Source organism: Alloalcanivorax marinus (assembly GCF_016906305.1).
Classification (GTDB): Bacteria; Pseudomonadota; Gammaproteobacteria; order Pseudomonadales; family Alcanivoracaceae; genus Alloalcanivorax; species Alloalcanivorax marinus.
Genome location: NZ_JADDOL010000008.1, coordinates 57,672 through 113,196 on the forward strand (window position 1 = coordinate 57,672; position 55,525 = coordinate 113,196).

At 67.3% G+C, this 55,525-nt stretch carries 55 protein-coding genes (1 of these 55 running past the window's edge); 27 read left to right on the forward strand and 28 right to left on the reverse strand.

Annotation, left to right across the window (positions count from 1 at the left end; genetic code table 11):
- The 4 genes in view from hpaH to hpaR are tightly spaced (at most 38 nt apart) and all read left to right on the forward strand, a layout consistent with a single transcriptional unit that may run on beyond the window.
- A protein-coding gene (gene hpaH / locus IM760_RS08845; RefSeq protein WP_204428442.1) for a 2-oxo-hept-4-ene-1,7-dioate hydratase crosses the window boundary here: on the forward strand, window positions 1–630 show its 3' portion. The gene continues 174 nt to the left of window position 1, outside the view; the window shows 630 of its 804 coding nt (coding positions 175–804); its start codon lies off the left edge, out of view; its stop codon occupies window positions 628–630.
- A gap of 10 nt (window positions 631–640) precedes the next feature.
- Entirely contained in the window at window positions 641–1,447 is an 807-nt protein-coding gene (gene hpaI / locus IM760_RS08850) for a 4-hydroxy-2-oxoheptanedioate aldolase (protein WP_204428443.1), read from the forward strand.
- Window positions 1,448–1,478: 31 nt separating this feature from the next.
- Window positions 1,479–2,948: an NAD-dependent succinate-semialdehyde dehydrogenase gene (locus IM760_RS08855; protein ID WP_239549711.1), complete on the forward strand. Its 1,470-nt coding sequence runs from the start codon at window positions 1,479–1,481 to the stop codon at window positions 2,946–2,948.
- Between the two features lie 38 nt (window positions 2,949–2,986).
- Complete coding sequence (hpaR, locus tag IM760_RS08860) at window positions 2,987–3,415, forward strand: homoprotocatechuate degradation operon regulator HpaR (protein ID WP_204428445.1); 429 nt, start codon at window positions 2,987–2,989, stop codon at window positions 3,413–3,415.
- Here the strand turns inward: hpaR and IM760_RS08865 are convergent.
- From IM760_RS08865 to IM760_RS08880, 4 genes are read right to left on the reverse strand one after another with little or no spacing between them, the layout of a single operon-like run.
- Window positions 3,412–4,149 (reverse strand): TerC family protein, encoded by a 738-nt coding sequence (locus IM760_RS08865; RefSeq protein ID WP_204428447.1) that lies wholly within the window; start codon window positions 4,147–4,149, stop codon window positions 3,412–3,414. The two genes, hpaR and IM760_RS08865, sit on opposite strands and share 4 nt — an antisense overlap.
- 53 nt (window positions 4,150–4,202) lie before the next feature.
- Entirely contained in the window at window positions 4,203–5,684 is a 1,482-nt protein-coding gene (locus IM760_RS08870) for a PH domain-containing protein (RefSeq protein ID WP_204428449.1), read from the reverse strand.
- Window positions 5,674–6,147, reverse strand: a complete 474-nt coding sequence (locus tag IM760_RS08875) for a PH domain-containing protein (protein ID WP_204428451.1) — start codon at window positions 6,145–6,147, stop codon at window positions 5,674–5,676. Before IM760_RS08875 ends, IM760_RS08870 begins: the two co-directional genes overlap by 11 nt.
- 44 nt (window positions 6,148–6,191) lie before the next feature.
- The gene (locus IM760_RS08880; RefSeq protein WP_204428452.1) at window positions 6,192–6,872 is read right to left on the reverse strand and encodes a hypothetical protein; all 681 of its coding nucleotides are present in this window, start codon (window positions 6,870–6,872) and stop codon (window positions 6,192–6,194) included.
- Window positions 6,873–7,332: 460 nt separating this feature from the next.
- Between IM760_RS08880 and acnA the strand changes: the two genes are divergently transcribed.
- Together acnA and IM760_RS08890 are read left to right on the forward strand one after the other, a co-directional pair.
- A complete protein-coding gene (acnA, locus tag IM760_RS08885; RefSeq protein WP_204428453.1) occupies window positions 7,333–10,080 on the forward strand; it encodes an aconitate hydratase AcnA in 2,748 nt (915 codons plus the stop codon).
- 283 nt (window positions 10,081–10,363) lie between these two features.
- Window positions 10,364–10,921, forward strand: coding sequence for a hypothetical protein (locus tag IM760_RS08890; RefSeq protein WP_204428454.1), 558 nt, complete (start codon window positions 10,364–10,366; stop codon window positions 10,919–10,921).
- On the opposite strand, the gene IM760_RS08895 is transcribed toward IM760_RS08890, so the two are convergent.
- Window positions 10,903–11,802 (reverse strand): LysR substrate-binding domain-containing protein, encoded by a 900-nt coding sequence (locus IM760_RS08895; RefSeq protein WP_204428455.1) that lies wholly within the window; start codon window positions 11,800–11,802, stop codon window positions 10,903–10,905. The genes IM760_RS08890 and IM760_RS08895 overlap by 19 nt on opposite strands.
- A 91-nt stretch (window positions 11,803–11,893) precedes the next feature.
- Here IM760_RS08895 and IM760_RS08900 point away from each other — a divergent pair, with 91 nt between their 5' ends.
- Window positions 11,894–12,922, forward strand: a complete 1,029-nt coding sequence (locus IM760_RS08900; protein WP_204428456.1) for a YeiH family protein — start codon at window positions 11,894–11,896, stop codon at window positions 12,920–12,922.
- Here the strand turns inward: IM760_RS08900 and IM760_RS08905 are convergent.
- Entirely contained in the window at window positions 12,919–13,209 is a 291-nt protein-coding gene (locus IM760_RS08905) for an addiction module antidote protein (RefSeq protein WP_204428457.1), read from the reverse strand. The genes IM760_RS08900 and IM760_RS08905 overlap by 4 nt on opposite strands.
- Complete coding sequence (locus IM760_RS08910; protein WP_204428458.1) at window positions 13,202–13,504, reverse strand: type II toxin-antitoxin system RelE/ParE family toxin; 303 nt, start codon at window positions 13,502–13,504, stop codon at window positions 13,202–13,204. Before IM760_RS08910 ends, IM760_RS08905 begins: the two co-directional genes overlap by 8 nt.
- Window positions 13,505–13,685: 181 nt before the next feature.
- On the opposite strand from IM760_RS08910, the gene IM760_RS08915 reads away from it, so the two are divergent.
- Window positions 13,686–13,988 (forward strand): hypothetical protein, encoded by a 303-nt coding sequence (locus tag IM760_RS08915; protein ID WP_204428459.1) that lies wholly within the window; start codon window positions 13,686–13,688, stop codon window positions 13,986–13,988.
- 84 nt (window positions 13,989–14,072) lie between these two features.
- Here the strand turns inward: IM760_RS08915 and wrbA are convergent, their stop codons facing one another.
- Together wrbA and IM760_RS08925 are read right to left on the reverse strand one after the other, a co-directional pair.
- Window positions 14,073–14,672: an NAD(P)H:quinone oxidoreductase gene (gene wrbA / locus IM760_RS08920; protein WP_204428461.1), complete on the reverse strand. Its 600-nt coding sequence runs from the start codon at window positions 14,670–14,672 to the stop codon at window positions 14,073–14,075.
- A gap of 100 nt (window positions 14,673–14,772) precedes the next feature.
- Complete coding sequence (locus IM760_RS08925; RefSeq protein WP_204428462.1) at window positions 14,773–15,987, reverse strand: oxygenase MpaB family protein; 1,215 nt, start codon at window positions 15,985–15,987, stop codon at window positions 14,773–14,775.
- A gap of 94 nt (window positions 15,988–16,081) precedes the next feature.
- On the opposite strand from IM760_RS08925, the gene IM760_RS08930 reads away from it, so the two are divergent.
- The 4 genes from IM760_RS08930 (at window position 16,082) to IM760_RS08945 (ending at window position 19,468) form a co-directional block, all read left to right on the forward strand.
- Window positions 16,082–16,690, forward strand: a complete 609-nt coding sequence (locus tag IM760_RS08930; RefSeq protein ID WP_204428463.1) for a TetR/AcrR family transcriptional regulator — start codon at window positions 16,082–16,084, stop codon at window positions 16,688–16,690.
- On the forward strand, window positions 16,687–17,679 hold the full coding sequence (locus IM760_RS08935) for an AraC family transcriptional regulator ligand-binding domain-containing protein (protein WP_204428464.1): 993 nt from the start codon (window positions 16,687–16,689) through the stop codon (window positions 17,677–17,679). The genes IM760_RS08930 and IM760_RS08935 overlap by 4 nt, the downstream gene beginning before the upstream one ends.
- A 97-nt stretch (window positions 17,680–17,776) precedes the next feature.
- Entirely contained in the window at window positions 17,777–18,649 is an 873-nt protein-coding gene (locus IM760_RS08940) for a fatty acid desaturase family protein (RefSeq protein WP_204428465.1), read from the forward strand.
- 39 nt (window positions 18,650–18,688) lie between these two features.
- Window positions 18,689–19,468 (forward strand): NYN domain-containing protein, encoded by a 780-nt coding sequence (locus tag IM760_RS08945; RefSeq protein WP_204428466.1) that lies wholly within the window; start codon window positions 18,689–18,691, stop codon window positions 19,466–19,468.
- A 39-nt stretch (window positions 19,469–19,507) separates the two neighbouring features.
- On the opposite strand, the gene IM760_RS08950 is transcribed toward IM760_RS08945, so the two are convergent.
- The 10 genes from IM760_RS08950 to IM760_RS08995 form a co-directional block, all read right to left on the reverse strand.
- Window positions 19,508–20,770 carry a branched-chain amino acid ABC transporter substrate-binding protein gene (locus IM760_RS08950; protein ID WP_239549712.1) on the reverse strand — a complete coding sequence of 421 codons (1,263 nt, stop codon included), beginning with the start codon at window positions 20,768–20,770 and terminating at the stop codon, window positions 19,508–19,510.
- 103 nt (window positions 20,771–20,873) lie between these two features.
- On the reverse strand, window positions 20,874–22,181 hold the full coding sequence (locus IM760_RS08955) for a TRAP transporter large permease (RefSeq protein ID WP_204428467.1): 1,308 nt from the start codon (window positions 22,179–22,181) through the stop codon (window positions 20,874–20,876).
- Entirely contained in the window at window positions 22,178–22,672 is a 495-nt protein-coding gene (locus IM760_RS08960) for a TRAP transporter small permease (RefSeq protein ID WP_204428468.1), read from the reverse strand. Before IM760_RS08960 ends, IM760_RS08955 begins: the two co-directional genes overlap by 4 nt.
- The gene (locus tag IM760_RS08965; protein WP_204428470.1) at window positions 22,672–23,661 is read right to left on the reverse strand and encodes a TRAP transporter substrate-binding protein; all 990 of its coding nucleotides are present in this window, start codon (window positions 23,659–23,661) and stop codon (window positions 22,672–22,674) included. Before IM760_RS08965 ends, IM760_RS08960 begins: the two co-directional genes overlap by 1 nt.
- A gap of 25 nt (window positions 23,662–23,686) precedes the next feature.
- Window positions 23,687–24,529, reverse strand: coding sequence for a TRAP transporter TatT component family protein (locus tag IM760_RS08970; protein WP_239549713.1), 843 nt, complete (start codon window positions 24,527–24,529; stop codon window positions 23,687–23,689).
- Window positions 24,530–24,577: 48 nt separating this feature from the next.
- Window positions 24,578–25,417 carry a rhomboid family intramembrane serine protease gene (locus tag IM760_RS08975; RefSeq protein ID WP_204428474.1) on the reverse strand — a complete coding sequence of 280 codons (840 nt, stop codon included), beginning with the start codon at window positions 25,415–25,417 and terminating at the stop codon, window positions 24,578–24,580.
- A gap of 18 nt (window positions 25,418–25,435) precedes the next feature.
- Window positions 25,436–26,521 (reverse strand): aminopeptidase, encoded by a 1,086-nt coding sequence (locus IM760_RS08980; protein WP_338021388.1) that lies wholly within the window; start codon window positions 26,519–26,521, stop codon window positions 25,436–25,438.
- 41 nt (window positions 26,522–26,562) lie between these two features.
- Window positions 26,563–27,129: an elongation factor P-like protein EfpL gene (gene efpL / locus IM760_RS08985; protein ID WP_204428478.1), complete on the reverse strand. Its 567-nt coding sequence runs from the start codon at window positions 27,127–27,129 to the stop codon at window positions 26,563–26,565.
- A 65-nt stretch (window positions 27,130–27,194) separates the two neighbouring features.
- Entirely contained in the window at window positions 27,195–27,962 is a 768-nt protein-coding gene (locus IM760_RS08990) for a lysophospholipid acyltransferase family protein (protein WP_204428480.1), read from the reverse strand.
- A complete protein-coding gene (locus tag IM760_RS08995) occupies window positions 27,959–28,777 on the reverse strand; it encodes a GNAT family N-acetyltransferase (RefSeq protein WP_204428482.1) in 819 nt (272 codons plus the stop codon). Before IM760_RS08995 ends, IM760_RS08990 begins: the two co-directional genes overlap by 4 nt.
- A 377-nt stretch (window positions 28,778–29,154) precedes the next feature.
- On the opposite strand from IM760_RS08995, the gene IM760_RS09000 reads away from it, so the two are divergent.
- Both IM760_RS09000 and IM760_RS09005 read left to right on the forward strand, forming a co-directional pair.
- On the forward strand, window positions 29,155–29,493 hold the full coding sequence (locus tag IM760_RS09000) for an addiction module antidote protein (RefSeq protein ID WP_204428484.1): 339 nt from the start codon (window positions 29,155–29,157) through the stop codon (window positions 29,491–29,493).
- A 17-nt stretch (window positions 29,494–29,510) separates the two neighbouring features.
- Entirely contained in the window at window positions 29,511–29,810 is a 300-nt protein-coding gene (locus IM760_RS09005) for a CDGSH iron-sulfur domain-containing protein (protein WP_204428485.1), read from the forward strand.
- A 33-nt stretch (window positions 29,811–29,843) separates the two neighbouring features.
- On the opposite strand, the gene IM760_RS09010 is transcribed toward IM760_RS09005, so the two are convergent.
- Both IM760_RS09010 and ppc read right to left on the reverse strand, forming a co-directional pair.
- Window positions 29,844–30,587, reverse strand: coding sequence for a dienelactone hydrolase family protein (locus tag IM760_RS09010; protein ID WP_204428486.1), 744 nt, complete (start codon window positions 30,585–30,587; stop codon window positions 29,844–29,846).
- Window positions 30,588–30,757: 170 nt separating this feature from the next.
- Window positions 30,758–33,421 (reverse strand): phosphoenolpyruvate carboxylase, encoded by a 2,664-nt coding sequence (gene ppc / locus IM760_RS09015; protein WP_204428487.1) that lies wholly within the window; start codon window positions 33,419–33,421, stop codon window positions 30,758–30,760.
- Between the two features lie 198 nt (window positions 33,422–33,619).
- On the opposite strand from ppc, the gene IM760_RS09020 reads away from it, so the two are divergent.
- The gene (locus tag IM760_RS09020; RefSeq protein ID WP_204428488.1) at window positions 33,620–34,576 is read left to right on the forward strand and encodes a GGDEF domain-containing protein; all 957 of its coding nucleotides are present in this window, start codon (window positions 33,620–33,622) and stop codon (window positions 34,574–34,576) included.
- A gap of 95 nt (window positions 34,577–34,671) precedes the next feature.
- A complete protein-coding gene (locus IM760_RS09025) occupies window positions 34,672–36,360 on the forward strand; it encodes a trypsin-like serine protease (RefSeq protein ID WP_204428489.1) in 1,689 nt (562 codons plus the stop codon).
- Between the two features lie 66 nt (window positions 36,361–36,426).
- Here IM760_RS09025 and IM760_RS09030 read toward each other — a convergent pair whose 3' ends face one another.
- A complete protein-coding gene (locus tag IM760_RS09030; protein WP_204428490.1) occupies window positions 36,427–38,085 on the reverse strand; it encodes an FAD-dependent monooxygenase in 1,659 nt (552 codons plus the stop codon).
- Between the two features lie 133 nt (window positions 38,086–38,218).
- Between IM760_RS09030 and dinB the strand changes: the two genes are divergently transcribed.
- Window positions 38,219–39,322, forward strand: a complete 1,104-nt coding sequence (gene dinB / locus IM760_RS09035; RefSeq protein ID WP_204428491.1) for a DNA polymerase IV — start codon at window positions 38,219–38,221, stop codon at window positions 39,320–39,322.
- A gap of 324 nt (window positions 39,323–39,646) precedes the next feature.
- Complete coding sequence (gene ppnN, locus IM760_RS09040; RefSeq protein WP_204428492.1) at window positions 39,647–41,011, forward strand: nucleotide 5'-monophosphate nucleosidase PpnN; 1,365 nt, start codon at window positions 39,647–39,649, stop codon at window positions 41,009–41,011.
- Here the strand turns inward: ppnN and IM760_RS09045 are convergent, their stop codons facing one another.
- A complete protein-coding gene (locus IM760_RS09045) occupies window positions 41,012–41,782 on the reverse strand; it encodes a 3-hydroxyacyl-CoA dehydrogenase (protein ID WP_204428494.1) in 771 nt (256 codons plus the stop codon). It lies immediately after the preceding gene.
- Window positions 41,783–41,915: 133 nt separating this feature from the next.
- Between IM760_RS09045 and egtB the strand changes: the two genes are divergently transcribed.
- The 3 genes from egtB (at window position 41,916) to IM760_RS09060 (ending at window position 44,766) form a co-directional block, all read left to right on the forward strand.
- Window positions 41,916–43,214, forward strand: coding sequence for an ergothioneine biosynthesis protein EgtB (gene egtB / locus IM760_RS09050; protein ID WP_204428495.1), 1,299 nt, complete (start codon window positions 41,916–41,918; stop codon window positions 43,212–43,214).
- Window positions 43,186–44,160, forward strand: coding sequence for an L-histidine N(alpha)-methyltransferase (egtD, locus tag IM760_RS09055; RefSeq protein WP_262730551.1), 975 nt, complete (start codon window positions 43,186–43,188; stop codon window positions 44,158–44,160). Before egtB ends, egtD begins: the two co-directional genes overlap by 29 nt.
- Window positions 44,161–44,223: 63 nt before the next feature.
- Window positions 44,224–44,766, forward strand: coding sequence for a thioesterase family protein (locus IM760_RS09060; protein ID WP_204428496.1), 543 nt, complete (start codon window positions 44,224–44,226; stop codon window positions 44,764–44,766).
- A 42-nt stretch (window positions 44,767–44,808) separates the two neighbouring features.
- Here IM760_RS09060 and IM760_RS09065 read toward each other — a convergent pair whose 3' ends face one another.
- On the reverse strand, window positions 44,809–45,420 hold the full coding sequence (locus IM760_RS09065) for a LysE family translocator (protein ID WP_204428497.1): 612 nt from the start codon (window positions 45,418–45,420) through the stop codon (window positions 44,809–44,811).
- 69 nt (window positions 45,421–45,489) lie between these two features.
- Window positions 45,490–46,272, reverse strand: a complete 783-nt coding sequence (locus tag IM760_RS09070; RefSeq protein WP_204428498.1) for an AraC family transcriptional regulator — start codon at window positions 46,270–46,272, stop codon at window positions 45,490–45,492.
- Between the two features lie 102 nt (window positions 46,273–46,374).
- Here IM760_RS09070 and IM760_RS09075 point away from each other — a divergent pair, with 102 nt between their 5' ends.
- A complete protein-coding gene (locus IM760_RS09075) occupies window positions 46,375–46,875 on the forward strand; it encodes a DUF1289 domain-containing protein (protein ID WP_204428499.1) in 501 nt (166 codons plus the stop codon).
- Window positions 46,876–46,938: 63 nt separating this feature from the next.
- Here the strand turns inward: IM760_RS09075 and IM760_RS09080 are convergent, their stop codons facing one another.
- Window positions 46,939–47,394 carry a Fur family transcriptional regulator gene (locus IM760_RS09080; protein WP_204428500.1) on the reverse strand — a complete coding sequence of 152 codons (456 nt, stop codon included), beginning with the start codon at window positions 47,392–47,394 and terminating at the stop codon, window positions 46,939–46,941.
- An 86-nt stretch (window positions 47,395–47,480) separates the two neighbouring features.
- Window positions 47,481–48,692 carry a zinc metallochaperone GTPase ZigA gene (gene zigA, locus IM760_RS09085; protein WP_204428501.1) on the reverse strand — a complete coding sequence of 404 codons (1,212 nt, stop codon included), beginning with the start codon at window positions 48,690–48,692 and terminating at the stop codon, window positions 47,481–47,483.
- A gap of 158 nt (window positions 48,693–48,850) precedes the next feature.
- Here zigA and IM760_RS09090 point away from each other — a divergent pair, with 158 nt between their 5' ends.
- The 4 genes from IM760_RS09090 to IM760_RS09105 all read left to right on the forward strand — a co-directional run bounded on the left by IM760_RS09090 (window position 48,851) and on the right by IM760_RS09105 (window position 53,760).
- On the forward strand, window positions 48,851–49,660 hold the full coding sequence (locus IM760_RS09090) for an SDR family NAD(P)-dependent oxidoreductase (RefSeq protein WP_204428502.1): 810 nt from the start codon (window positions 48,851–48,853) through the stop codon (window positions 49,658–49,660).
- Between the two features lie 92 nt (window positions 49,661–49,752).
- Window positions 49,753–50,250: a sigma-70 family RNA polymerase sigma factor gene (locus IM760_RS09095; protein WP_204428504.1), complete on the forward strand. Its 498-nt coding sequence runs from the start codon at window positions 49,753–49,755 to the stop codon at window positions 50,248–50,250.
- Window positions 50,251–50,339: 89 nt separating this feature from the next.
- A complete protein-coding gene (locus IM760_RS09100; protein ID WP_204428506.1) occupies window positions 50,340–51,284 on the forward strand; it encodes a FecR family protein in 945 nt (314 codons plus the stop codon).
- A 73-nt stretch (window positions 51,285–51,357) separates the two neighbouring features.
- Entirely contained in the window at window positions 51,358–53,760 is a 2,403-nt protein-coding gene (locus IM760_RS09105) for a TonB-dependent siderophore receptor (protein ID WP_204428508.1), read from the forward strand.
- A gap of 106 nt (window positions 53,761–53,866) precedes the next feature.
- Here IM760_RS09105 and IM760_RS09110 read toward each other — a convergent pair whose 3' ends face one another.
- Window positions 53,867–54,781, reverse strand: coding sequence for a crotonase/enoyl-CoA hydratase family protein (locus IM760_RS09110; protein WP_204428510.1), 915 nt, complete (start codon window positions 54,779–54,781; stop codon window positions 53,867–53,869).
- Window positions 54,782–54,910: 129 nt separating this feature from the next.
- On the opposite strand from IM760_RS09110, the gene IM760_RS09115 reads away from it, so the two are divergent.
- On the forward strand, window positions 54,911–55,456 hold the full coding sequence (locus IM760_RS09115) for a TetR/AcrR family transcriptional regulator (protein ID WP_204428512.1): 546 nt from the start codon (window positions 54,911–54,913) through the stop codon (window positions 55,454–55,456).
- The last annotated feature ends 69 nt before the right edge of the window (window positions 55,457–55,525 follow it).

Below are 55,525 nucleotides of genomic sequence, written 5' to 3' on the forward strand. Positions count from 1 at the left end.
GGCCACAAGATCGGCCTGACGTCACGGGCCATGCAGGTGTCGTCCAACATCGACGAGCCGGACTACGGCGCGCTGCTCGACGACATGCTGTTCGACGAAGGCACCGACATTCCCATTGATCGCTTTATCGTGCCGCGTCTGGAGGTGGAGCTGGCGTTTATCCTCGGCAAGCCGCTGAAGGGCCCCAACTGCACCGTTTTCGATGTCTACGACGCCACCGAGTATGTGATTCCCGCCCTGGAGATCATCGACGCGCGTATCCAGCAGGTGGACCAGGACACCGGCGTCACCCGCAAGGTGTTCGACACCATCTCCGACAACGCCGCCAACGCCGGCGTGGTCCTGGGTGGCCGGCCGATCCGGGCCATGGATCTGGACCTGCGCCGGGTGTCGGCGATTCTCTATCGCAACGGGGTGATCGAGGAATCCGGCGTCGCCGCCGCGGTGCTCAACCACCCGGCCAAGGGCGTGGCCTGGCTGGCCAACCGCCTGGCCCCCTATGACGTGGGCCTGGAGGCCGGCCAGTTGATCCTGGGCGGCTCCTTCACCCGGCCGGTGGCGGTGCGCCCCGGCGACACCTTCCACGTGGACTACGACGACCTGGGCGCCATCGCCTGCCGGTTCGTTTAAGGATTAACGGATGGACATGCCCGTCAACACCTTCAAACAGGCCCTCGCCGAGGGCCGCCCACAAATCGGCCTGTGGCTGGGACTGTGCGACGCCTACTGCGCCGAGCTGGCCGCCAACGCCGGCTTCGACTGGCTGCTGATGGACGGCGAACACGCCCCCAACGATCTGCGCTCTCTGCTGGCTCAGCTGCAGGCGGTGGCGCCCTACCCGGCCCGGCCGGTGCTGCGCCCGCCGGTGGGCGACACCGCCCTGATCAAGCAGTACCTGGACATCGGCGCCCAGACCCTGCTGGTGCCGATGGTGGACAGCGCCAACCAGGCCCGCCAGCTGGTGCGCGCCCTGCGCTACCCGCCGGACGGCGTGCGCGGCGTGGGCAGTGCCCTGGCCCGCGCCTCGCGTTGGAACAGCGTGCCCGACTACCTGGACCGGGCCGATGAGCAGATGTGCCTGCTGGTGCAGATCGAAAGTGCCGAGGCCCTGAACAACCTGGACGAGATCGCCGCCGTGGAAGGGGTGGACGGCGTCTTCATCGGACCGGCGGACCTGAGCGCCTCCCTGGGCCACCGGGGCAACCCGGCACACCCGGACGTGCAGGCGGCCATCGAGAACGCCATCGCGCGTATCCGCCGGGCCGGCAAGGCCGCCGGGATTCTCAGCGCCAACCGGGACCTGGCAAGGCGCTATCTGGAATTGGGCTGCCTGTTCGTGGCCGTGGGTGTGGACACCAGCCTGCTGATGGGCGCGCTCAAGGGCCTCGCCGCCGAGTTCAAGGGCGACGACGCCCCGGCGGCCTCCGCCGGCCCGTCCGTTTACTGAGCCGCGCCCTGATCGGAACCAAGGAACCTTCATGACCGACTCTCCCCTGGCCCTGGCCGACGCGGGCCTGCTGCGCGCGCAAAGCTACATCGACGGCCACTGGCGGGACGCCGACGGCGGCGCCCGCTTTCCGGTGCGCGACCCGGCGGACCGGAGCCTGATCACCCAGGTGGCGGACGCCGGCGCCACGGACACCGACCGCGCCATCGACGCCGCCGCCCGGGCCCTGCCCGCCTGGCGCCAACGGCCCGCCAAAGAACGCTCGCGGATCCTGCACCGCTGGTTCGACCTGATGCTCCAGCACAAGGAAGACCTGGCGCGGCTGCTCAGCCGCGAACAGGGCAAGCCGCTGGCGGAAAGCCGGGGCGAAATCGACTACGCGGCCGGCTTTATCGAGTGGTTCGCCGAGGAGGCCAAACGCGTCAACGGCGAGCTGCTGGCCGGCGACCGGCCAGGCCGGCGGCTGGTCACGCTCAAGCAGCCGGTGGGCGTGGTAGCGGCCATCACCCCCTGGAACTTCCCCTGCGCCATGGTCACCCGCAAGGCGGGCCCGGCCCTGGCGGCGGGCTGCACCCTGGTGCTCAAGCCGGATCCGGAAACGCCGCTGTCGGCGCTGGCCCTGGCCGAGCTGGCCCGGCGCGCCGGCCTGCCCGCCGGGGTGTTCAACGTGGTGCCCGGCCGCGACGCCGCCGCCATCGGCGCCCGCCTCACCGGCGACCCGAGGGTGCGCAAGCTGTCGTTCACCGGCTCCACGGCGGTGGGCAAACGGCTGATGGCGCAATGTGCGGACACGGTGAAGAAGCTGAGCCTGGAGCTGGGTGGCAACGCCCCTTTCATCGTGTTCGACGACGCCAACCTGGACGCCGCCGTTGAAGGCGCCCTGGCCTCGAAGTTCCGCAACAGCGGCCAGACCTGCGTGTGCACCAACCGTTTTCTGGTCCAGGACGGCATCCACGATGCCTTCTGCGAGAAACTGGCGCGGGCGGTGGAGGCGTTGAAGGTGGGCCCCGCCGGCGACGAGCACGCTCGGCAGGGCCCGTTGATCCACGCCGGCGCCCTCGACAAGGTGCAAACGCACGTGGATGACGCCCTGGCGGGCGGCGCCCGGCTGTTGTGCGGCGGCGGCCCCCATGCGTTGGGCGGCGGCTTCTTTCAGCCCACCGTGCTCAGCGGTGTCACCCCGGCCATGCGCGTGGCCCGGGAGGAGACCTTCGGCCCCCTGGCGCCGGTGTTCCGCTTCCACGACGAGGCCGAGGCGCTGGCCCTGGCCAACGACACGCCCTCCGGGCTGGCCGCCTATGTGTACAGCGGCGATCTCGGGCGTGCCTGGCGGCTGGCGGAGGCGCTGGAATATGGCATGGTCGGCGTCAACGAAGGTATCATCTCCACCGAACTGGCCCCCTTCGGCGGCATCAAGGAATCCGGGCTGGGCCGCGAAGGCTCCCGCCACGGTATCGATGACTATCTGGAACTGAAATACCTGTGCGTGGCGGATCCGTAAACCTTCACCGCGCCGCATCCGAGGAGCACCCCGACCGCATGGCCAAACCCACGCCTTCTTTGACCGTGGCCCTGCTTCAGGCCCGCGAGGCCGCCATGGGCTTTTTCCGTCCCCTGCTCAACGAGCACGGCCTTACCGAGCAGCAATGGCGCGTGATCCGCATCCTCAAGGAGGTCCCGGACCACCAGTTGGAGAGCCGCGAACTGGCGGAAATCGCCTGTATCCTGCGTCCCAGCCTCACCGGCGTGCTGGTGCGTCTGGAGAAAACCGGCTACGTGAAACGCTGGAAGCCCGCTAATGACCAGCGCCGGCTGTGCGTGGCCCTGACCGAGGCCGGCCATCGCCTGTTCGATACCATGAGCGGCGATATGCACAAGCAATACCGCCGCATCAAACGCCAGCTCGGCGCCGACAACTACAAGACCCTGATGACGCTGCTCGAACAATTGCAGCGCGTGGAACCCTAGGGTTTGCTCACACTGCTTTTGCGTTTGGCGCGCACGCGCAGGTTGAGCATCTCCACGCCGAAGCTGAACGCCATGGCGAAGTAGATATAGCCCTTGGGAATGTGGAATTCCAGGCCGTCGGCGATCAGCGCGGTGCCCACCAGCACCAGGAACGACAACGCCAGCATCTTGAGGGTCGGGTGCTCGGTGATGAAGCGGCCGATGGCGTTGGCGAAGGCCATCATGAAGCCCACCGCGATGATCACCGCGATCACCATCACCTCGATGTGGTTGGCCATGCCCACGGCGGTGATCACCGAGTCCAGCGAGAACACCATGTCGAGCACGGCGATCTGAATCAGGATCGCGATGAACGACGCCCCCGCCTTGGGCTTGGCCAGCTCCGGCTGCTCATCGGCGTCCTCGATGGAGTGGTGGATTTCCAGCACCGACTTCGCCAGCAGGAACAGGCCGCCAAGGAGCAAAACCAGATCACGCCCGGAAATGCCCTGCCCCAGCACGGTGAACAAATCCGCGGTGAGCTTGGTGAGCCAGGCCAGGGAGGCCAGCAGCAGCAACCGCATCACCATGGCCATGGACAGCCCGATAAAGCGGGCCTTGGGGCGCTGCTTCTCCGGCAGCCGGTCCACCAGGATGGACAAAAAGATAATGTTGTCGATGCCCAGTACGATCTCCAGGGCGGTCAGGGTGGCCAGGGCAATCCAGGCCTCCGGCGAGGTCATCCATTCCAGCATTTCGGGTCTCCGTTAAGGCCGCCGGGCCCGGTGGCGCGGCGGCGTCGTGAAATTTACACCAGTGCCCGGGCCAGACGCGCGGCCACGTCGCGATCCAGGTAGCCCAGCCGCACCCGCCGCTTGGTCAGGCCGCCACCGGCGGTGTCCACCTCCAGGGCGGTCATGCGGTAGCGGCGGTCGAACGGGGAGCGGGTCAGGCGCACGGTCTGGATGCGGTTGCGCGGCACCACCGCCAGTCGCCGCCACAGCCAGCCACGATGAAACAGCAACAGGTCCGGGGTCAGCGCCCAGCGCGTATAGCGGGCGTACAAGTGGCCGTGCAGCAAAGCCACCGGCAGCCCGGCGGGCAGCACCGCCAGGCCCGGCCAGCCCCACCACCACAGCGCCGGCGGCAGACTCAGCAGCGCCCAGCACCACAGCCAAAGGCGGGTGAGCCGGTAGCGGGTGCGCGCCGACAGCGGCCGCCATTGCGGCTCGCGGCGAGCCAGCCCGGGCAAGGCCCGGTCGATCAACGCCGGGGCCCGGTCCGCCGGGCAGATCGGCGCCAGCGGTCGGGCACCGTCGCCACGATCCGTGTCGCCGGCCCCGCCGGCCAGGTCCACCTGCAGAGCCACGCGGCCGAACAGGCGGTGCAGCGGCGTGGCCAGCTGGTGTACCACCTGCACCCGCGCCAGCCTCAGTGTCACCGCATGGCGGGTAAAGAGCCCGTGGCGGGCACGCAGGTCGCCCCCGGCCTGTTCCAGCACATAGCCGTGGTAGCGGACCAGGGCGCTGAGCACGGACAGCGCCTTGCCCACCAGCAGCACGCCGATCACGGTGCCCACCACCAGCAGCACCTTGAGCATCAGGCCCAGCTCGCTCACATAGCGCAGGCCGGCGTCCCGCAACGCCGGGCCCACCAGCCGTTCCAGCAGGTCCACCCCCAGCACCTGGATCAGGGAGCCGAGCACCGCGCCCAGCCAGAACAGATTGCGGTTATCGATCAGGCCCATGCGGATCAGTTCGCCCGGCGGCAGCCGCAGTAGCACCTCGGTCTCCGCGGCGGGCGGCGCGTCGCCCGCCTCCGCGCCGGCGTCCGCCTCCAAGGCCCGGCGGCGGGCGAATACCGCCTCGCTGAGGCGCGCCGCCTGCGCCAGCGACAGTACCCGCAGCGTGGCCTCGGCGCCGCCGCCGCTGGAGGTCTCCACCTTCACATCGGCCACGCCCAGCAGGCGGTGCAGCGGATTGCGCCGGGTGTCCAGGTTTTCGATGCGGCGGTAATCGATCTGCCGCAGGTTGCGGAAGATCAGACCTTCGCGGATCACCAGCCCGTCCGGACCGGTGTCGTAGCGGTACACCCATTGGTGCCAGAGCCCGGCCAGCGGGCCGATCAGGATCAGCGGCAGCAGCGCCCACAGGCCGCCGCCCCACTCGGCGCCCAGCGCCAGGGCGGCCAGGGCGGGCAGCGCCGCGCCCAGCCCGCCGGAGAGGTAAAACACCCAGCTGAGCGGATGCAGGCGCTGTTCGGGAATCGGATGGCCGTCTTCATACCGCATCGCCGTCGCCCTCATCGAGCAGCTGGCGGCGCAGCGCCCGCGCCCGGTCGTCGGCGAGTCCCGGCAGGCTGTTGACGGTGAAGCGGCTGCCGGCGGTGTAGAGTCTCAGGGTGGCGACGCCGAAGGCGCGCTGCAGCGGGCCCTGGCTGATGTCGGAGTGCTGAACACGCACCCGCGGCACGATGATACGGTGGCGCCACAGAATGCCGTGCTCGATGGTCAGGCCGTGCTCGTCCAGGCGGTAGCGCAGGCGGGCGTGGGCCTTCGCGGGCAGCCACAGGGCCAGCCCCGCCGCCACCGCCAGCAGCCCGCCCACCAGGGCGAGCACCGGCCCCAGCCAGGCACCACCGGCCAACAGCGGCACCGTCACCCCCACCATCACCAGGGCGGCCACCGCCACCCCGGCCAGGGCCTGCAGGCGCCAGACCGCTACCGTGCCCCGGTCCACCGATTGAAACCCCATGCGTGCGTCCCCGTCGCCGTCGCGAAAGGGCCCATTACAGCGGATTATTGATCGCCCGCCAATTGCTCCCGGCGCAGGGACTCCATCATCTTGCGCAGACGGCGGCGGTCCAGGCGGCCGGCCATGCGGCGGCTGTCCCAGGTGGCCGGCACCAGACGGTGTCCGTTCTCGACATGCTCGATCAGAAAGCGGCGTTCCACGCCGATGGGCATATCGTCGGACCCGTAGATGGCGAGCACCTGGATGGTCAGCGACTTGAGCCGTACCGGCTCGTCCTCGTCGTCACCGCGTTCCAGGCGCTGGTCACGCAGGGTGCGACGGATCACTTCCTGGAAGGAACCGATGTGCAGGAAGTCGCCGGAGTTCAGCGGGCCCTGGCGGGTGCTCTCGCTCAAGGGCGTGGAAGGGCTGTCGCGCTGGTCTTTTTGCTCGTCGCCCTGCTCGTACTCCTGCTCCAGCTCGGTGACGTCTTCCAGCACGGTGCCTTCACTGGTTTCCAGGCGCGCCAGAATGTGTTCCACGAACACCGCTTCGGCGCTCATGTTGCTGATGATGCACAGGGCGTTCAGGTCCCGGTGCTTGCCCCGGTTGATGACGATGCGCGGGCGCACCTGCCGGCGATAGCCGCTGTACAGCAGCTGGGCATAGACCAGCCAGATCAGCAGCGTGCCGAAGCTGATCAGGACGCTGAGCACCTTGTTATGCTCTTGAATCCATTCGTACATGACATTTCCTTTGTTCTTTGCAAGGCGCGCAGCCTAGGGTCTGTTCACACTACTTGCATTACGCCTGTTGTGGCTAAAAGCCCACCCATCAAGGCACGAGGAGAGAAATTTGGTGACTCCAAATGAACGACGAGTAACGCGGAGGGGTGGGTTTTTAGCCACAACCCGAAGGGCTGGCGCCCTTTTGGCCTCCAGCGTCGTTGTCGGTCACTTATTTGGAATGACCAAACCGCGCTCCCTCCGCCTAGCTGGAGACCAAAATGACATCCAGCAGGCGTGATGCAAGTAGTGTGAACAGACCCTAACGCTCCGATCACGGCGTTTTTGCGAAATGGTGTAAAACTCGCGGCCCCGCACCGGCCGTTTCATGTGCCGGCCACAAGGGCGTACTATCATGGGGTAATCCCCCAAGCGAACGACTTTCGCCAACGAAGATTTCGCCAACGTAAGGAGGTGCGCAGTGACACGGATTGGCCAGGACACCCTGAACAGCGCCAAGACCCTGGACGTGAGCGGCAAGACCTATCATTACTACGATCTCAATGCCGTCGCCGAAAAGGGCTGGGGTGATCTCAGCAAGCTCCCCTTCACCCTCAAAGTGCTTCTCGAAAACCTGCTCCGCCACGAAGACGGCGACACGGTCACCACCGAGGACATCGAGGCCCTGGTGCGATGGCCGGAGAAGCGTTCCTCCGACCGTGAAATCAACTACCGCCCCGCCCGCGTACTGATGCAGGACTTCACCGGCGTGCCCGGCGTGGTGGATCTGGCGGCCATGCGCGACGCCATCGCCAAGGCCGGCGGCGACCCGCAGCGGATCAATCCGCTAGCGCCGGTGGATCTGGTCATCGACCACTCGGTGATGGTGGACAAGTTCGGCAACGCCCAGGCGTTCGAGCAGAACGTGGAAAAGGAATACGAGCGCAACAAGGAGCGCTACCAGTTCCTGCGCTGGGGCCAGAAAGCGTTCGACAATTTCCGCGTGGTGCCGCCGGGCACCGGCATCTGTCACCAGGTGAACCTGGAGTATCTGGGTCGCGGCGTCTGGTCCAGCGAGGCCGACGGCAAAACCTTCGCCTATCCGGACACCCTGGTGGGCACCGACTCCCACACCACCATGATCAACGGCCTGGGCGTGCTCGGCTGGGGCGTGGGCGGCATCGAGGCGGAGGCGGCCATGCTCGGCCAGCCGGTGGCGATGCTGATCCCCGAGGTGGTCGGGTTCAAGATGACCGGCAAGCTGCGTGAAGGCGTCACCGCCACCGACCTGGTGCTGACCGTCACCGAGATGCTGCGCGAGCGCGGCGTGGTCGGCAAATTCGTGGAATTCTTCGGCGAGGGTCTGGCGGATCTGAGCCTGGCGGACCGCGCCACCATGGGCAACATGTCCCCGGAATTCGGTTCCACCTGCGCGTTCTTCCCCATCGACGAACGCACCATCGAATACCTGGAACTCACCGGCCGGCCCAAGGAGGCCATCGAGCTGGTGGAGGCTTACTGCAAACAGCAGGGCCTGTGGCGTTACCCGGACACCCCGGAACCGGCCTTCAGCGATACCCTGGAGCTCGATCTCGGCGAGGTGGTGCCCAGCCTGGCCGGCCCCAAACGGCCCCAGGACCGGGTGCCGATGACCGGCGTGAAGCGCGCCATCATCGACGTGATCACCAAGGAACTGAAACTCGACGATGGCGAGATCAGCAAACTGGAAGGCGAAGGCGGCCAGACCGCGGTGGGCAACAAGGAACCCACCAGCGGCGTGGAAGTGACCCTGGACGGCGAAACCTTCCACCTGGACCACGGCGACGTGGTGATCGCCGCCATCACCTCCTGCACCAACACCTCCAACCCCAGCGTGATGCTGGCCGCCGGTCTGATGGCCAAGAAAGCGGTGGAGAAAGGTCTGAACCGCAAGCCCTGGGTGAAAACCTCCCTGGCACCGGGCTCCAAGGTGGTCACCGACTATCTGAACAAGGCCGGCCTGCAGGAGTACCTGGACAAGATCGGCTACGACCTGGTGGGCTACGGTTGCACCACCTGCATCGGCAACTCCGGCCCGCTGCCGGACGAGATCGACAAGGCCATCGCCGAGGGCGACCTGGTGGTGGCGTCGGTGCTGTCGGGCAACCGTAACTTCGAGGGCCGCATTCACCAGAGCGTGCGCACCAACTGGCTGGCCTCGCCGCCGCTGGTGGTGGCCTACGCCCTGGCCGGCACCGTCAAGATCAATCTGGAGAAGGAACCGCTGGGCCAGGACCAGGACGGCAACGACGTCTTCCTCAAGGACATCTGGCCGTCCGGCAAGGAAATCCAGGACGCTCTGGTGGCGGTGGACACCGAGATGTTCAGCAAGGAATACGCCAGCGTGTTCGACGGCGACGAAATCTGGCGGAGCCTGCCGATTCCGGAGTCCAAGACCTACGAGTGGGACGAGCACTCCACCTACATCCAGAACCCGCCGTTCTTCGAAGGCCTGACCGAACAGGTGGACGACGTTCAGCCGGTGAAGAACGCCCGTATCCTGGCGCTGCTGGGTGATTCCATCACCACCGACCACATCTCGCCGGCCGGCGCCATCAAGGCCGACAGCCCCGCCGGGCATTACCTGCAAGGCCACGACGTGGAGCCCATCGACTTCAACTCCTACGGCTCCCGGCGCGGCAACCACGAAGTGATGATGCGCGGCACCTTCGCCAACATCCGCATCCGTAACGAGATGACCCCGGACATCGAAGGGGGCTACACCAGGCACCTGCCCGGTGGCGAGGAAATGCCGATCTACGGCGCCGCCATGCGTTATCAGCACGACGGCGTGGACACCGTGGTGGTGGCCGGCAAGGAGTACGGCACCGGCTCCAGCCGTGACTGGGCCGCCAAGGGCACCCGTCTGCTCGGCGTGCGCGCGGTGATCGCGGAGAGCTACGAGCGGATCCACCGCTCCAACCTGATCGGCATGGGCGTACTGCCGCTGCAGTTCCCGGAAGGCACCACCCGCAAGACCCTGAACCTGGACGGTACCGAGGAAGTGGACATCCCCAATCTGGGCAACGACCTGAAACCGGGCCAGGAGATCGAGGTGGTGTTCCGCAAGCAGGACGGCAAGGAAAGCACGGTGAAGGCCATCAGCCGCCTGGACACCGGCGCCGAGGTCACCTACTTCAAGAACGGTGGCATCCTGCATTACGTGCTGCGCCAGATGATGAAGAGCTGATCGCAACGCCATGGACGAGGGGCGCTTCGGCGCCCCTTTTTTTTGCCTGCCTTCGCTGGCCTCGGCCGCCGCATAGTTGCGTTTACAGCAAGCCACGCTCTGATTCCGCAAATAGTTTTGTTTTCCCGAGGACTTTTTAAGACGATCAAAATCGTGAGAAAAGACCGCTCTTTCTTTGTATATAGAGCAGGAACGGTCTTTCACGGGGTCGCTTTGCCTTAATAGCCCTGATTCCAATTATTGCATAAAAGCAATAACAGCAATCAGGACGGAAGACGGAGCCATGACGGATCCCGTGAGACGAACGCCCCACGTGCATTCCTTTTTGTACATTTATCGCAACCACAGCGGCGAGTTCTGGTGGTGTGCCGTGCCCTATCTGGACCGGCACGGGCGGCGCCACCAGCGGCGGCGTTCATTCCGTGATCGCCGTTACGGCAGCCGCGTGGCCGCTCTGCACGAGGCCCGGCGTTGGCGCGACGCGGCCCTGGACGACCCGGCGGTGCGGGCCGCCATGGGTGACCGGCGCCCGCTGATGCTGTACGCCGGCGATGATGGGGAAGCCCCGGAGGGCGGCAATCCCTTCGGGCTGGTGGGCGTCACCGTGACGTTCCGGGACAAGCCACTGGGCGGCAATTTTTCGGTGACCGCCAACCGGGGCCGCAAGAAATGGTTTTCCATGCGTCGCTATGGGGGCTACGGCGCCTTCAAACGGGCCGTCATCCAGCGCTGTCAGTGGGTCGGCGTGCCGGTGCCGGACGAGGAGGAGTTGCGGGGCCGCTATGACCGTTGGGCGGAACGCAATCGCGAGGTGTTGCGCCGCTACGGTCTGGAACCCTGAGGCGCGCCGGACGGGGATTGTCGTTCCAGCAACAGCGCCAGCAAGGCGCGCTCGCCGGCGCCCTGCTCCCGTTGCCGATGACGCAACAGATAGAGCGGTCTGCGCAAACGCTCGCCGTCGCCGGGCAGACTGACCAGACGGCCGTCCCGCAGCGCCGAGGCGGCGGCCACCTCGCTCACATAGCCCACCCCGGCACCGGCCAGCACCGCCTGACGTACCGCCTCGCCGGCGCCCAGTTGCATGATCCGCTCGGCGGGCGGAAACGCCCCGCCCAGGCGTGCCTCGATCACCGCCCGGGTGCCGGACCCGGGTTCGCGCATCACCCAGGGCCAGCGTGCCGCCGGTTGCCCGGTCAGCCGGGCCGCCAGGGCGGGCGACGCCACCCGTACCAGGGTATCGTCACGCCAGGCGCGCACTTCCAGCTGCCGATGCGACACCGGCCCCTCCACCAGCGCCATGTCCGTATCCAGGGCCAGCAGGCGCTCCACCGCGCGCCGGGTATTGATCACTTCCAGGCGCACCGTCGCCCGCGGATGGCGCTGGCGGAACGTGGCCAGCAACGGCGGCAGGTAGTAATTGCCCAGGGTATGGGTGGCGGCCAGGGTGACCTCCAGGGTGCTCTCCCGGAACAGGGTCTCGCACCGGGAGACCTGCTCCAGCAACGCCCGGGCTTCCGGCAGCAAACGTCGCCCCGCGCCATTGAGGCGCAGGCCCCGCCCGACCCGGTCGAACAGGCGTTCGCCCAGGCGTTCTTCCAGCTGGCCCAGGCCCTGGCTGACCGCGGGCTGGGTCAGCGCCACCTGGCGCGCGGCGGCGGCCACGCTGCCGGTGTCCGCCACCGCCAGAAACAGGCGCCATTGGCGCAAGGTCGTCTCATTCATAATTTTATTTTAGTTATATCTTTATAATTATTAAATATATTTATCCTCTTCCCGCCGCCATAGTGGCTCCGAATCCATCACGGAGCCCGTCATGCTTACGCTCGCCCTGCCCCGTCGTTCCGATTGGCCGTTCCTCGCCCTGGTCGTGGCCTGTGGTGTCGGCGGCCAGGCCCTGGCCCACACGCCGCTGGCCGGGCGGTGGGGGTTGGGCGCCCTGGCCCTGGCGTTGCTGGTGGGTCTGGTGGTGGTCCAGCCGCTGCCGGCGCCCTGGCGGCAGCGCGCCCGGCCCGCCGTGGCGTTGTTCAAGGGGCCGGTGCTGAAAACCGCCATCGTGCTGTATGGCCTGCGCATTCCGCTGGACGCGGTGGCGCAACTGGGGCCCGCGGTGTGGGTGCTGGACGCCGCCCAGATCCTGGTCAGCTTGCTGCTGGCCGGCTGGCTCGGGCCGCGCCTGTTCGGCATGCCCCGCCATGCCGCCCTGTTGATCGGCGCCGGCAACGGTATCTGCGGCGCGGCGGCGGTGCTCGCCGCGGAACCGGTACTGCGTGGCCGCGACCGGGACGGCGCCATGGCGGTGGCCGCGGTGGTGGTGTTCGGCACCCTGAACATGCTGCTGCTGCCGGTGCTGTTCCGCCATTGGCCCACGTTGTTCGGCGACCCGGCGGCCTTCGCGCTGTTCACCGGGGCCACCGTCCAGGAAGTGGCCCAGGTACTGGTGGCCGCCCAGGCCATGTCACCGGCGCTGGTGGACACCGCCCTGCTGGTCAAGATGGCGCGGGTAATGATGCTGGCCCCGGCACTGATGCTGTTGGCCGTGGCGGTGCGCGGCGGCCCGGACGCCGGCGAGGCCGGCCCGAAGCTGCCGGTGCCGCCGTTTGCGCTCTGGTTCGTGCTGGCGATGGTCGTCAACGGCCTGGGGCTGATTCCCGACGCCCTGCGCCCCGCCCTGGCCGGCGTGGACGACCTGCTGCTGACCCTGGCCATGGCCGGCCTGGGCCTGAGCACCCACCTGGGTCTGTTGCGCCAGGCCGGCTGGCGGCCGCTGGCGCTGGGCGCGCTGCTGTGGGCGTCGATCCTGGCGGTGGCCGGCACTGCGCTGGCCGCCGGCTGGGTGACTTAACGGCGTCGTTCAACCAGGCTGATCTCCACGCCCAGCTCCTTGAGCACCGCCAGCACCGTTTTCAGGGTGGGGTTGCCGCGCTCGCTCAATGAGCGATAGAGCTGCTCCCGGGACAGCCCGGTCTCCCGGGCCAGGCCGGACATGCCCCGGGCCCGCGCCACCACCCCCATGGCTCGCGCGATATAGCCGGCATCGTCGGTGGCCAGCGCCTCGTTGATAAACGCCGCGGCGGCCGCCGGATCCGCCAGTTGCTCGGCGGGATCGAACGGCAAAAAACGCTCAGTCATTTTCACATCTCCAATCGCGCAGGATGCGCTCGGCACGGGTGATGTCCCGTTGCTGCGCCCCTTTGTGACCGCCGCAAAGCAACAGAATCAAGGTGTCGCCGCCACGGTAAAAGTAAACCCGGTAGCCGGGCCCCTGGTGCAGACGCAGCTCTCGAACTTCCGGCCCCACCCACTTCGTATCCACCGGCAGGCCTTCACTGAGCCGGTGGATCGCCGATACCAACCGGCCCTTGCCCACCGGATCGCGCAAACGCGTGAGCCAGCGATGGAAGTGCCGGGACTGTATTACTCTCATGCTGTCGTCCTTAAACTACATGAAGTTTATAAACCACACAAGTGGCAGAAGCCACTCCCCCAGCCTGGCCTCCAGCCTCCACCGCCGGTATCGGACATCGACCAGCCCGGCTGTCAGCCATCGGCTAGCCGGCCTGTCACGGCGGACGTTAGACTGCGGGTTTGAATGGCAAGGAGCGGGCGTGATGGGGGTATCCGGAAACGGCTGGCCGGTATGGGTGTGCCTTCTGTGGCTGTGCACCGGGGTGGCCGGCGCGTCATCAGGCGATGGCTCTTCGTCCGCGCCCGGCGCGGCGCCCGCCGTGGAAGCCGATCCGCCGGTGGAGGCCGTGCGTCGCGAGCAGCGCGCGTTGCGGGAGCGGGCGGAGGCGCTGCGTCAGCGGCAGGCGGACAACGATGCGCTGATGGAACGGCAGGACGCGCAACTGCGCGCCCTGGAACAGCGCCTCCGGCAGTTGCGGGAGGGGCGCGAAACGGCGCGCTGACGCGCGGACAAAAAAAACCGCCCGGGGGACGGGCGGATCAAGGGGTAAGAATCAGCGTGTTTGTTGCGGTAAAGCCGGGTTTTCCTAAAGCTTCGCGGTGACCTTGGCCACCTGCTCGCCCTGGTAACGGGCCAGGGACAATTCCTTCTCGCTGGGCTGGCGGCTGCCGTCCGGGCCGGCCAGGGTGCCGGCCCCGTAGGGGGACGCGCCGTGGGCTTCGCTGATGTCCATCTGCGCCTGGTCCGGGTCGGCATAGCCCAGCGGCACCAGCAGGAAGCCGTGGTGCGCCAGCGTCAGCCAGGTGGACACGATGGTGGTTTCCTTGCCACCGCCGGTGCCGGTGGAGGTGAACACACTGGCCACCTTGCCGGCCAGGGCGCCCTTGGCCCACAGGCCGCCGGTCTGGTCCCAGAAAGTACGCATCTGGCCGCTCATGTTGCCGAAGCGGGTGGGCGTGCCGACGATCACCGCGTCGTAATCCTTGAGCTCACCGGGGCTGGCCTCCGGGGCTTTCTGATCGGTCTTGCCGCCGGCCGCCTTGAAGGCGTCCTCGGGCATGGTTTCGGGCACCCGTTTGATGGTCACTTCCACGCCATCCACGGCACGGGCCCCCTCGGCCACGGCGTCCGCCAGTGACTCGATATGTCCGTACATGGAGTAATACAGCACCAGAATCCGTTTCATTGCGTTCTTCCTCTCCATCGTCTGCGGCAGAGTCTGAGACCTTACCGATAACGACGACGTGAAGGCACCACGGTGAGCCGTACGGATTGATCGAATTCTTTTATAGGTCCGGCCGCACCAGGCCCCGTTCCTGATCGCCGAACAGGTGCCCCAGGGCGGCGTTCTGCACCCGCCGCCCCCTCCGCTGCTGCCAGTGGCCCAGGCCCGGCAGGTAATGCAGGGCCACATGGCCGGTAAAGCGCGGCACCAGCGTCACCAGCGGGAACCAGGGGCGGACGTCATCCGGCAGGCCCAGCTGGCGCATTTTCTCCCGGTTCAGAAAGTAGCGGGTGATGCTCAGGTGGCGCCGATAGGCCCAGCGCCGCCGTAGCGCCGGCAGACGCCGGAAATGCTGCGACAGGGGCTCCCGGGACAGGGCCCGCCCCAGTTCCCGGCTGGTCCAGTCCGGGCGGCTCTGGGTCATCATGGCCCGGTGGAGCAGGACGATGCCGTCGCGCTCCCGGTCCACCAGCCAGCGCTGGTCCACCCCCATCAGCCAGCCGGCGTATTTCCACAGGTGCATCACCGCCCGGGATTCCCGCGCCGTCACCGGAATGCCCATCTTGCGCAGCCCGCCCAGCATCACCACGCAGAACCCCAGGTAGGTGGCGGCCATGTCCACCTGATTGAGCGGCAGGCCCCAACGGGCGTGGTCCCATTCATCGCGCCGATCCAGGTTGCGCCGCACCAGGCCGTGCACCATGCGCACATGCAGGGTCCCCCGGTAGCCCTCCCCGCCAGGCAGCAGCCCGCCTTCCTCGGTGCAGTCGATCCACCATTTGCCGGTTTCCGCCACCCGCCGGGCGGTGCCCTGGCTGAGCGCGCCGGTCAGCACCAGGGACTGGTTGAACCCGGACAGCAGATAGCCGCCCATCAGCGCCAGATCCCGCAGCACATAGGGCGCCGTCCGGCCGGTGGATTGGATGAAGCGGGCGCCCTCGTCCACCAGCGCCGGGTCCAGCCAGGCCGGCGCCGTCACCTGGTCCATGAACGTTCTCAGTGGTGCCGGACAGTCCGGCACCGCGTCCACGCCCTCGCGCACCGCGGTTTCGAACAGCGGCCGCGCCCGGGCCGGGCCGCAGGCGTACATCCAGTCGATCAGGGCGTCCATGGCCGGGTCACCCGCCCACAGGTCGTCCAGCGCCGCCTGGTACTCGTCGCGGCTGGGCGCCAGCTCCCGGCCCAGCAGCCGGCGCAGCCAGGCCGGCGTGGGGGTGGCGGTCTTCTCGAACGGCCGCGCCCGGGTGGGGGCGGTGGCGGGGGCCGGTGCGTTCATGGGGTTCTCCTGTAGCCGCTTGCCGGGGACACTTGCTCAGGGGCGAACGTTAATGCGAATATCCATTCGCATTCAATTCGCGTTTTGAGGTCCCATGCGAAAACAGCCCCAGCAGAAGCGCTCCCGGGAGATGGTCCGGGCCCTGGTGGACGCCACCGGCCTGTGCATTCAGCGCCACGGTCTGGACGACACCACCACGGCGCGCATCGCCGAGCAGGCCGGGGTCAGCGTGGGGTCCCTGTATCAGTATTTCGGCGACAAGAGCGCCCTGATCGAGGCGCTGATGGACCGGCTGGCGGAGGACATCGCCGGCGGCCTGCGGCGGCTGCCGCTGATGGCGGTGAACGACCTGAACGAGATGGTGCACCGCTCCATCCGGTTCGGTTTTTCGGTGCTGCGCTCCCGGGACGGCCTCTATCTGGAACTGGTGCGCAACTGGCACCGGCTGCCCACCCACCGCATGGTGGATCTGCTGCAGCAGCACTTCATGGAGCTGTCGCGGCTGTATTTCCTGCGCCACTATCGGGACTACCCCATCGAGAACCTGGAGGTACGCGTGTTCATCGTCACCAACAGCGTGCTGTTCACCATGGTGCGCCATGTCAGCCAGGGCGATGTGATCGGCGAGGAGGCGCTGGCCCGGGAGCTGACCCGCATGGTGGCCGGCTACCTGGCCGAACCGCCGGAGACGGCGGCGCCGTGAGCCCGGACCTGGCGCTGACCTATTGCCGCATGATCGCCCAGACCCTGGAGCTGGACGACGCCGGCCTGACCACCCTGCTGGAGGGCACCGGCGTCGACGCGGTCGCCCTGCAACGGGGCGAAGGCTTTATCGATTGGCCCGGCGCGCGCCGGCTGATCGCCAACGCCCTGGCGCTGTCGCCACGGCCGGATCTGGCCCTGCGCACCGGCCTGCGCGCCCTGCCCGCCATGCACGGGCCCATGGGCATGGCGGCCATGGCCAGCGCCACCCTGCGCGACGCCATGGGGCTGTTCGCGCGCTTCAACAATACCCGCACCCGGGTGTTCAGCACCCACCTGCGGGAAGACCGGCAAGCCATCACCCTGCGCCTGGACTTCATCGAGCCCGGGGACTACGCGGTGCGGTTTCTCACCGAATCCGCTCTGGCCTCCGCCTTCGCCTGTCACATCGTGCTGCGCGGGCGCCCCATCGAGGACGGCGCCGTGCATTTCAACTATCCGCCGCCGGAGTACGCGGCCCTTTACCGGGAAGCCTTCGCCGGCATCCGCGTGGTGTTCGACGCGCCCGCCGTGGCCCTGACCCTGCCGGCCCACTACGGCGACGAGCCGGTGCCCAGCCACGACCGGGAGCTGCTGTGGATGGCGGTGCGTCAGTGCGAGGCCCGCCAGGAAGCGCTGCGCCGGCACGGCTCGCTCAGTGACCAGGTGCTGACGCGCCTGCGCGGCGAGCCGGAGCCGGGCCTGGACGCGGTGGCCGAGGCCCTGCACATCAGCCCGCGCACGCTGATCCGCCGGCTGAAGGCCGAGGGCACCCGCTTCCAGGCCCTGCGCGACCGCACCCGGGCGCAACGGGCCGCCGAGCTGCTGGGCCTGCCCCATTACACCGTGGCGGCGGTGGCCCGGGAGCTGGGCTATACCGACGTGGCCAGCTTCCGGCGCGCGTTCCGCCGCTGGTACGGCACCCGGCCCCGGGACTTCCGCCGCCCCTGAGCTGTCACTTTTTATCCCCCTGTTGGCAATTTCCATGTCTGCCCGTCGGCAGCGTCCTGGTAAACACTGTGTGCACGTAACGAGGCGGAGACCCGTGATGCACAGCGACGCGACCGAGATCCTGGAGAAACAAAAGCTGGCCCGGCTGAGGGTATCGCCCACCCTGGCCTGGCCCACGGTGGCGATCCTGGTCGGCAGCGTCGGTACCATCGCCGCCAGCTGGGTGCTGACCATGAACCAGCTGTGGCCCCTGTGGGTGGGCATGGTGGTCAACGGCGTGGCCGGCTACGCCCTGTTCACCCCGGCCCACGAGGCCATCCACCGCTGCGCCGCGCGCAGCCCGAAAGTCAACGACTGGCTGCTGGCGGCGGCCACTTTCGTGGCGGTGCCCTTCGGCCGGGGCCGGTTGTTCCGGCTGCTGCACATGCGCCACCACCGCTTCGCCAACGAGGAGAACGACCCGGACCACTGGATGGCCCGCAGCCTGTGGACCTGGCCGCTGTGGGGCCTGTGGCCGTATTTCTATGTGGTCTACTTTCTGCGTGACCCGGGCCGGCTGCCGGGCCTGAAAGTGTCCGAGGTGGTCCGGGAAATGCTGGTGGCCGGCGCCATCATCGCCGCCCTCTGGGTATGGGCGCCGTTCTATATGCTCACGCTGTGGCTGATTCCCACTTATCTGGCGTTCTTTCTCATGTGTCTGGTGTTCATGGTGCTGCCGCACTACCCGCACACCGGCCGCCAGGACCAGAACCCGAACCATACCGCTCTGATGCGCATGGGGCGGGAAACCTGGCTGACGCCGTTGCTCATGTATCAGAACTACCACCTGATGCATCACCTCTACCCGACCATCCCGTTCTATCGCTACGGCAAGGCGTGGAAAGCCCGGGAGAATTACCACCGGACGCACTCCGCCGAGATGATCGTCGGGCCCTTCGACCTGGGTCCGCGTACCCGCGCGGGGGGATGACTGGTAAAGTGGGTCGGATTCCATTGCAAGGAACCGATCATGGCCAACCCAAACGACGCCCTGCGGCAACTGGCGGTACTGATCGACGCCGACAACGCGGCGCCGGCCATCGTCGAGGGGCTGTTCGAGGAAATCGCCAAGTACGGCACCGCCACCGTGAAGCGCATTTACGGCGACTGGACCAAACCCAACCTGGGCGGTTGGAAGCAGGTGCTGCTGGATTACTCGATCCAGCCGGTGCAGCAGTTCGCCTACACCACCGGCAAGAACGCCACCGACAGTTCGCTGATCATCGATGCCATGGACCTGCTCTATACCCGGGCCCTGGATGGCTTCTGCCTGGTCAGCAGCGACAGTGATTTTACCCGCCTGGCCGCGCGGCTGCGGGAAGGCGGGCTGATGGTCTACGGCTTCGGCGAGCGCAAAACGCCCAAGCCCCTGGTGGCCGCCTGCGACAAGTTCATCTACACGGAAATCCTGCGCGCCGACCACGACGGCGGCGAAGCCGCCGGTAGCGACGGCAAGCCCGCCGGTAAGGAACAGGCCGCCGCCGGCGGCAACCAGGAAAAACCGCCTTTGAAGCTGATCACCCGGGTGATCGACGACATCGCCGACGAGGAAGACTGGGTGCACCTGGGCGCGCTCGGGCAGAACATCAACAAGCGCAACCCGGCCTTCGACACCCGCCTCTACGGTTTCAAGAAGCTCAGCGACCTGCTGCGCGCCTACCCGAAGCAGTTCGAGGTGGCGCCGGTGGGCGGCGGCAACAACGCCCTGCGGGTCAAGAACGTGCGCAAGAACGGCGGCAAGGGCGGCTAGCGCCGGGCGCCGGCATCGCGGCGCCGGCGCCCCGCCGGTTCAGTCCCGCCGGGGGCGACGCATCCTGCAGGTGGTCGGCATGGCCACCTCCGCGGCGGGAATCAGCGCCACCTTGGCGAAGTTGTAGTCGGTGCCCTCGGCGCCGTAGGGCATGTCGCCCTTCATCACCGACAACACCATCGGCTGCTGCACCTGATGGTCTTCCTTGCGCATGGTGTAGGTGCCGGTGTCCATGTCCACGGACAGTCCCTCCATGGCGAACGCGATCTTCACCGGGTCCACGCTTTGCACCTGGTCGGCGGCCTTCTTGAGCATCTCCATCATCGTGGTCAGACGCGGATAGAACAGGAAATAATCCCAGTCGGTTTGTTCATACATGTCTTTCTGGCGCTGGCCGATTTCCGGATCCTCTGTGTCGCCGTAGTAGGCGTAGATCTGATAGATGTGATCAACGCCGCGTTCGCCAACCTGGGTCACGGTGCCGGGACTGCCGGCGTAATAGGTCAGGAACGGCGCGTCCACGCCGAAGTCCGCCAGGGTCTTGGCCAGCAGCACCATGTCCTGACCCCAGTTGCCGCTGATAATGGCATCGGCGCCGGAGGCCTTGATCTTGGTGGCGTAGGGCGTGAAGTCCTTGACCTTGGCCAGGGGGTGGAAGTCATTGCCCACGATTTCGATGTCCGGGCGTTTTTCCTTCAGCATGTCCCGCGCCATCTGTGATACCGAATGGCCGAAGCTGTAATCCTGGTTGATCAGATACACCTTCTTGATGTCCTTCTGACCTTGAATCCAGTTGGTCAGGGCGTTCATCTTCATGTCGGAACCGGCATCGAAGCGGAAATGCCAGAACGAGCAGCGTTCATTGGTGAGCACCGGATCCACCGCGCCGTGGTTCAGATACAGCATTTCCTCACCGGGGTTGCGGCGGTTGTGCTTGTCGATGGCGGAGATCAGCGCCGAGCCCACCGAGGAACCGTTGCCCTGCACGATATAGCGGATGCCGTCGTCCGCCGCCTTCTGCAGTTGCACCAGGCTTTCCTGGGGGCTGACTTTATTGTCCAGCCCGACGATGCGGAACGGATGGCCGTTCATGCCGCCTTCCGCGTTCAGGCGTTCCGCCTCGAATTTCATGTGCGCCACCAACGGCAGCCCGACGCCGGCCATGGGGCCGGTCAGGGGATCGATAATGGCGATGGTGACCGGCTCCTTATCGGCGGGCGCGGCCTGGGTGGTGGCACTGAACAGGAAGGAAAAACAAAGGACGGCGGCCGTGGCGTTGCACAGCATTTTCTTCGCGAACATGGTTCTCTCCCGAATTGTTATTTTATCGATTAAAACCACATACCCGGCAGTATGTGCACAGGAGAAACGCCGTGTCCAGTCACCCCGTGACGGGGTGACCGGTTCAGCGCACCAGCCAGAGGCTGAGAGCGGGAATATAGGTGATCGCCAGCAGCGCCACGATCAGCACCAGCATGAAGGGGATGGTGGCCGCGAACAGCTCGGTGATGGACTTGCGGAACCGGTAGCTGGCGATGAACAGATTCATGCCCACCGGCGGCGTGATGTAACCAATCTGCATGTTGGCCACGAAGATAATGCCCAGATGCACCGGATCGATGCCATAGCGCAGCGCCACCGGCAGAATCAGCGGCACCATGATCACCAGGGCGGCGAAGATATCCAGCAGCGCGCCCAGCACCAGCAGCAGGATATTAAGCAGAATCAGAAAGGCGATTTTGCTGTGCACGTGCGTCTGGATGAACTGGAACAACCGCTCGGGCACCTCGGCGTACACCAGGTAATCGGCGAACGCCTGGGCCACCGCCAGGATCAGCAGAATACCGCCCACCATCACCATCGCCTCGCGGGTGATGCCGGGCAGCCGGCGCAGCGGAATCTCCCGGTACAGCCACACTTCCACGATCAATACGTAAAGCGCGGTGACCGCCGCCGCCTCGCTGACCACCAGAAAACCGGAGAAGACCCCGCCCAGCACCACCAGGGGCAACGGCAGTTCCCAGCGCGCGTCCCACAGAGCGGCGCGCAGTTCCGCGCCGCTGAACGGCTGGCGCGGCACCGCGGTGGCGGCGTTGGCGTCACCGGCGCGGGTGGCCCACAGGCAGTACAGATACAGCAGCACCACCATCAGCAGGGCCGGCCCCACGCCGGCCAGATACAGGTCGACGATCTCCACCGGCGGCATGGCCAGTTGTTGAGACAGTTGCTGGGCGATGATGCCGTAGATCAGCAGCGGCACCGACGGCACCAGCAGCAGCCCCAGGCTGCCGGATGAGGTCACCAGCCCCAGGCTGAAGCGCTGCGGGTAGCCGGCTTTCACCAGCGCCGGCAGCAGCAGCGCGCCCAGCGCCACGATGGTGACGCCGGAGCCGCCGGTCAGCGCGGTGAAGAAGGCACAGGCCACCAGCGCCACGAAGGCCATGCCGCCGGGCATCCAGCCAAAGGCGGCCTGGCTGAGCCGCATCAGCCGGTCGGCGGTACGCGATTCGCTGAGCAGAAAGCCGGCGAAAGTGAACAACGGCAGCGCCATCAGCACCACCGAGTCCGCCAGCTGATAGATGTCGATGTGCAGCACCGCCAGCGGCGACCCCAGCGCGTAGAAGCCCAGGGCGGCGGCGCCCAGCAGCACCGCGAACAGCGGCGCGCCCAGCAGCGCCAGCAATACCAACACCAAGGCGCCGATCAGGATCATGGCGTGGGCTCCCGCATGCGCGGCCGCCGGCCCACCAGCCCCAGACCGAACAGAATCAGATAACGCAGGGCGATCACGCCGAAGCCCAGCGGGATCACCGACTGCAGCAGCCAGCTGGGAATACCGGCGAAGGCGGCGCCGCCGAACTGACGCTCCTCGATGACGAAGCCCAGGCCGTACCAAGCGGTGAGCAGACAGATGCCGGCGGTGAACAGATCCACCAGACCGGTGATCCAGGGCAGCAGCCGCTCGGGCAGAAAATTGGCGGCCAGGTCGATGCGGATGTGCTCGTCCTTGCGCGAGGCGATCATGGCGCCGAGCAGGCCGATCCACAGCACCGCGTTGCGCAGCAACGGGTCCGCCCACACCAGGCTGGTGCCGGCCAGGTTACGCAGCACGATCTGCGCCACCGCCAGCCCCACCATCATCAAGACGATAAGGACGATCAGGCCGTCCTCGAAGCGGTGGATCCAGCCGAGCAGACGACGCATCAGGAACCGCTGTTCCGGTACGCCTCAAGAATCGTGTGCAGCCGGTCGAGCATGCCCTGGCTGAGCTGCCCGTCCTCCACCAGTTGCTGCGTGGCCTTGTCGGCATAGCGCTTCCACTCGGCGCGCTGCGCTTCGCTGGGGCTGACCAGCTCCAGGCCCTGGTTCTGGATCGCCTGAAAGGCGTCCTTGTTCTGCGCCCGGCTCTGCGCGTCGATTTTGTCGAAGGCGCCTTCCAGCACCCGGCGCACCACTTTCTGGTCGGCTTCGGAAAGCCGGCTGAAGTGGCGCTTCTCGATGGCCAGCAGCCCGTAGGTGTAGAGCAACGGCAGATCGGTGATGTAATTGACCCGGGAATACCACTGCAGCGTCAGGGCCGCCACCGGCGGCGCCGCGAAGGCGTCGATGGCGCCGGTCTGCAGGGAGGTGAGCACGCCGCCGATATTCAGCACGATGGGCGACAGATTCAGCGTGGCGGCGGCGTTGGCGGAGGCGCTGTCGCCGGAGGGCAGCCACAGTTTCTGAGCGCGCAGGTCGTCCAGGCTGCGCACCGGCTGACCGGACATGATGTAGGCGAACCCACCGTCCACCAGCCCGAAACTGACCCAGCCGTTGTCTTCCAGGCCCTGCTTGATCAGCGGGTCCAGCTGCTCGCGGGCGGCGTCCACTTCCGCGTAGTTATTGAAGGTGAGCGGCACGTTGAGAATCTGGCTGTCCCTATAATAGCGGGCGAACGCGCCACCCTGGGCCATCTGCCCGTGCAACTGACCGACGCGGATCTTGCGCTGCACCGCCTGGTCGTCGCCCATCACGCCGCCCGGATAGATCTTCAGGGATACCCGCCCGTCGGTGTCCTGCTCGATGGTGTCGCCGGCCTGTTTGAGCGCCTTGACCACGGCGGTGCCGTCCGGATACAGGGTGGAGATCTTCAGGGTGGTGGCGAGGGCCAGCATGGGCATCAGGGCCAGTAAGGCCACGGCGGTTCTCAGCATGGTTTTCTCCTGGTGCTTGGAAGCACTAAAAATACTCATCGGCGCTGTCCAGCAACCGGCGCGCCTCGCGCTTGGCGTAGGCATTCTGCAAGGTGAGGTCGGGCACGTCCACGTCGGCGTCCAGCACCCGGCGCAGCTGCTCGTCGTGAAGATCCCGGTCGAACACCAGCCGCGCGTAGTACTCGGCATAGAGCACCCGGGCCAGCAGGTTGTCGCCGTCGGACAACTCGATGGCGCGCTGGAAGGCGTCCCGGGCGGCGTCCGGCTGGCCACCCAGACTGGCCGGCAGCAGGCTGTTGAGCACGCCCAGGTACATGTAGGCCTGGCCGTACTGGTAATCCTCGTCGAGCGCCACCACCCGCTCCATCAGCAGGCGCACCCGGGACAGTTCCGCCACCGCGTTCCAATCGTCGGCATGGGTCTGGATGTAACCGGCCCAGGCGCCCCCCAGAGTGAACAGCACCGGCACATCGCCGGTGTCGGCCTCCGCCAGCAGGCTTTCAAAGGCGGGCACGTCCATCTTCCGGGCCCGGCAGTAGTCGTCCTGATGCACGCAGGCGGCACGCAGGGCGTAGTCCAGCGCCCGGGCGTTGAGACGGGCGGCGCGGGCCTCGTCGTCCACGAACAGACCCGCATAGGCACCGTACAGATCGGCGCCGGTGAGCAGCAGGGATTGGCGTTCCGGCCAGTTCACGATCAGGCCGTCGATCATCAGCAGGTAGCTGGGCAGGCCGGCTTCCACCGTGGCCAGGTCACCGTTCTGGCGCACGCCCTGCCCCAGGCTGTCACCGACCCGGGCCAGGCCGCAGCCCTGCAGCATCAGCACCAGGCCGACCATGGCCACCAGGGCTCTTGTTCGTTGCTTCAAACGTCTCTCCATCCGTTCAGCCGCGCCTTTTTTTGCCGCGCCCTTTTTTTAACCGCGATAGTAGCGCATGCGCCGGTACAAACCGACCAGCGCGCCGATCGCCGCGCCGCTCAGCAGACCGGTGAGGTGGGCGGTATTGGCGACGATGCCGGACAATCCCACGTAGCAGATCACCAGCCAGGCCAGCATCAATAGCACAATCTCACGGCGCAACTGATACCCCGCCGCCGGGTTGACCTTGCCATACAGCCATAGATAGCCGAGCAGCCCGTAGACCACGCCGGACAGCCCGCCGAAACGCGGACCGGTGTCCAGGTACTGGGCGAAATTGGACACCGCGGCCACCACCAGGGTGAGCCACAGCAATTGAAAGCTGGACTGGAAACGCTCGATCAGGCGCCCCAGATCGCACCACCACAGCAGGTTGAAAATGATGTGCAGCGCGGAGAAGTGCAACAGCATCGGGGTGAGCAGGCGCCAGGGCTGGCTCACCAGGATCCGCGGCTGGTCCGGGAACATCAGCGCCTCATAGAGCACCGGACCGATCACATAGGGCGAGAGGAAGATCAGCGCGCAGGCGATCAGCCCGGTGCGCGTCACCGGCCCCAGGCTGGCGAACCAGCCACCGCCGGTAAACACCTTCTCGCGGGGCAGGCCGGTGACCGGCTCGCTGGCCCGCCAGGCGTCGTCCTGCCAGCGGCGACCGGCCGGGTCCGCCAGGAAGTCCCGGGCCAGTTCGCGGGCCTCCTCGAGGCGGGCCGGGTCGGTCAAAAACAGGGTGTACTCGCCCTGCCCCTCTTCCAGGCGGGTGTGGATGCCGCGCCGGGCCAGCACATCGGCCAGACGTTTCGCCACGGCGGCGTTGTTGATGCGTACCAGTTCAAGCATGCGTGTCCTCGTCGTGCCTCAGCCCCGATCGCGGGCCAGGGCCTCCACCCGCTCCCAGAAACAGGGCCATTGCCCGCCGCAGCTTAGCAGTATTTTCTGGAAGGTCCCCACCAGACCGTAATAATCATGGACCCCGTTGAGCCGGGCGTTGTTCAGATCGCCCTGGAAAAAGCCGGCGTAGGCGTCCAGCCCGGGCACCTTCTCCGCGCGGGCCCGGACATCCCGCCGCAGGGCCTCGATGCGCGCCGCCTTGGCCGCCGCCATGGTCGCCTCGTCCAGGTCGCCGGCATACAGCCGGGCCAGGTCGTCCCGAGCCTCGCCCACCAGCGCCAGGAAGGCGTCGCGGGCCCGGTCCCGCTGGCGCCACCAGGCCAGATCCACCTTCAGGTCGTGGTGGGCCAGATAGCGCAGAGTGCCTTCCCGGGCCACCATGGTGGCCAGGGATTCGTTGAAGCGGGTGTCGTCACGGATGTACAGCCGCCGATGGACCAGTTCGTGCAGCACCAGCTCCACCAGCGACGGGCCGGAACGGTCGATCATCGGCGTGGTCAGCGGGTCCTCGAACCAGCCCAGGGTGGAATAGGCGATGGCGCCGCCCACGTCCGTGTCCCAGCCCGCCCTGGCCAGCCTGTCGGCCTCGGCGCGGGCCGCCTCTTCGCGAAAATAGCCCCGGTAGCTCAGGCACCCCACCAGCGGATAACACCAGGTTTTCGGCGTCAGCGAGAAACGGGGCGCCGCCTGCACGTTCCAGACCACCGCGTCGCGATCCAGCGGCACATAGGTGCGGTAGACGTCCTCCGCCGGCAAGGCCAGTTCCCGGCCGGCGAACTCCAGCACGTCGCCGGCCAGCAGCAGCTGCCGGCGCACCGGCGCCGGCGTGGCCGGGTCGGCCACCACCCGCGCCACCGGCTGGCGCTGGTGCATCAGGCTGAAATGGCCCTTGATGGCCTGGCCGTAATAGCCGACCTGACAGCCGGACAGCAGCAGATACAGGATGCAGGCTGCAGGATACAGCGCGAGGCGCGGGCCGAAACCAGCGAAAGCACCTTGCCCCGCGCCGCCGACCCTGCAAGCGCGGGCACGGCTTTGGGGGCGGCATGGCACGCTCCGCGCTGTATCCTGCATCCTGAATCCTGTATCCGTCATCACGCCCGGGACATGAATTTCCGTTCCGCGGTGTTGATCTTCACCTTCTCGCCTTCCTGCAGGTATTCCGGCACCTGCACCACCAGCCCGGTTTCCAGGGTGGCGGGCTTGGTGCGGGCGCTGGCCGAGGCGGCCTTCATGGCCGGGGCGGTTTCGGTGATGGTCAGCACCACCGACGCGGGCAGCTCCAGGCCGATCACCGCCTCGCCCACCCGCAGCGCCACCACGCCGTCGCCCTGCTCGGTGATGAACGGCAGTTCGTCGGCGATGTCCTCGCCCTTGAGCGGGTACTGGGAGAAGTCCTCGTCGTCCATGAACACGTAGTCGTCGCCGTCCACATAGGAAAAGTGCACCGGCCGGCGCTGCAGCGACACCGTGGTCACGTCCTCGTCGCCCTTGTAGCGCTCCTCGAACTTGGAACCGCCGCCCACCTGCTGGGCGCGCACCCGGTACAGGGTGGCGGCGCCCCGCGCGGAGGGCGACTGCACGTCGATCTGGCGGATCACGAACAGGCCGCCGTTGTGTTCGATCACATCGGATTTCTTCAATTCGCTGGCACGGGTCACGGACCATCCTCATGCGGGGAAAGGGCGGCCATATTACCGTAGGAGCGGGCGGCCGGTGTACCGGTTCAGCTCAGGGCGGCGACGATCTGTTCGCGGGCGGCCCGGGCCCGGTCCCGGGCGGCCGCGGCGGGCACCGGGGTGCCGAAGGTAAGCTCCACCACCACCCGTTCCCGGCCCATCAGCCGCCACAGGTTGTGGTGAAATTCGTCGTCATCGATGAATGCCAGGCCGGTGTCCACCCGGCCGGCCTCGTCTCGGTAGCGCACCGCCACGGTCTGCACGGTGGCGTGCTCGGCGGCCACGAACAGCGGCGGGAAAAAGCGGCGCACGCCGGTGCCGTCGGTGGTGGTGCCCTCCGGGAACACCAGGATGCTGCGGCCCCGCGCCAGATGGGCGCGGATTTCCTCGGCTTTCTGCCGCGACTCGCCGCCGCCCCGGCGGATGAACAGGGTGCCCACGGAACGGGCCAGCCAGCCGATCACCGGCCACCGCGCCACTTCCGCCTTGGACAGAAAATGGCAGGGCCGGGCCGCCGCGATCACCGGAATATCCAGCCAGGACACATGGTTGGCCACCAGAAACACCGGACCGCCGCGCAGGGCCCCGTGCACGCGCAACTCCACGCCAAGAATGCTCAGCAGCCGCAGGCACCAGCGCTGCTTGGCGTGCAGAATCTCGGCCCGGTGCGGGTCGTGGGCGGCCCGCCGCCACAGCGCCTCCAGCACCCCGGCCAGCAGATGCACGGCCACGCGCAACGCCCGCCACAGGCGCCGCGCCAGCACCCGTGGCCCGGCCGGCGCCTCGGCGGGCGCGGAAAGATCCGGTTCGGTCATACCATTGCCACCGCCTCGGCGGGCTGCAGGAAATGCTGCACGTAGCGCGCCGGCAGGCGGTCCACCTCCATCAGAATAAAATAATCCAGACAGTTGAAGTCCGGGTCCCAGCAGGGCTCGCCGCACACCCGCGCGCCCATGCGCAGGTACGCCTTCAGCAGCGGCGGCATTTTCACGCCCCGTTCGGCCAGCGCGTCGCCGGGCACCGGCTCCAGCCGGCAGCGCGGCGTCACCCGCAGCGCCGACGGCGCCAGATGCGCCTCGCGAATGCGCCGGTCGATGGCCGCCACATTATAGCCCTCGCCCAGCGCCACGCTGGCGCAGCCGATCAAATAGCGCACGTCATTTTCCAGCATATACCGGGCCAGACGGGCCCAGAGTACCGTGATCACCGCGCCGCCGCGATGCTCCGGGTGAATGCAGGTGCGGCCGATCTCCGCCACCCGGCCATCCAGGCGCTCCACCAGCGGCATGTGAAACTCGCCGGCGGAATAGAAACCGCCGGTGCGCGTCAACCGCTCCCCCGGCAACACCCGGGTGTAGCCCACCAGCTCGCCGGTCTGATTGTCGCGCACCACCAGATGCAGGCAATGCCGGTCGAAGCGGTCCCGGTCGAGGCCGAACGGAGCATGGAAGCTGGCCCCGTACTCCTCGGAAAAAATCCGGTAACGCAGCCGTTGCACCTTGAGAATTTCCCGCCGCGAGCGGGTGAAATAGGCGCTGAACCGGGCCCCGCCCTCCAGGTCCCGCTCCCGGGACCGGACCAGAAACGGCGGGCGCAGAGCTTTGATCCTTCCAGCGGCGTGCGCAAGCATAACGAGCTCCAGGCTGATTTTTCCGCCAGTCTGGAAGCCCCCCATTGCGGTCCCGTGACAACCCCGTGACCATCCGGCGACAAGCCATCGTGCAGGTCGGGCTTACAATCGCCCTGGCCATTTTCCTACAGATCGAATCCGACTCCTCCGATACAGCCCGACCGTGCCCCGGCTCATCCTGTGCTCCACGGCCTCGCCCAATATGGCAAGTGCCGACAAGTAACCTTTAAGTTACAAGAGCAGGCAGGTATGATCGAGCTGTATCGTTACCGGACCGCCGCGGGCCGCGTACCCGTCACCGCCTGGTTCAAGCGTCTTCGGGATCCTCGTGGTCGGCGGGCGCGCGTTTACTGGGAAGATTGGCAAAGGAGAAACCTATGAACCCTTCTGTCGCGGCGTCCGTCTCCCACACGGACGCGACCATCGCGGAACTGCGAGCCAGTCGCGCCTTCGCGCTTGAGTATCTTCAGGCGGCGTTGGAAGAACTGGACGATCCCAGCCATCGGGGTGCCGGCTTGCTCGCCCTGCGCGATATCGCCGAAGCCTATGGCGGAATGGCGCAGATTGCTCGCGAATCCGGTATCGCTCGCGAGGCGCTATACAGGGCTCTGTCGCCGACGGGCAATCCCACACTAAAAACCTTGCTCGCGGTGCTACACGCCGTGGGAATGCGGCTTTCAGTGGTCGAGGCCACCTCTCGCGTGGACGCGGGTTAACGCAAGGAAGACTCATCATGCGCGATGAACAGCCGGCGGCGCCGCGTTATCCGCAGCCGGTAAAGATGCGGCCCGGCGAAACCCGGCACTGGTGCCGCTGCGGGCACAGCGACGCGGCGCCATTCTGCACCGACGGTCGCTGTCCGGCGGAGGACCGGCTGGCCTACACCGCCGGCAAGGAAGAGATCGTGCTGTTCTGCGGCTGCGGCGCCACCAGCCGGCCGCCGCACTGCGATGGCGCCCATGTGGGCCTGCGCAAAAAGAAAAAAGAACGGAACGGACGGGCCTGGTGGCGACGCTGGTGGCGCGCCCGCTGAGGGAAAAGGCGATGCCCGGCACCGCCGCGCCGGTTATTGGAGAGGCGGTTCCGAGAGGGTGTTCCGGAAAAATGTCAGAACGCGCCGCCAGCTGTCCTCCGCGGCGTCCGGTTCATAGCGCGCGCGCAACGGACTGTAATCGGCCAGCCGTTTGAAGTAGAAGGTCTGATGGTCGTTCATGTAGGAATGGCCGGCGTCCGGGTAGGTTTTGACGTCATGGGGGACGCCCAGCTCGGTGAGGTGGCGGGCCAGGCGTTCGCCATGGCCGCCGTAGATCAGATCCTTCTTGCCCCAGCCGCCCACCACCGGGCAGATGCCGGTCAGCGCCTCGGCGCGGCGCGGCACGCCGCCGTAGAACGGCGCCACCACTTGCAGCCCGCCGCGGGCGGCGAACAGCAACGCGAAGCGCCCGCCCATGCAGAAGCCCATCATGGCCACCGCGTGAACCGGCTCGTCGTCCTGTTCCAGTACCCAGCGGCGACAGGCTTCCAGGTGGTCGAAGGCGTCGCCGTGGCCGCGCTCATGGTCGCGCAGGGTGCGCGCCACGCACAGGGCGCGAACGCCGGGGCGGTCATAAAGGTCCGGCGCCAGCACCGGGTAGCCGTTGTCGGCCAGCCGCTCGGCGATGCGCGCCTGGTCCTCGGTAAAGCCGAAGATGTCGTGGATCACGATCACCGCCGCGTTCAGGCCGTTGTTGCGCGCGGGGCGGTACCAGCGGGCACGCATGCGGTGGCCGTCGGGCAGGATGACATGGGTAAGCAGGGGCTGGGCGGTCATGGCGGTTCCTTGCCGGGTTCGGGGTTTGCCCAAGCGTATCGCCCCTCCGCCTTGCCGGGCAGCCCGCGCGGCTCGATTGGCCCGAACGGCTTGCCACGGTTCGCGACTGACGTCGCTCCCACGACGCTTCGTAGCAGCGGCTTCAGCCGCGATCAATTAGCCGTGAAACATCAGCCGGTGTTGCGCATGCCCGCGGCGATGCCGGCGATGGTCACCATCAGCGCGCTTTCCAGCACGTCGTCGCCGTCCCGGTCGCGCAGGCGGGCCATCAGCTCCGCCTGCAGCAGGTGCAGCGGATCGGTGTAGGGATCACGGACGCGGATCGACCAGCGCATGACCGGGTTGTTGACCAGCAGGTCCTCGCGATCGGTGAGCCGGTGCAGGGCGTCCACGCTGGCCGCCAGCCGCTGGCGCAGGGTGTCGCCCAGGCGCTTCAGGTCCGGGTCGTCGGTGAGACGCTCCTCATACCAGGCGGCCACCCGCGGGTCGGCCTTGGCCAGCACCATCTCCAGCATGTCCACCACGCCCTGGAAGAACGGCCAGCGCTCCGCCATCTGCCGCACCAGCGCGGTCTCGTCCTCGCTGTCCAGGGCCGCTTCCAGGGCGGCGCCGGTGCCCAGCCAGGCGGGCAGCATCAGACGGATCTGGGTCCAGGCGAACACCCAGGGAATGGCGCGCAGGGTCTCCACGCCGCCGCCGGGTTTGCGGCGCGCCGGGCGGCTGCCCAGGGCCAGGCGGCTCAGTTCGGTTTCCGGGGTGACGGTGCGCAGGTAACCCACCAGCGCCGGGTCGTCGCGCACCACCTGCCGGTAGCCCTGCACCGACACGTCGGTGAGCTTCTGCATTTCCCGACGCCAGCCGTCTTCCGGTTCGCCCGGGGGCAGCAGGGTGGCCTCCAGGGTGGCGGCCACGTACTGCTCCAGGTTGTAGGCGGCCACCGACGGACGGCCATATTTGAAGCGGATCACCTCGCCCTGTTCGGTGACCCGGATGCGGCCGGCCACCGAGCCCGGCGGCTGGGACAGCAGCGCCATGCGCGTGGGCGAGCCGCCCCGGGAGATGGAGCCGCCGCGACCGTGGAACAGGGTCAGCGGCACGCCGTGGTCGCGGAACAGGCCGGTGAGTTTTTCCTGGGCACTGAACTGCGCCCAGGCGGCGCCCAGAAAGCCGGCGTCCTTGGCGGAGTCGGAATAGCCGATCATCACTTCCTGGCCGTCACTCACCCGCTGACGGTAAAGCGGAATGTCGAGCAGTGCGGTCATGGTGTCGCCGGCGTTGTTCAGGTCGTCCAGGGTTTCAAATAGCGGCACCACGCGCATCGGGTGGCGCACGCCGGCGATCTTCTGCAGCAGCATCACGGCGAGCACATCCGACGGCCCGCGGGCCATGGAAATCACGTAGGCGCCCAGGCCCTCCGGGCCCTGCTCGGCGATCACCTTGCAGGTCTCCAGCACCTCGCGCACGTCGCCGTCGCACAGGTCCGCCCGGTAGAAGGCGTCGTCCACCAACGGCCGGCGGCTTTCCAGTTCCTTGAGCAGAAAGGCCTGCTTTTGCGCTTCGTCCCAGTCGCCGTAGCCGCCCAGGCCCAGGTAGCGGGTAATGGCGTCCAGGGCGGCGGTGTGGCGGGTGGATTCCTGGCGCACGTCCAGACACAGCAGGGTAATGCCGAAGCAGTTGAGCCGGCGCAGGGTGTCCTTGAGCTCACCGTCGGCGATGGCGGCCAGGCCCACCTGGCGCAGGGAGCGGTCGATCAGCAGCAGCTCGTCGAGCAGCTGGCGGCCTTCGGTAAAGCCTTCGCCGTCGGGCACCGGCCGCCCTTCCACCAGGGCCTCCATGCGCCGGCGGGTGATCTTGAGGCGGTCACGCACGTCGCGCAGCACCACCCGGTAGGGTTCGTGGCTGGGGCCGGTGCGCGCCAGCAATTCTTCGCTGGCGCGGTGCATGGACAGATCGGCGAGCAGGTTTTCCACGTCGCGCAGGTACAGGTCGGCGGCCATCCAGCGGGCCAGCAACAGCACCTCCCGGGTGACCGTGGCGGTGACGTTGGGGTTGCCGTCCCGGTCGCCGCCCATCCAGGAGGCGAAGCGGATCGGCACCCAGGCGGACGGCGGTGTGTCCAGCCCGGCCAGGGCCAGCTCCGCTTCGATATCACGCATTGCCCGCGGCACGGCGCGCCACAGGGATTGCTCGATCACCGCGAAGCCCCACTTGGCCTCGTCCACCGGCGTGGGCCGCTCGCGGCGGATTTCGTCGGTGCTCCAGGCGGACAGAATCAGCTCGCGCAGACGCTGGCGCAGGCCGTGTTCCTCCTCGGTGGTCAGATCCGGGCGGTCGCGCTCGGCCAGCAGATCGGCCATCTGGTCGTATTTGCGGATCAGGGTGCGCCGGGTCACCTCGGTGGGATGGGCGGTAAGCACCAGCTCCACGGACAGCGGCGTCAGGGTCTCGCGGATGCGCTCCGGCGGAACGCCCTGCTCTTTCAGTTTCGCCAGCACCTGGCGCAGGCCCTGGTCGGTGTCCGGGTCGCCGGGGTAGCGTTCATGGCGGCGATGCAGCCGTTCCCGGTGGTGCTGCTCGGCGATGTTGGCCAGGTTCAGAAACTGGCTGAAGGCGCGCGCCACTTCCAGCAGGGTGGCGTCGTCCAGGGGCCCCAGCAACTCGCGCAGACGGGCCAGTTCCACCTCGCCCTGGGAGCGGCTTTCCACCGCCGCCTGGCGGATCGTTTCCACGGTGTCGTAAAGCCGCTCACCGGCCTGTTCGCGAAGCACCGCGCCCAGTTCCTCGCCCAGCAGGCGAACATCCTCGCGCAGCGGCGCGTGTTGGTCCTGATCCATGTCACTCCCCATTCTGCTCTGCTCCGGCGATCCTGTTTTTGCCACCGAATGGTGCATGCTACTGCATTCCATCCTGCCCGAGCGGCCCGGGCTCGACCGTGAAGTGCTTTTTTACAACAATCGTCAAACCGGTATCTTTATTCCGTACCGGGGCTGAAGCAACATAGCGCCCAGCAAACCGAGGAACCGTCAACCGCCATGGAAACCCCGAGCCGCATGTCCACGGAGCAGGGCGTGATCATCCTGCAATACGTCGCGAGGGCGCTGTTCGCCGTACTGGCGGTGATCTACTTCAACCATTCCTCGGCGTTCTTCTTCACCCTGCCGGCGGTGACGCCCTGGGTGCTGGCGGGCACCTATCTGGGCCTGCAGCTGCTGTTCCTGGTGGCGCGCATTCCCCATGCCGCCCTGCTCGCCTCGCTGCTGGACCTGGTGATCCTGGGCATCGTGATCCTGATCGACGCCGGCGAGCCGCCGCCGACCATGGCGCTGCTGTTCCTGGCGGTGCTCAGCAACGGCCTGCTGCACGGCCTGAAGCGCTTTCTGGTGATGCTGGCCGCCGCCGAAGTGGTGCTGGTGATCGTCATGCCAATCCGCATCAGCTACGGCGAGGCCGGCGACCCGTTCGACCCGGCCGCCTCCGCCAGCCTGTTTCTGCTCGCCGCGCTCACCGTGTGCATGCTGTATTTCGGGCTGATGATCTGGCGCAACCAGGTGCTGGCACGGCAGTCCATGGAGAACGCCTGGCGGGATCCGCAGACCGGCTTTATCAGCCGTGCCGCCCTGACCAGCACCGCCGGCTGGCTGATCCCGCTGCACGACCGGCTGTCGTCGCCCCTGACCCTGGTGCTGGTGCACGACGAGGACCTCAACGGCCTGGCGGACACCGTCGGCCAGCGCCTGCGCCGCAGCGATATCGTCGCCCGCTACGACGAGGACCATCTGGCCCTGCTGCTGCCCTGCACCGCCGCCGGCGCCGCCGAGCAGGTGCTCGGCGATCTGCGCCAGGCGCGGCCGGGCCTGCGCGCGGCGGTGATGACCCTGCACAGCGCCAACGCCGCCCTGGAGCAGGCCCTGCATCATCTGCAGACCGCCATGCCGCGCACCCGCAGCGACGACGCCCACTGGCTGGCCCACGCCTCGCCGCTGACCTGAGCCTTCCGGCTTAACCAAAGCGTAACCATTTCCTCACACGATGCCGCGCGCCGTGGCGTATGCTCGTGGTTGAGTCGAGGATCGGGGAAGTCATTATGAAACCATATTGGATCGCGCTGCTGGGCGCCCTGTGCGCACCGGCCTGGGCCCAGCAGGCCCAGCCACGCATTATCGGTGGTGAGACCGCGCCCGCCGGGGAATGGCCGTGGATGGTGCAGCTCGACATTCAGTTTCGCGCCACCAATGAGGTCGGCCTGTGCGGCGGTGCCCTGCTAGCCCCGGGCTGGGCGGTGACGGCCGCCCACTGTCTGATTGAGGAAGACAATCAGGGCGTGCCCCCCGGCGACGTGACCGTGTTATACGGCAGCCCCATCCGGAACGATGGAGCGCCCTATGCAGTCAGCGCGTACTATGTGCCACAGGGCTTCAATCGGGCGGTGACTCCGGCATTCGACAACGATATCGCACTGCTACGGTTGAACAATGGCCCGATTCCGGATGTCTTTCCCAGCCTGATCGGCAGCGCGCAGTTCCAGGATCTGCAGAGCCGCTCCGCCGCCGAGCGGGATGAGGCCCTGACCGCCCTGGGCTGGGGCGTGACCCGGCCCGGCGGCGACACCCCCGCCTCGCGCCTGCAGGAAGTCCAGCTGGACTATGTCCCCACCGGCACCTGCCTGAACCAATGGGGCAGCGGCAATTTCAATACCGCCACCATGGTGTGCGCCGATGAACGGAATCCCCTGGACGGCCAGCAACAGGACACCTGCATCGGCGACAGCGGCGGCCCCCTGTTCATCGGCCAGGACAGCGATCCCTACCTGGTCGGTCTGACCAGCTACGGCCAGGTCAACTGCGCCGACGAGCTGCCCTCGGTGTACACCAATGTGGGCAGCCAGATCGGCTTCGTGGAAGCGGCCACCGCCGATGCCGGCGACCCGCTGGTGGATCTGGCCCTGGAAGACACCGGCGAGCGGCTGTACGTGGCGGCGGCGGGCACGCTGTCCCGCACCCTGACCCTGGCCAACCGCGGCCAGAGCAACAACGTCACCGGCGCCCGCATCGCGGTGAGCGATGGCGGCGATCTGGACGTACGTCTGGACGGACAAAGTTGCTCACTGCTGAACAACCCCTGCTACACCGCCCCCGGCACCCTGGGCACCACGCTGCTCAACCGCACCGATCAGGTGGCCCTGAGCGCCAGCTATACGGGCCTGACGACGCCGGCCCAGGCCACCCTGACGCTGAACGCCGGCGCCGACCAGGAAGAATACCGGATCAAGAATAACCGCCAGCAGGTGACGCTGATCTTCTCCGACCAGGCGGACCTGGCGGTGAGCGCCCGCCTCACCTCGTCCAGCCGCGACGCCAATGACCAGGGCGTGGCCGAGGTCCAGGTGACGGTGCGCAACCTGAGCACCGTGAACGGCGCCGACGCCAGCCAGGTGACGGTGACGCCGTCGCTGCCCGCCGGCACCACTATCCGGAACAGTTCCGTGCCCTGCGACACGGTGTGCCAGGTGGGCAGCCTGGCCGCCGACCAGAGCACCGAGTTCACCCTGACGCTGGTGACCGGCACGCTCCAGGAAGACGACCTGGGCCTGACGGTGGCCGCCAACGGCGGCGACTTCCCCACCGACAACAACGACACCACCCTGCCGCTCACCTACACCGCCTCCACGGCCGGTGGCGCGGTCGACGGCGGCGGTGGCGGGGGTGGCGGCGGTGCCTTGGGATGGATGGGGATGTTGCTGGCCTTGCTGGTGGCGGCTCGCTATCGCGGCTGAAGCCGCTCCTACATCACCATCTCTTACCGGCCATGTAGGAGCGGCTTCAGCCGCGATAAGGCGCGATCAGGCGCCGCGCAGCATCCGTTCCAGGTAAGCGAACAGATAGTCCGCATCGGTGAGCGGCGCCCGGTAGGCCAGGTGGCCGTCCGGGCGCATCAGCCACAGGCGGCTGGCGTCGCCGAACGCCGCCTCGAAGGCGCCCTGTTCATCCCGCCAAAGATGCACCGCCCGGGCCATGGCGCCCCGGGGCGGGTCCAGCTCCAGGTCGCCCCGGCTGATCACGGTCACCCTCAGCTCATTCAGGTATTCGTCCGGCAGCCGCGACAGCAGGGCGTGCAGGATCACCCGCGAACGGTGGTCCGGCTCCTCGCCCAGCTGCACCAGCAGATGGTGCAGCGGCTGGCGCAGCAACGCCTGCACCCGCCGCTCGCCGCCGTCCCGTTGGGACACCAGGGCGGCGTCGGGCACCCGGTCACCGGGCAAGGGCCCCTGATGACGCCAGCCCATCTCCGCGTCCGGCCCCGCGTCCACCAGTGGCGAGTGGCGGTAATGCACGTCCAGCTGGCTGGCGCGACGCACCAGCCGGCGAGTCATCTGCGGCCGGCCGCCGGCCAGCTTGATCAGTGAATCGCGGGCGCCCCGCAGCGCCCGGGCACGCACAAGCGAAGCCCGCGACAGGGCGTCCACGCCGCGCAGCATGTCCTCGGCCACCGGCCGGCGCTCCTGCTGGTAGCTGTCCAGCAGCTTGCCGCCGCCGTAGCCCCGGCAAAACAGCACCAGCTTCCAGGCCAGGTTGAAGGCGTCGCCGATGCCGGTGTTCATGCCCTGGGCTCCCAGCGGGCTCTGCACGTGGCAGGCGTCGCCGGCGAGCAGAATACGGTTGCGCCGGTAATGGCTGACCAGGCGCCGCTGAATGGTGAACCGGCTCATCCAGCGGGCCCGCTCCGGCACCGGCACCTGCTCGCCCAGGGCGGCGCGCAGGCGCTCCTGGAAGGCCTCCAGCCGGGGCTCGCCGTCCTCGTCGTCCGGATCGCCGTTCTCGCTGATCACCAGCCGCCAGCCCTCGGGCATGGGAATCGCCGCCAGATTGCCCTCGGCGAGCATGAACCCGTGGAAGGCGTCGTCGGCCAGGTCCGGGGGCGTCCAGTCCACGTCGGCGAGCAGAAAATGTTCCCGGTAGTCGTGGCCCTCGAAGGGCAGCCCCAGCAGGTCGCGAACCCGGGAATGGGCGCCGTCGGCCCCCACCAGCAGCTGGGTGCCGAGCACCGTCTCCTGGCCGTCACGGCGCACCACCGCGGTGACCCCGGACCCGTCCTGGCTCGCTTCCAGCAGTTCGGCGCCACGCCACAGCTCGCCGCCGAGGCGCCGGTAACGCTGTTCCAGCACCGCCTCCAGGCGCGGCTGGGGGCAGCACAGCAGTTCCGGAAACGGCGAGGTCAGATCGCCGAACTCCAGGTCCAGCAGCGGGCCTTTTTCGCCGTGCACACGGATGCGCGCCAGCGGCCGGGCCTCGGCGCGTACCGCCTCCAGCACGCCCATGGCGTCGAAGATTTCCAGGGTACGGGCGTGCAGCCCCAGGGCCCGCGAATGGGGCTGCCGCTCCGGCAGCTTGTCGATCACCCGGCAGGGCACGCCGGCGCGCAGCAGATTGATGCCCAGGGTCAGCCCGGTGGGCCCGGCGCCGACGATCAGCACCTTGGGGGCGGTGGAACCGGTGTTCATGACCATGCCGTTACCCGAAACAGTGATACCATGGCGCCAGGCCGCCTGGTCTGATGAAACGCTGTCATTCGCGATGGACTCCTTACCTGCACTGTCGCCACATTCACCGTAGCCGCGATCTTCCCACTGTACTGTGAGCCGCAAAATCATCCACGTGGATTGTGATTGTTTCTACGCCGCCGTGGAGGTGCGCGACGACCCGCGCCTGCGCGGCCGTCCGGTGGCGGTGGGCGGCGACCCCAACCGTCGCGGCGTGATCGCCACCTGCAATTACCCGGCCCGGGATTTCGGGGTGCGCTCGGCGATGGCGTCTTCCCAGGCACTGCGCCTGTGCCCCGAGCTGGTGATTCTGCGCCCGGATTTCGACAAATACCGCCGGGTGTCCGGGCAGATTCAGGATATTTTTCGCACCTTTACCAACATTATCGAGCCCCTCTCCCTGGACGAAGCGTTTCTGGATGTGTCGGAGAGCCCGCTGCACGCCAATAGCGCCACCCGCATCGCCGAGGCGATCCGCCAGAAGGTACGCACCACCCTGGGCATCACCGTGTCCGCCGGGGTGGCGCCGAACAAATTTCTCGCCAAGGTGGCCAGCGACTGGAACAAGCCGGACGGCCTGTTCGTGATTCCCCCGGACCGGGTGGAGGCGTTCGTGGCCACCCTGCCGGTGAAGCGCATCTCCGGGGTGGGCCGGGTCACCGAGGACAAGCTGGCGGCACTGGGCGTGCAGACCTGTGGCGATCTGCAGGGGCTGAGCCGGCTCGATCTGGCGCACCATTTTGGCAGCTTCGGCGAGCGGCTTTATCACCTGGCCCGGGGCGAGGACGACCGTCCGGTGCAGACCAGCCGGCGGCGCAAGTCAGTGAGCGTGGAAAAAACATACCATGAGGACAAGCGCAATCTGACGGACTGGCTGCGCGAGCTGGACGATCTCCTGGAACGGCTGGAGCAGCGCATCGCCCGGCTGGACGCGCACTACATCATTCAGGGGCTGACGGTGAAGGTGCGCTACAACGACTTTCGCATCGTCAGCGCCGACCAGGGCGGGGAGCGGGTGGAGCGGGCGCCGTTCGAGCGGCTGTTGACGCAGCTGTGGGAGCGGCACCCGGCGCCGGCGCGGCTGCTGGGCGTGGGGGTGCGCCTCAAGGACCTGAAGGAACCGCGCCAGGCCGACCTGTTTCCGGAGGAACGGGCGCGGGCGCTGCGTGATCGGCGCGGGCCAGGCACTGGCGCATGATCTCGCGGCCGCGCCGGGCCACCGGCTCCATCTGGGTGTTCAGGTAGTCCTCCAGCACGCGCACGCTCTCGTCGCGCCGGGTGACCGCGTCCGGGCCGGGGTGCGTGGCCAGTTCGCGCACCGCGTCGTCCAGCTGATTGAGGTACTTGAGCAACATGCCACTCTCCGGGGCTTTCACGCTGATGCGGTCATAGTGACCCAAGTGGACGCCATTTGGCATCCGGCGAACGGTGGAGCGGGGATGAAATCCTGTAAAAACTGATTTCCGTCAATCCCCGGCCCGCCTGTATGCTTCGCCCTGTATCGCTTCTGACTAGGATTGTTATGACCGCCACCGTATCCACCATCGTCGCCCCGGAAGGCAGCCTGGAAGTGCTCAGCCAGCAGGAAGTGGAGCGCCTGCGCGACACCTCCGCCAAGGGTCTGCATGATCTGCTGCGGCGCTGTGCCCTGGCGGTGCTGAACGCCGGCACCCCCACCGACGACAGCCGCCAGGTACTGGAAACCTACAAGGACTTCGAGATTCAGGTGATCCAGGAAGACCGCGGGCTGATGCTCAAGCTCGACAACGCCCCCGCCGGCGCCTTCGTGGACGGCCGCATGATTCGTGGCATCCGCGAGCACCTGTCGGCGGTGCTGCGCGACATCGTCTACGTGGCCAACGAAATCCAGCACGGCGGGCGCTTCGATCTGGACAGCACCGACGGCATCTCCAACGCCGTGTTCCACATCCTGCGCAACGCCGGCACCCTGCACGCCGGCGAACGCCCCAACCTGGTGGTGTGCTGGGGCGGTCACTCCATTTCCCGGGAGGAGTACGACTACTCCAAGAGCGTGGGCTATCAGCTGGGCCTGCGCGGCCTGGACATCTGCACCGGCTGCGGCCCGGGCGCCATGAAGGGCCCCATGAAGGGCGCCCACGTGGCCCACGCCAAGCAGCGCAACCGCAAGGGCCGCTATCTGGGGATCTCCGAGCCGGGCATCATCGCCGCCGAGGCCCCCAACCCGATCGTCAACGAACTGGTGATCATGCCGGACATCGAGAAGCGGCTGGAGGCGTTCCTGCGCATCGCCCACAGCATCATCGTGTTCCCCGGCGGGGTCGGCACCACCGAGGAGATCCTGTACCTGCTGGGCGTGCTGCTGCATCCGGACAATCGGGACATTCCGCTGCCGGTGATCTTCACCGGCCCGGCTCACAGTGCCGAGTACTTCCGCCAGATCGACACCTTCATCCGCTATGCCCTGGGCGACGACGCCGCCAAGCGCTACCGGATCATCGTCGACGACCCGGAAGCGGTGGCCCTGGCGGTGCGCGACGGCGTGCGCAAGCTCACCGAATACCGCCGCGAGCAGGACGATGCGTTCTACTACAACTGGCGCCTGTCGGTGCCGGTGGACTTCCAGCGCCCCTTCCACCCCACCCACGAGGCCATGGCGGCGCTGGCGCTGGACACTTCCCTGCCGGTGTTCGACCTGGCCGCCAACCTGCGCCGGGCGTTCTCCGGCATCGTCGCCGGCAACGTGAAGGAGACCGGCATCCAGGCCATCGAGGAACACGGGCCCTACCGGCTGAGCGCCGAGCCGGGCCTGATGGCCCAGCTCGACGTGCTGTTGCAGTCGTTCGTGGCGCAGAGCCGCATGAAGCTGCCGGGCAGCCACTACCAGCCCTGCTACGTGCTGGAGTAATCAGCGCGGCTGCATGCGGATGCCGCCGTCCAGGCGGATGGTCTCGCCGTTGAGGAAGGTGTTTTCCACCATGTGGCAGACCAGGGCGGCGTACTCCGGCGGGTCGCCCAGCCGCTTGGGGAACTGGGTCATCTCGATCAGCGGCATCTTCACCTTGTCCGGGGCGGCGTTCATCAGCGGCGTGTTGAAGATGCCCGGGGCGATGGTGTTCACGCGGATGCCGAACTGGGCCAGGTCCCGGGCCATGGGCAGGGTCATGCCGACCACGCCGCCCTTGGTGGCGGCGTAGGCCACCTGCCCGACCTGCCCGTCGAAGGCCGCCACCGAGGCGGTGTTGACGATCACGCCGCGCTCGTTGTCGTCGCCGGGTTCGTTCTCGGCCATCAGCGCCGCCGCCAGGCGGGCCACGTTGAAGGTACCGATCAGGTTGATCTGCACCACCATGTTGAACACGCCCAGGTCGTGGGGCTGGTTGTCCCGGCCCACGGTCTTCATGGCGGAGCCCACCCCGGCGCAATTGACGCACAGATGGAGTGCCCCGAACCGGTCCCGGGTGGCGTCGATGGCGGCTTTCACCGACGCCTCGTCGGTCACGTCGGTCTGCACGAACGCGGCCGCCTCGCCCAGGGCGGCGGCGGTTTCCGCGCCCTTCTCCTGATCCCGGTCGAGGATCATCACCCGGCCACCCCGGGCCACCAGCGCCTCGGCGGTGGCGCGGCCCAGTCCGGAGGCGCCCCCGGTAATCACGGCGACTTTACCCTGGATGTTCATACTCTCTCCTTGTCGGTAAAAAAACGCAAAACCCGACTATAACGAAGGTCAAGCCGCCCGACATTGTTGCTTCCGCTCAACGCCGTGCGCATTCTGGTAATCCCCCCAAGGGAAAGAGAAGAAGGGATCTTCTATGAGTCTGCCCGACAGTCACCCGCGCGACGGTGGCCTGGCCGCCCGTCTGGCGGAGACCCGGCGCTTCAGCGAGACGCTGTGCGAACCGCTCAGTGCCGAGGACATGGGCCTGCAGGCCTGCCCCGAGGTGAGCCCGCCGCGCTGGCACCTGGCGCACACCACCTGGTTCTTCGAGACCTTCATTCTCAAGCCGGGGCTGTCCGGCTACCAGCCCTTCGACGAGCGCTTCGAATACCTGTTCAACAGCTATTACAACGGCGTCGGCGCCCAGTACCCGCGCCCGCAACGGCATCTGCTGTCGCGGCCCGGCATCGACACGGTACGGCGCTGGCGCGCCCAGGTGGACGAGGCCATGCAGACCCTGCTGGCCGGCGAGAACGATCCCGGGCTGCTGGCTCTGGTGGCGCTGGGCATCGAGCACGAGCAGCAGCATCAGGAGTTGCTGCTCACCGACATCAAGCACAGTTTTTCCTATAACCCCCTGTGGCCGGTGTACCGGCCCCGGGACGACGACGGCGCCCGGGCGGCGGAATTCCGCTGGCTGAACTACCCCGGCGGCCTGGTGGAGATCGGCGCCACCGAGGGCTTTTATTTTGACAATGAGACGCCCCGTCACCGCCAGTGGCTGGAACCCTTCGCCCTGGCCAACCGCCCCAGCACCTGCGCCGAGTATCTGGCGTTCATCGACGACGGCGGCTACCGGCGCCCGGAGCTGTGGCTGTCCGACGGCTGGGACTGGGTACGCGCCAGCGGCGCCACCGCGCCGCTGTACTGGTTCCTGGAGGACGGCGCGCCGGAGTATTACACCCTGGCCGGGCGCCGCCCGATCCAGCTGCACGAGCCGGTGGCCCACCTCAATTACTACGAGGCGGACGCCTTCGCCCGCTGGTGCGGCAAGCGCCTGCCCACCGAGGCGGAATGGGAACACGCCGCCGCCGACCGGCCGGTGGCCGGCGGGTTCGTCGGCAACGGCCGCTTCCACCCCTCGGTGGCCGCCGCCGGCGACGAGGCGGACGCGCCGCTGCAACTGTTCGGCGACGTTTGGGAATGGACCGGCAGCGCCTACCTGCCCTACCCCGGCTTCGCGCCGGCGGCGGGGGCCGTGGGCGAGTACAACGGCAAATTCATGAGTAACCAGATGGTGCTGCGCGGCGGGTCCTGCGTCAGCCACCGGGACCATCTGCGCGCCAGCTACCGCAACTTTTTCTATCCCCATCTGCGCTGGCAGTTCAGCGGCGTTCGTTTGGCCCAGAGCATGGAGGCGCCCCGTGGCCCATCCGCAACAACTCTTGCCTAATCTGACCTTCCTGGATCTGCAGCCGCCGATGACCGACGCCGCCCGGGAGGTGGCCACCTCCCTGTCGGCGCCCCGGCCCACCCTGGACCCCAAATACTTCTACGACGAGCGCGGCTCGGCCCTGTTCGACGCCATCACCCGCACTCCCGAGTACTACCCCACCCGCACCGAGGCGTCGCTGCTGGCCGACCACGCCGACGCCATGGCGGCGGAGCTCGGCTCGGATCTGGTGATCGCCGAACCCGGCGCCGGCGGCTGCGAGAAAGTGCGTATCCTGCTGGACCGCTGGCGGCCCAGCGGCTACATGCCGCTGGAGATTTCCCGGGAATGCCTGCTCGACGCCACCCGGGCGCTGGCGCCGCGCTACCCGGCGGTGCGCTTCAACGCGGTGTGCGCGGATTACTCCCAGGCGCTCAGCTTTCCCGCCGACGACGGCGGCCGGCCGCGGCTGGTGTTCTTCCCCGGGTCCACCATCGGCAACTTCGAGCCGTCGGCACGGGGCGATTTCCTGCGCGGCCTGCGCCATCTGGCCGGCGACCAGGGCTACCTGCTGATCGGCGCCGACCTGCAGAAGGACCCGGCGCGTCTCAATGCCGCCTACAATGACGCCGCCGGCCACACCGCCGCCTTCAATCTCAACGCCCTGCACCATCTCAACCGGCGGCTGGGCTGCGGTTTCGACCCGGACGCCTTCGTCCACCGGGCGTTCTACAACGACCGGGAGCAGCGCATCGAAATGCACCTGGAATGTCGCCGGGATCAGTCCATCACCGTGGGCGACCGGCGTATCGATTTGCCGGCGGGCAGCCGCATCCACACCGAGAATTCCTACAAGTTCACCGTGGAGGGCTTCTCCCGGGAGCTGATGGGCGCCGGTTTCACGCCCCTGTCCAGCTGGGTGGACGATGATAATCTGTTCAGCATCCATCTGGCCCGGGCGGCCTGATCCTGTATCCTGCTGGAAGTATCGCGCCGGCCGTGCCGGCGCCCGGGGAAGGAACAACCATTCATGCTGGAACTGATCAACGCGGCGCGGCGCCGGAAGCGGCCGCCCACCCACGACCTGTTCGACGTGGTCAGCCTGGAATTCCGGGTCGGGCTGCTGGACATCGACCTGAACCTGCAGCTCAGCACCGGCAAGTACGTGAAAATCATGGACCGCTGCCGCCTGGAGCACGCCGTGGTCACCGGGCTGCTGCATCGCACCGTCACCGCCCGCGCCAGCACCGTGGTGGCCAACACCGAGATCGCCTACATCCGCGAACTGCGCCCCTACCAGCGCTTTGACGTGCACACCCGGCTGCTCGGCTGGGACGATAAGTACAGCTACTACGACCAGCGCTTCGAATCCCAGCGCAAGCTGCACACCCACGCCCTGCATCGGCTCGCGCATCTGTACGGCGGCAAGCCGATCAGCCCGCCGGCGTTTCAGGAAATGACCGGCCTCAACCGGGCCTCGCCGCCCCTGCCGGAATACGTGGAAGACTGGAAAACCCTGCTGCAGAACAAACGCCGCCTCACCGAGCGGGACGTTGATTCGGAGCGTTATTGATCGCGGCCAATCGCGGCTGAAGCCGCTCCTACGGGGCCGCGCCTAGGCCAGCACCACCCCGAACGCCAGGCCGGTCAACAGCAGGCCGGCGGCACGCTCCACCCAGGGGCCGTGGCGGGCCAGCCCCGGCGCCCGGCCCCGGGCGACCATCAGACGCGCCACCAGCAAATCCCAAAACAGCACCACCAGAAACATCCACAGGCCATAGAGCACCTGCACGCCGGTGGGCGTGGCGCGCGCCGCCAGCAACGAAAACAGGCCCATATAGAAAAGCCCGTTCTTCGGGTTGAGCAACGCCGACGCCAGCCCGGCCAGAAACCCGGCCCGCCCGTGGAGGGCCGCGCCGCCGGTTCCGGCGTCGCCGGCGGGCGCCCGGGACGCGGCCCGCCAGAATCGTACCCCCAGGTAGAACAGCCAGGCGGCCCCCGCCCATTGCACCGCCCGGAACAGTGGCCCCGCGGCGTCCAGCAGGGCGAACCCGCTCACCGCCAGGGCGATGAAGACACCATTGCCCAAGGCCACGCCGACGCACACCGCCACCGCCGTCCGCCAGCCACGCACCAGGGCGCTGCGCGCGATCAGGATAAAATCGGGGCCCGGGCTCAACAGGGCGAGAAAATGGGCGGCGGCGATGGCGATGAACGAATCCGGCATGGGGCCTCTCCGTGGGCGGAGCCGGCACCTTAGGGAAAATCGCCCCGGAAGGATTGAAGAAAAGTGCGCTCAGCGCGGTCGCCGATAGGCCCCCGGTGTCATCGCCACCCGCTCCTTGAAGACCCGCTGGAAGTGGCTTTGGTCAGCGAAACCCAGATCCTGGGCCACCTGGCTGAGCGGCGCGCCCGCCCGCAGCAGGCTTCTGGCCCGGTCCACCCGCCGGTCCAGCCGGAAGGCATGCGGGGTCATGCCGGTGGCGTCCTGGAAACGCCGGGTCAACTGGTAGCGGCTCAGCCCCAACCGCGCCGCCAGCGCCGGTATCGACGGCGCCTCCGCCGACGGCTCCGCCAGCCAGCGACGGGCCGGCTCCAGGTCCGGGGTCGTCGGAGGCGGCCCGGCGAGGGGCTCGCCGCGCCAGAGCCCTTCGCTCACGAACGCCGCCAACGCCGCCGCCTTGACGTCCGGAGCCCGGTTGGAAAACAGACAGTCGTTGAGACGGCGGAAGCCGGCATAGGCGCGAACGTTCCGGCACACCTGGACCTCCGTGGGCAGCGCCCCGGCCCAGTGGCGCATCCAGCCCGGATCCAGATACAGCATCTGGTAGCCCCAGGTGCGCCCGGGCAGGGGGTTACAGGCATGGGGCAACCAGGCGGGAATGCTGATCAAGGTGCCCGGTTCCAGAATCCGGCCGGCACCGGGGCAGCTGAAATCGCTGCGCCCCCGGTCCACCACGCCGATCGACCAGGTGGAATGGCTGTGGGGGCGATAGCAGGCGCGGCTGTCCGTGGCGCGGCGGCTTTCCGCGAACGGCAGGCGCGGGTCGCGCCATAATCGGGCGGAGGCTGGGGGCATGATGAATCCGCGGGAAACGAAGACGGTGTATCGCATTTTAGCGCGGCGCCCGGGGGCAAGATACCGTCGACCCCTCCCTGGCTTCCCCGTTACAATCCGCCCATGAGCAAATCCCGCATCGGCACCCCCTGCATCGGCGTCTGTTCCACCGTCTTCGGCGACACCGTCTGTCGCGGCTGTCGCCGCTTCAGCCATGAAGTGGTGGACTGGAACGCCTACTCGGAAGAACAGAAACGGCTGGTCTGGCGACGCCTGGATCAGTTGCTGACCCTGGTGGTGGGCAATTATTTCCAGGTGGTGGACGCCGGCGCTCTGGCGGCGCAGCTGGACTATCAGAACCTGCGTTACCAGACCCAGCTGTCGCCGGAGGGCTGGGTGCCGGAGCTGCTCAAGGCGGCCGGCCGGCAGCGTATCGATTACGCCGTGTTCGGTCTGCGCGCGCTGCCCGACGCGGAGGGCCTGACGCCCCGGGATCTGTACGACCTTATCAGCAAGGAATGCCACGCCCTGAACCAGGCGCACTACGACCGTTCCTTCGGGCGGCCGGTGGGCATTACCGGGGAGCTGGTGCGCCACGCGGCGCGGGAAAAGGGTCTGTTTTAAGAAAAGAGATCGCGACTGAAGTCGCTCCTACCAGGGCGCCCGTAGGAGCGACTTCGGCCGCGATCAGCCGCAGCGGTCGCAGCGGCCGTGCATCTCCAGCGGCTGGGCGTCCGCGTGGAAGCCCTCCCGGTCCAGGCTGCGGTTCAGCTGCCGGCGCAGCGGGCTGTCCATGGGCGCCTCGCGCACCACGCCACATTCATCACAGACCAGAAACAGCGTCCCGGCCTCGTGGCCGTGGTCGCAGGCCAGATGGTCGCAGGCCAGGTAGCGGTTGGTGGACGCCAGCCGGTGGGCCAGGCCGGCGGACACCAGAAAATCCAGGGCCCGGTAGATGGTGGGCGGCTTGGCGCCGGGCTGGTGCTCGCGCTGCAGCTCGTCGAGCAGGTCGTAGGCGCTGACCGGCGCTTCATGGCCGAGCAGCAACGCCATCACCTGGCGCCGTTGCGGCGTCAACCGCAGGCCCCGGGCCTCGCAGCGCCGCTGCGCGATGTCCAATTGTGCTTCCCGATTGTCCGCCATGGTTGCTCCCGCCGCGCCCGTCTCAGGATGGGTGACGCCGGGCGGGCCCCCGGCGCGACGTTATATTATCCGGTCACCGGCGCCGTTCATACCGCCTCGGCCAGCCCCCAGTCCGGAAACGGATCGTCCAGGGTGCGCCAGTGGTCCGGCCCGGCCAGGGTGTCCGCTTCGCTGAGCAGGCAGGCATCCAGGGCCGCCCGGGTGATCGCCGGGTCCATATTCTGGCCGATGAACACCAGCTCCTGACGCATATCGCCGAACGGCTCCTGCCATTTCTCGCGAATGAAGGCCACCGTTTCCGGGTCCTGCGGCCAGCGCGCCTCGGGCACCGCCTTCCAGAAAAAGCCGGCCACGCCGTGGTGGGCGATGCCGCCGGCCTGGCTCCAGGTGCCGGCCAGTTGCGGCCGGGTGGCCAGCCAGAAGTAGCCCTTGGAACGCAGCAGCTTGCCGTTGTCCCACTCACGATGCAGGAAATCGTGGAAGCGGCGCGGGTGGAACGGCCGCCGGGCGGTGTAAGTAAAGCTGGAAATGCCGTATTCCTCGGTCTCCGGCGTGTGTTCGCCGCGCATCTCCTTGAGCCAGCCCGGCGCCAGGCTGGCGCGCTCGAAGTCGAAGCGGCCGGTATTCAGCACCTTATCCAGGGGCACCGCGCCCTGGCGAATCGGCACGATCTCCGCCTCCGGATTCAGGGCGCGCAGCATGCCGATCACCGTGCGCCGCTGCGCCTCGTCGATCAGGTCGGTCTTGCTCACCAGCAGCACGTCGCAGAATTCGATCTGGTCCACCAGCAGGTCCGCCACGTTGCGCTCGTCGTCCTCGCCCAGGCTCTCGCCGGTGTCGCGCAGCTCGGCGGCGCGCTGGTAATCGTTGGCGAAATTGGCGCCGTCCACCACCGTCACCAGGGTGTCCAGGCGCGCCACCGACGACAGGCTCTGGCCGTCCTCGCCCTCGAAGGTGAAGGTCTCGGCCACCGGCAACGGCTCGGAAATGCCGGTGGACTCGATCACCAGGTAATCGAACCGCCCTTCGGCGGCCAGCCGCCGCACCTCCAGCAGCAGGTCCTCGCGCAGGGTGCAGCAGATGCAGCCATTGCTCATCTCCACCAGCTTTTCCTCGGCGCGGTTCAGGCTCACCTGCTGGTTCACCAGGCTGGCGTCGATGTTGATCTCGCTCATGTCGTTGACGATCACCGCCACCCGGCGGCCGTCGCGATTATTGAGGATATGGTTGAGTACCGTGGTCTTGCCGGCGCCCAGAAAGCCGGACAGCACGGTCACCGGCAGGCGGTGGTCGGTCATGGGAAATCTCCCGGAGCAAAGCACTTGGTGTGCTTATGTTATAACGTAACAATAAAAAGGCAAGGGAGAATCCTGATGGCGTCGCCGGCCCGGTCATTTTCTTTCCCCGCCGCGCCGGTCAACATGGGTCGTTTGCACGCCCACCACGGAGACCTTCCATGAGCTTCAACGGCAAAACCATCGTGCTCACCGGCGCCTCCAGCGGCATCGGCGAGGAAGCCGCCCGCCAGCTGGCGCGCCGGGGCGCGCGGCTGTGCCTGCTGGCCCGCCGTGAGGAGGAGCTGGCGCGGGTGCAGGCCGACATCCACGCCGACGGCGGCCGCGCCTGGATCTATCCCACCGATCTGACCCACCCGGACAGCATCGACACCGCCGTGGACGCCCTGCTCGCCGAGCACCCGCGGGTGGACGCCCTGGTCAACAACGCCGCCCACTCGATCCGTCGCCCGATCGTCGACGCCCTGGATCGCATCCACGACTACGAGCGCACCATGCAGCTCAACTACTTCGGCGCCCTGCGCATGACCATGGGGCTGATCCCGCGCTTTCTGGAGCAGGGCCACGGCCACGTGGTCAACGCCTCCACCCTCTCCGCCCAGGTGCCGATCCCGCTGTTCTCCGCCTATCTCGCCAGCAAGGCGGCGCTGGAATCCTATTCCCGCTCCCTCAATGCGGAGCTCGGCCACAAGGGCATCCGCGCCACCATGGTCTACTTCCCCATGGTGCGCACGCCCATGTCCAGCCGCACCTCGATCTACAAGCACATGCGCATGATGAAGGTGGAGGACGCCGCCGGCTGGCTGCTCAAGGCGCTGCGCGACCAACCGGCACGGGTGGGCAGCCCCCTGGGCACGGTGGGCAGCCTGGTGCTGGCCGCGGTGCCCGGTCCGGCGGTGAAGTACACCCAGCCGTTTTTCCGGCGCATGGACAAGCGGCTCAAGGCGAAGCTCGGGAAATTCCAGCCGTAGGGCCCGGCGGAGACCGGGGAGCATTGCGCGGGATTCGGCCCACCTCTATAATTGATAACAATTATCATTATTAAAAAAACGCCGACCGCCCCATGTCCGACCGACTCGCCGCGGCGCTTTACCGCGCCCACCAACAGGACCTGCTTACCTATGCGCGGCGTCTCGTCAACGACAGCAGCACGGCGCAGGATATTACCCAGGACGCCTGGCTGCGTTTCAGCGACGCCGTACGCGACACCTGGCCGGACAATCCGGTGGCCTACCTTTACCGCATCGTCCGCAACCTGGCTCTGGACAGTCAGCGGCGGACACGTCTGGAAACCGATCTGTTCGTGGACAACGCGGAGGACATCGCCAGCCGGCAACCCGGCCCCTGGCCTTCCGTGGAAGAGGCGGTCATCACCCGCGACGAACTGAATCGCCTGGAACAGGCCCTGGCGGAACTGCCCGCGCGTACCCGTCTGGCGGTGGAGATGCATCGAATCGGCGGCTATAAGCTGCGCGAAATCGCGGCCCATCTGGATGTTTCCCTGTCCATGGCACAATACCTGGTCAAGGAAGGCATCAAACATTGCCAGAAGCGGCTCTGAGCACCGCCTTGGAAAAGTCCGCGCACGCTTCGTCATAGCCATGGAAACAACGCCCAAGGCCGGGTGCCCCGGCGAAGAACGGATCAGCCATGTCCAACCATGATCACCATACCGACCCGGAAGCGGACGACCAGGCCGCCAACTGGGCCGTGCTGCTCGCCGACGACCCGGACAACGAGGCACTGCGCGCGCGCCTCCAGGCCTGGCTGGATGCCGCCCCGTCCCACCGCCGGGCCTGGCACCGGGCACGCCGCACCTGGGAAGGCCTGGGCCGGGTGGAAGCCGGCACGCGCCGGGCCTGGCCGGAGCCGCAGACCCTGCCGGCACGCCGGTGGCGCTGGCGGCATCTGGCCGGGTTGGCGGTGGCCGCCGCCCTGCTGGTGGCGGTGCTGCCCACCTTGAGCCTGCGGCTCAGCGCCGACCACCTGACCGCCACCGGCGAGCAACGGCGGGTGACCCTGGAGGATGGCAGCCAGGTGTATCTGGCCCCGGAAAGCGCCATTCGCCTCGCCATGGGCCCGCGGCAACGTCGGGTGGACCTGTTGCGCGGCGAAGCCTTCTTCGAGGTCAGACCGGAACCGGACCGGTCGTTCCTGGTGGTCAGTGGCGACACCCGCACCACGGTGCTGGGCACCGCCTTCAATGTGCGCCACGGCGGCCAGGGTACCCGTGTCAGCGTGGCCCACGGCCGCGTCAACGTGGAGAACGATGGCCTGCGCCGGACCCTGACCGCCGGAGACCGGCTGACCATCACCGCCGACCATGTCGCCGGGCTCGACCGGGTGCCGCCGGGGGATGTGGCGGGCTGGCGTCGGGGCCAACTGGTGGCGCGGGACCTGCCCATCGGCGCGGTGGTGGAGGCCCTGCGCCCGTACTATTCGGGCACCATCATTGTCACCGACGGCTTCGCCCGGCAACGGGTCACCGGCCTCTACGGGCTGCGCGAGCCCGCCGCCACTCTCGGCAAACTGGCCGCCGCCCACGGCGGCACCCTGCACCGGCTGACCCCCTGGGTATTGGTGCTGAACGACTGACTTTGGAAAAACCGCGACGTGATTCGTCCTATTCCCAGACCGGAATGACAATCAACCCATAGGACAACGCCGCATGACCCTTCTTGCCCTGATACCGCCGGCCCGCCGACGGTCTCTGGCGGCCTGGCTGACCGCCCTGAGCCTGATCGCCGCGACCGGCGCCCTGGTCCCCCTCGCCGCCCGCGCCCAAACCGGCACCGAGGCCGCGGGCCAGACCCACTCTTTCGACATTCCGGCCCAGCCACTGGACGCCGCTCTGATTCAGTTCGGCCAGCAGGTCGGCCTGGAAGTGACCGCCAGCAGTGCTCTGGTGGCCGGCAAACAGGCCCGCGCGGTGCAGGGCCGGCTCAGCGTCGGGCAGGCCCTGGAGAGGATGCTCGCCGGCACCGGCCTGGACTATCAACTGCGCCAGGGCATGATCACCCTGAACAAACCGCAATCCGCGCGGCTCGCGCCGGTAACGGTGAAGGACGGCTGGGAAACCGCCACCAGCGCCGTGCAAGGCTACACGGCCCGGCGCAGCGCCACGGGCACCCGCACCGATACGCCGCTGATCGAAACACCGGCCTCGGTACAAGTGGTGCCACGGGACGTCATTGACGAACAGCAAGCGGTCAGCCTGAAGGACGTGTACGAAAACGTCAGCGGCGTGCAGCAGGCCGGCAATACCCTGAACGCCCAGTCCGAGGTGCTGCCGATGATTCGCGGTTTTGAATCACCGGTGCTGCTGCGCAACGGCCTGCGCGCCACCAGCGCCGGCGCCGTGGACCTGGTCAATGTGGAGCGGGTGGAGGTGCTCAAGGGCCCGGCCTCGATTCTCTACGGCGCCCTGGAACCGGGCGGCGTGATCAGCTACGTGACCAAGCGTCCGCAAGCGGAATCCCGCCACGTGATCAGCCAGCAACTGGGCAGCGACGCCTTCCGCCGCACCACCCTGGATTCCACCGGCACCCTGAATCCGGCTTACAGCTGGCTGTACCGCCTTAACCTGGCGCACACCGACAGCGATTCGTTCCGCGACGATGTCCGCCTGAAGCGCACCGCGATCGCGCCCAGTTTCCTGTGGTTCCCGAGCGACAATACCGAGGTGCTGTTCGATTTCGCCTACACCCGGGAAGAGCAACCCTACGACTCCGGCGTGCCGCTCTCCGCCAATGGCAAACCCCTGGTGCCGGACCGCACCTTCTTCGGCGACGACCACCTGGCCGGCCGGGACCACCGGGACTATTACGCCAGCTATCAACTGACGCATCGCTTCAGCCCCACCTGGACGCTGCGCAACCAGCTGCAACTGCACCGCGCCGACAACCGCAATGAATCCCTGCGCAACCTGCGGGTACTCAACAACGACAGCGACCTGGCGCTGCGCTACCAGAACGAAGAGCGCCGGGAAGACGAAGTGCAGTTCGTGCTGGACGGCATCGCCCGCTTCCGCACCGGCGACGTGGGCCATGAGCTTCTGATCGGCACGGAAATCACTCATCTGGACACCGACTGGGAGCGCTTTCGGCTCAACGCCCTGGTGGTGCCGATCAGCGCCGACCCAAGGGTGCGCTACACCCCGCCGGGCAATCAGAATCCGTCCGACGAACCGTCGAACACCCGCTGGTGGGCGCTGTACCTCCAGGATCAGCTTTCCCTGCTCGAGGACGGCCGCCTGAAGGTGCTGCTCGGCGTCCGCTTTGATGATGTGCTCACCACCGGCAGCGTCGACGGCGTGGACTCCCCGGACTTGGACGACCGGGCGGTGACGGCCCGGGGCGGTCTGCTCTATCGGTTGACGGACCAGCACTCCGTTTACGCCAGCGCCAGCCAGTCCTTCCAGCCACAACGCGCCTTCGCCGTGGATCGCCGCGGCACCCCGCTGGACCCGGAAACCGGAGAACAGCTTGAAGTCGGCTTGAAAAGCGGTTTCGGCGAACGGCTCTCCTCCACCCTGTCGTTGTACCGCTTGGAGAAGGACGACGTGGCGGTCCTGGATCAGGACTACTTCGACAACACCGGAGAGAGCGCCTACTTCCCCGGTGTCAGCCAACGCGCCCAGGGCGTGGAACTGGACATCACGGGCCGCCTCACCGAACGACTCAAGGTACTGGCCAATTACAGCTACACGGACACCGAGGTGCTGGACAACAAAGGCGACCCCGATCAGAAAGGCGAGCGGCTGGGCGGCGTGTCCCTGCACCTGGCGCGGCTGTGGCTGGCCTACGACTTCGGCGGCCCGCTGGACGGTCTGGGCCTGGGTGGCGGCGCCCGCTATGTGAGCGAAAGCACCGCCCAGTTCGACACTGAACTGCCGCTGGACGGCTACACCGTGGCCGACGCCGGCCTCTGGTACCGATGGAACAACCTGCGCGCCAGCCTCAAGGTCAACAATCTGTTCGACGAGCGCTACATCGCGCGGGCCTCCACCGCCGCCATCGCCCACCCGGGGGCGCCGCGCTCGGTACTGGCGGGCTTTTCGCTGGCGTTCTGAACGGCTTGAAAGTTGCCACCCTGTGCCCGGTGCCGGGCGTCTCCCCCAGCGGCTCCTGAGCGTGGCGCCAGGGACGGCCGGCATGGCAGGCGAAAAAAAGGGGGGATCACTCCCCCTCGAGTTCCTTCAAACGCCGCTCCAGTTCAGCGATCCGCTCGCGCGCGTCATCGCCTTCCGGAATATTCCGGCCGCTGTCACGCCACTCCACCGCCGCCTTGAACCCCTCCACCTGGGCGTAACGCCTGAACCACATCCCCTCCGGGTTATGCCGGGTGATGCCGTCGAACACCGTGGCCATCATCTGCGTTTGCTCCAGCCCCATGGTCAGCATGACCTGGTTCACCACCAGCTTGTGCATGCTCAAATGGCTGCACGGCACCGCCGCGATGCGGTCCGCCACTTCACGGGTTTTGGCTTCCAGCTCTTCTTCCGGCACCACATAATTGGCCAGCCCCCACTCGCGGGCCTGCTCTCCGGAAATCAGATCGCCGGTAAACATCATCTGCTTGGCCCGGATCGGGCCCAGCCGGTAGGTCCACATGGCGGTGGTCGGACAGCCCCATACCCGGGTCGGCATGTAGCCGATGCGGGCGTTGCTCGCCATGATCATCAAATCACAGCACAGCGCGATATCGCTGCCGCCGGCGGCGGCGGCACCGTGAATCTTGGCGATGGTGGGTTTTCGGGAACGCCAGAGGCTCATGAAATCCTCGGTATTCCGCTTCATGCGGGCGTAATCCACCATCGGGTCCCAGGGCGTGGATTCCTGCTGGCAAGGGTGCTCTTCCTGCCGCTCGGCATAGTGCGCCAGATCGTAACCACCACAGAAGCCTTTACCAGCGCCCTCCACCACGATCACATGAACCTCGTCATTGTCCTCGGCCCAGCGTACCGCGCGCCGGATATCATCACCGGTCTGGTCGATAATGGCATTCAGCCGGCCCGGCCGGTTAAGCAGCAGTCTGGCGACTCTCGGATTGTTCTCGTCCTGCGCGATCCGAACGGTTGTCAGCTCCAGCATGATTCTCTCCAATAGGCGGGATTCTCGTTTCTTGACAGTCAGTCATGACTGACTGCAAGCTATCATTCAGATTTTGGGAGCGCAATCTCAATGAATAATCCCAGTCACGGAGCCCGTGCGGGTCAGTCCATGAAGGACCGGATCACCGATGCGGCGGTGGAATTGCTGATTAACGAGGGGGTGGCGAAGACCACCACCGTGGCGGTGCAAAAACGTGCCGCGGTCAGCCGCGGGGCGCTGCTGCATCACTTCCCCAGCCGGGCGGCGCTGCTGGCATCAACCATCGAGCGACTGGTGCGTCTCAATGAGCAACAAATCAATGAATCCTTTTCCGGCGACGGGACTATCGAGAACGCGTTGATCGTACTCAGCGACAACATGGCGAAACCGTCGTATCTGGCCGAAATGGAGCTGTGGGCGATTTCACGCAACGATCAGGAACTGCGCGACGCCCTCTACCAGGCGGAGAAAGCCGCCCGCTCCGATCTGGACCGCGTGGTCGGCAGGCTGCTCGATCCCTGGAAGAAGCATGAGGAGTATCAGCTACTCGCCGACCTCTGCGTGGAATTCATCCGGGGCGTGGCGTTCTCGGACATATTGCGTAAACGCCCGGAATACCGGAGCCGGATGATCTCTGAATGGGTCCGGTTGATCGAAGCCGCGATCAGCGACTAGCCGGGCATCTCCGGCGGAGACATTGGCCATTCGCTGGGCCGGCTCGTAATCGACAATGATTTCAGAACA

Excerpts from the sequence above, each read along its gene's own strand:
- hpaI (WP_204428443.1), top strand. The coding sequence starts at position 641 with ATGGACATGCCCGTCAACACCTTCAAACAGGCCCTCGCCGAGGGCCGC.
- IM760_RS08855 (WP_239549711.1), top strand. The coding sequence starts at position 1,479 with ATGACCGACTCTCCCCTGGCCCTGGCCGACGCGGGCCTGCTGCGCGCG.
- hpaR (WP_204428445.1), top strand. The coding sequence starts at position 2,987 with ATGGCCAAACCCACGCCTTCTTTGACCGTGGCCCTGCTTCAGGCCCGC.
- IM760_RS08865 (WP_204428447.1), bottom strand. The coding sequence starts at position 4,149 with ATGCTGGAATGGATGACCTCGCCGGAGGCCTGGATTGCCCTGGCCACC.
- IM760_RS08870 (WP_204428449.1), bottom strand. The coding sequence starts at position 5,684 with ATGCGGTATGAAGACGGCCATCCGATTCCCGAACAGCGCCTGCATCCG.
- IM760_RS08875 (WP_204428451.1), bottom strand. The coding sequence starts at position 6,147 with ATGGGGTTTCAATCGGTGGACCGGGGCACGGTAGCGGTCTGGCGCCTG.
- IM760_RS08880 (WP_204428452.1), bottom strand. The coding sequence starts at position 6,872 with ATGTACGAATGGATTCAAGAGCATAACAAGGTGCTCAGCGTCCTGATC.
- IM760_RS08890 (WP_204428454.1), top strand. The coding sequence starts at position 10,364 with ATGACGGATCCCGTGAGACGAACGCCCCACGTGCATTCCTTTTTGTAC.
- IM760_RS08895 (WP_204428455.1), bottom strand. The coding sequence starts at position 11,802 with ATGAATGAGACGACCTTGCGCCAATGGCGCCTGTTTCTGGCGGTGGCG.
- IM760_RS08900 (WP_204428456.1), top strand. The coding sequence starts at position 11,894 with ATGCTTACGCTCGCCCTGCCCCGTCGTTCCGATTGGCCGTTCCTCGCC.
- IM760_RS08905 (WP_204428457.1), bottom strand. The coding sequence starts at position 13,209 with ATGACTGAGCGTTTTTTGCCGTTCGATCCCGCCGAGCAACTGGCGGAT.
- IM760_RS08910 (WP_204428458.1), bottom strand. The coding sequence starts at position 13,504 with ATGAGAGTAATACAGTCCCGGCACTTCCATCGCTGGCTCACGCGTTTG.
- wrbA (WP_204428461.1), bottom strand. The coding sequence starts at position 14,672 with ATGAAACGGATTCTGGTGCTGTATTACTCCATGTACGGACATATCGAG.
- IM760_RS08925 (WP_204428462.1), bottom strand. The coding sequence starts at position 15,987 with ATGAACGCACCGGCCCCCGCCACCGCCCCCACCCGGGCGCGGCCGTTC.
- IM760_RS08930 (WP_204428463.1), top strand. The coding sequence starts at position 16,082 with ATGCGAAAACAGCCCCAGCAGAAGCGCTCCCGGGAGATGGTCCGGGCC.
- IM760_RS08940 (WP_204428465.1), top strand. The coding sequence starts at position 17,777 with ATGCACAGCGACGCGACCGAGATCCTGGAGAAACAAAAGCTGGCCCGG.
- IM760_RS08945 (WP_204428466.1), top strand. The coding sequence starts at position 18,689 with ATGGCCAACCCAAACGACGCCCTGCGGCAACTGGCGGTACTGATCGAC.
- IM760_RS08950 (WP_239549712.1), bottom strand. The coding sequence starts at position 20,770 with ATGTTCGCGAAGAAAATGCTGTGCAACGCCACGGCCGCCGTCCTTTGT.
- IM760_RS08955 (WP_204428467.1), bottom strand. The coding sequence starts at position 22,181 with ATGATCCTGATCGGCGCCTTGGTGTTGGTATTGCTGGCGCTGCTGGGC.
- IM760_RS08960 (WP_204428468.1), bottom strand. The coding sequence starts at position 22,672 with ATGCGTCGTCTGCTCGGCTGGATCCACCGCTTCGAGGACGGCCTGATC.
- IM760_RS08965 (WP_204428470.1), bottom strand. The coding sequence starts at position 23,661 with ATGCTGAGAACCGCCGTGGCCTTACTGGCCCTGATGCCCATGCTGGCC.
- IM760_RS08975 (WP_204428474.1), bottom strand. The coding sequence starts at position 25,417 with ATGCTTGAACTGGTACGCATCAACAACGCCGCCGTGGCGAAACGTCTG.
- IM760_RS08990 (WP_204428480.1), bottom strand. The coding sequence starts at position 27,962 with ATGACCGAACCGGATCTTTCCGCGCCCGCCGAGGCGCCGGCCGGGCCA.
- IM760_RS08995 (WP_204428482.1), bottom strand. The coding sequence starts at position 28,777 with ATGCTTGCGCACGCCGCTGGAAGGATCAAAGCTCTGCGCCCGCCGTTT.
- IM760_RS09000 (WP_204428484.1), top strand. The coding sequence starts at position 29,155 with ATGAACCCTTCTGTCGCGGCGTCCGTCTCCCACACGGACGCGACCATC.
- IM760_RS09005 (WP_204428485.1), top strand. The coding sequence starts at position 29,511 with ATGCGCGATGAACAGCCGGCGGCGCCGCGTTATCCGCAGCCGGTAAAG.
- IM760_RS09010 (WP_204428486.1), bottom strand. The coding sequence starts at position 30,587 with ATGACCGCCCAGCCCCTGCTTACCCATGTCATCCTGCCCGACGGCCAC.
- ppc (WP_204428487.1), bottom strand. The coding sequence starts at position 33,421 with ATGGATCAGGACCAACACGCGCCGCTGCGCGAGGATGTTCGCCTGCTG.
- IM760_RS09020 (WP_204428488.1), top strand. The coding sequence starts at position 33,620 with ATGGAAACCCCGAGCCGCATGTCCACGGAGCAGGGCGTGATCATCCTG.
- IM760_RS09025 (WP_204428489.1), top strand. The coding sequence starts at position 34,672 with ATGAAACCATATTGGATCGCGCTGCTGGGCGCCCTGTGCGCACCGGCC.
- IM760_RS09030 (WP_204428490.1), bottom strand. The coding sequence starts at position 38,085 with ATGAACACCGGTTCCACCGCCCCCAAGGTGCTGATCGTCGGCGCCGGG.
- ppnN (WP_204428492.1), top strand. The coding sequence starts at position 39,647 with ATGACCGCCACCGTATCCACCATCGTCGCCCCGGAAGGCAGCCTGGAA.
- IM760_RS09045 (WP_204428494.1), bottom strand. The coding sequence starts at position 41,782 with ATGAACATCCAGGGTAAAGTCGCCGTGATTACCGGGGGCGCCTCCGGA.
- egtB (WP_204428495.1), top strand. The coding sequence starts at position 41,916 with ATGAGTCTGCCCGACAGTCACCCGCGCGACGGTGGCCTGGCCGCCCGT.
- IM760_RS09060 (WP_204428496.1), top strand. The coding sequence starts at position 44,224 with ATGCTGGAACTGATCAACGCGGCGCGGCGCCGGAAGCGGCCGCCCACC.
- IM760_RS09065 (WP_204428497.1), bottom strand. The coding sequence starts at position 45,420 with ATGCCGGATTCGTTCATCGCCATCGCCGCCGCCCATTTTCTCGCCCTG.
- IM760_RS09070 (WP_204428498.1), bottom strand. The coding sequence starts at position 46,272 with ATGCCCCCAGCCTCCGCCCGATTATGGCGCGACCCGCGCCTGCCGTTC.
- IM760_RS09075 (WP_204428499.1), top strand. The coding sequence starts at position 46,375 with ATGAGCAAATCCCGCATCGGCACCCCCTGCATCGGCGTCTGTTCCACC.
- IM760_RS09080 (WP_204428500.1), bottom strand. The coding sequence starts at position 47,394 with ATGGCGGACAATCGGGAAGCACAATTGGACATCGCGCAGCGGCGCTGC.
- zigA (WP_204428501.1), bottom strand. The coding sequence starts at position 48,692 with ATGACCGACCACCGCCTGCCGGTGACCGTGCTGTCCGGCTTTCTGGGC.
- IM760_RS09090 (WP_204428502.1), top strand. The coding sequence starts at position 48,851 with ATGAGCTTCAACGGCAAAACCATCGTGCTCACCGGCGCCTCCAGCGGC.
- IM760_RS09095 (WP_204428504.1), top strand. The coding sequence starts at position 49,753 with ATGTCCGACCGACTCGCCGCGGCGCTTTACCGCGCCCACCAACAGGAC.
- IM760_RS09100 (WP_204428506.1), top strand. The coding sequence starts at position 50,340 with ATGTCCAACCATGATCACCATACCGACCCGGAAGCGGACGACCAGGCC.
- IM760_RS09105 (WP_204428508.1), top strand. The coding sequence starts at position 51,358 with ATGACCCTTCTTGCCCTGATACCGCCGGCCCGCCGACGGTCTCTGGCG.
- IM760_RS09110 (WP_204428510.1), bottom strand. The coding sequence starts at position 54,781 with ATGCTGGAGCTGACAACCGTTCGGATCGCGCAGGACGAGAACAATCCG.
- IM760_RS09115 (WP_204428512.1), top strand. The coding sequence starts at position 54,911 with ATGAAGGACCGGATCACCGATGCGGCGGTGGAATTGCTGATTAACGAG.